The following is a 57,671-nucleotide window of genomic DNA, read 5'->3' as shown; positions in this document are numbered from 1 at the left end:
GCGACGCGGGGCGGAGAGTCGGGCATCGGGCTCACCCGACCCGGGCGGCCGGGCTGGTCGTCAGGCCGTACGCGTGGCGGATCTGCCGATAGGCGGCCAGCGCCGTGCGGGCGGCGCCCTCGCCGGAGTCGACGGGGTAGCCGTTGCGCAGGTAGGAGCCGGCCAGGTAGAGGCCGGGCACGGCGCGGGTCACGACCGCGTCCGGGCGCAGGTAGGTGGCGGCGTAGACCGCCTCGTGGGGCAGCTGGTTGTCGCGCACCCCGACGGAGCGCAGTGGGTGCCGCAGCCCGAGGAATTGGCGGACCTTGCCCAGGACGAAGTCGTCGGCGCTGCTCGCCGCCCGGGTTACCAGCACGATGGAGCGGCGGTGAGCGGGCTGCAGGACGATGTTGATGCCGTCGCGGCAGTACATCGCCGGCCCGGCCGCAGCGAGGATGGGCTCGGCGGGGTCCAGCTCGACGGTGATCGCCTTACAGTGCGTGTGGTTGAGGGCCCGCACCGCGGTGGGCAGGCCGGAGGCGGCCAGCAGCGGGATGACGTCGGGCACGAACGCGGCGACGATGACGGCGTCAAAGACCTCGGTGCCGCCCGCGGTCTCGATGGAGATCCCGCCCGGCACTGGGGTCAGCCGCGTCACCGGGCACCCGGTCCGCAGCTCGACGCCCCGCTCGCTCAGGTGCCGGACCCAGGGCTCGATCAGGTGGGTGCGGGTCGGCCCGTCGAAGGTGTAGGCGGTCCGGGACCGCAGCAGGCTCAACGCCATGCGCAACAGCGCGAGGCGGGAGAAGTTCTTCAGGGAGCCGTAGCGGTTGGCGTTGGCGCCGCGGTACTGCTCGGCGACGAGGGGCGAGCGCGGCCGCCGGATCATCTGCAATCGCCGGCTCAGCGGGATCTCCTTGGCGAAGACGCGGTACAGGTGCGACACCTCGACCCAGCCGTGCCCGCCGGCGTAGCTGTACCGCCGCAGCCGCTGCAGGTGGGCGTGGACGCTGCGCCCGTCGGTGCCGGCGATGCGGCGCAGGATGCCGAAGAGGGTGTGGTAGTCGTCGAGGAAGATCCGCGGGCAGTGCTCGCCCTGCTCGGTGGTATTGGCGCGGCCGCCGGGCACGGCGTCGCGCTCGATGACGACGGTCTCGACGCCGGAGTGGTCGGCGAGGTAAAAGGCACAGCTCAAGCCGGAGATCCCGGATCCGATGACGGCGACGCGCACGCCTGCCTCCCGCTGGGGTGGGCCCGGCCGGGGTTGGCCGGGCCGCGGACCCCTGCAGGAAAGCTGCCCGGACGCGGGCGGCGACAGCAGTGCGGCCCGGTCCGGACGGGGTCCGCTCGCGGGCCGTACGGGGCCGAACGGTCAAACGCCCTTGCGCAGGTTCGCGGTGAGGCGGCGGCCGGCGTCGGGGTCGAGGCCGGTGAGCCGGTCAGGCAGCGCAGCGGCGTGCAGGTCGAACGCCGCCTCGAGCAGGTCGGCCCGGTAGGCGACGGCGGACCGGCCGCGCGCCCACCCGGCCAGGGCCAGCACGACGGCGATGCCGAGCAGCGGCCACCACGCCAGGCCCAGAGCGGCGAACGGCACGGCCCACGCCGCCAGCCGGGTACTGCGCTCCCACCCCGCCTTCGCCGCCCGCACCTCGGCCCGCTCCGGCTCGGGCAGGACCAGCCACAGCCGCGGCCACACGGTGACCAGGTCCAGCCCGTAGGCCGCGCCGACCCGCTGCTCGACGGCCGCCCACCGGTCCCCCATCCAGGTCGGCCGGCGCGGCGGGGCGAGCGCGATCGCCGCCCGCCGGCGCCGCGCCCGTGCCTGATCCTCGACGGGTGCCCGTTCCTCGGCGAGCCGCTCCGCCAGCTCGTGGGCCCGCAGCCACCGCCGGCTCCGCCATCCGGTGAGCGGGCCGGCCCCCATCGGCCACCGGCCGAGCCAGACCGCCGAGACGCCCGTCGCGAGCAGCGGGACCAGCAGCCCGACCGCCACCCACGCCAGGGCGAGGGCGACGCCGGCGGTGACGTCCGGCGCGAGGCCGAGCCGCCGCGGGTCGTGCCCGGGCGCGCCAGCGACGGCGGCCGCGGCCACCCAAACCGCGCCGAGCGGCCCGAGCGCCTGCCGCCATCTGTCCGGCCGTCCCCCGTCCTCGTCGTCCGTCATAGGGCTACCGCAGCGCCTGGGTCATGGCCGTGCCCTGCAGCGGGCACGGCGGCCGGCCGCCGCCGGGCGGGCGCCGCGCCTCGCGGCCACAGGGCCGCTCCAGCGGGCAGGTGAAGTACTCGCCCACGACTGGAGTCCCGCCACCGAACCCGGTGAGCCCGTGCCGGACGTCCTCGTCGGCCCCGGACAGCCGGCGCACGAGGGCGGCGTGGTCGGCGGCGATGTCGTGGCCGAGGCGGGCCCGCGTGACCAGATCCTCGACCTCGCCGCCCAGGCCGCGCCGGTGGGCCGTCTCGCGCAGCGCAGGCAGGTTGGCACACAGCACCGAGACCGGGCCGGCGGCGCTGCGCCGCGTGGCGCCGGCCGCCAGTCGGTTCTCGGCGTCCGCGGTGCTCGCGACGCCGCCGGGCTCGGCGACCGGGCCGGCGGCATCGGCGTCCTGCAGGTAGGCGGCGGCCGCGCGGGCGGCCAGGCGCAGGTACCACTCCCGGTGCGCGGGCGCGGTGGTGGGGCGGCCCAGGAACATCAGCGCGCAGGCCGAGAGCGACAACAGCGACTGCTGCCGCCACTCGTCGACCAGACCCTTGGGGCGGATCCAGTCGAGCTGGGCGGCGCGGACCTGGTCGAGGAACTCGGGCAGCCACCGCGGCAGCATGTCGCGGCCGTCCGCGGCGGCATCGCCGACGAGCAGGCCGAGCAGCAGCTCGCGCTGCTGATCGCTGCGCTCGTCCATGGTGCGGTCCAGGATGGTGAGCACGAGCTGGACCGGGTCGCGGGTCAGGGGCGCGCTGCGCTCGTAGCGGGACAGGTCGATGAGGTGGTAGTCGCCGGGCTCGCGTTCCGTGGCGACCAGGATGTTCTCGGGGTGCAGGTCCCCGTGCGCCCGCCCGGTCAGCAGCGGCACCGACCGACCGGCGGTGAGGACCGGGTCACGGACGAGAGCGAACGGGTTGGGCAGCGAGCGGAGTTCGCCGGGCAGATCGAGCCGAGGCTCGGGCCAGCGCTGCACCTCGGCGTGCAGCGGCTGGCCGGGCTCGAGGCGGTGCAGCAGGTGGCGCCGCAGTACCTCACCGACGGCGACCGCCTCCATCACCGGCTCACCGGCCCAGTCGGCGAGCAGCCCGCGGACCACGGCGGTGCAGACTGCGGCGAAGCTGCCCCGGTCGCACGGCGTCACCAGGCGATGGTCGACGCCATCCACCTTCGCCTCGGGCACGCCGGCCAGCATTGCCGACAGGACCCGGTAGTCGGTGAAGCTGCCGCCGACGATGTTCTGGAAGGTGATCCAGGAGCCGTCGCCGACCCGGACCGGCTCGCCGACCGGCGCGACCAGGTGCGCCTTCGCGAAGTCCGGCGCGTCGTCCAGGGCCTCCTGGTGGCGGGCGAACTCGGCGCGGTGCAGTTGGGTGCTGTCGGCGACGTCATGCTTGAGCATCAGCTTGCGGGCCGAGCCGGCGCCGACCTCGAAAACGGCGCCGACGTTGGCAGTCGAGCGGCCGTTGACGAACCAGCCGGCGTAGCGGTACTGCACCCGGCGCAGCGCCGCCGACTCGCCGAGCGCCTGCGCGGCCGCCGGGCCCAGCTTGGCTGCCAGGTTCCGGTCGATCGGGGGTTCCATGTCGTCGTACTCCTCGTGGTCCGGGCGCCGGTTCAGCTGGCCGGGCGCCGGCGCAGTGCGTCGAGATCGGCGCGGCTGGCGGTGGTGTCGCGGTGACGCGAGCCGAGCACCCGGCGCCGGGCGTCGAGGACGGCGCTGAGCTCGGCGTCCGCGGTGCGGTAGTCGCCGCGGCGGGCCAGGATTTGGCCGAGCCGGTGGCGGGTGGCGAGGGTGGCCGGGTGTTCGTCGCCGAGGGTGCGCCGTCGCACGTCGAGCAGCGAGTCGGCCGCGGTCTCGGCCTCGTCGAGGGCGCCGAGGTCATACTGCACGTCGATGAGGGCCTGCAGCGCGGTCAGCGTGCGCGGGTGCTCGGCGCCCAGGACCCGGCGGCTGACCCCGACAAGCTCGGCCAGGCCGTCAGCGGCGGCCAGCCGGTCACCGCAGTCCCGCAGCACCAGCGCCCGGTGGTAGCGGGTGACGAGCGCCGCCGGGTGGTCGAGGCCGAGCACCCGGCCCTGCACCGCCAGGACCGCGTCGAGCTCCGGCCCGGCCAGGTCCGCCCGGCCTCGGGCGCGCAGCACGTCGGCCGCGACGTTGCGGGTGGTCAGCGTGTCCGGGTGCTCCTCGCCGAGGACCGCCCGGCGCTGCTGCAGTGTGTGGCTCAGCAGCCGCTCGGCCCGGCCCAGCTCGCCGCGGTCGCGCAGGACGCGGGCCAGGTAATGCTGGGTGGTCAGCGTGTCGGGGTCGTCCGGGCCGAGCACCCGCTGCCGGGCGGCGAGCACGTCGCGCAGCTCGCGGGCCGCGGTGTCGAGCCGCCCCAGGTCGTACTGCACCCGGCCGTGCTCGTGGGCGACGCCGAGCAGCTGCGGGTGGTCAGGGGCGAACACCCGGCGCCCGATGCGTAGCATCCGCTGCTGCGCGGCCGCGGCCCGGCGCAGCTGGCCGGTCGCCCGCAGGAAGCGGGTGGCCTGGATGGCCGGGGTCAGCAGGTCCGGCGGGACGTCCCGGGCGTCGATGCGGTGTTCCTCGACCAGGCTGAGCGGGCTCTGGCAGTGCTCGGCGAGGGCCTGCCACTGCTCCCAGGTGGTCAGGTCGCGCGGGTCGAGCGGCGCGGTCACCCGGTTGAGCAGGCGCGCCAGCAGCTCGAGGTAGCGGTGAACGTCGGTGTGCAGGTCGGGCTGCTGACGGGAGGTCTCGCGGACCAGCGGGTGGATGGCGATCGTGGTGCCCAGGGCGGGATCGGCGGACTCGGTCCGGGCGACCTCGACCAGGCCGAGCCCGGTCAGTGCCCGCAGCGCCTCCCACACCTGGTAGCGGTCGGCGCCCGGGAACAGCGGCGAGTCGGCCAGCAGCTTCGACACCAGCAGCAGCCCGTGCGGCACCGGGCCGGGCTCGAAGCAGGCCAGCAGGCGCAGCATCGCCCGGGCGTGCGCGACCCGCTGTCGGCCGAGCAGTTCCAGCGACGGCTCCCAGGCACGGCCGATCAGGTCGCGGGCGCGGCGGCCGGCCGGGCCGGCGGCCTCCGCTGGGCCGACGAACAGCTCGTCGTGGCGGCCGTCGGCGAGCGCCTCGGCGAACGCACGGAAGGTGTACACGGGGCGCGGGCCGGCGATCGCCGGTGGGAGACGGCCGGCCTGGGCGAGGTACCGACCGGCGAGCCGAAGGGCAAGCGGGAGTCCCCCGAGCCGCTCAGCCAGGCGCTCGGCGTCCTGCGCGCTGCCCGCGTCCGCGCCGGCCAGCCCGGCCAACACCGCGCCGCCGTCGCGCTCCGACAGCGGGCCGACCGGCACCAGCCGCAGCCACGGCGGCGGAGGGTCGCCCCAGGTGACGTCCCGGCCGTCGCGAGTGGTCAGCAGGACCATCCCGTGTCGGCCGGTGATCGGGCGCAGCCAGCCGGTGCCGTCGGTCAGTTCGCTGCCGGGCAGCGCCAGCCCGCCCCGGGGGTCGTCGACGTTGTCGATGATGAACAGCCACGGCTCGGTCTGCTCGTCGAGTAGCCGCCAGAGCAGGTCGGGCGAGCTGCCGTGGCTCAGCTGCTCGGCGCTCGCGCCGAGCTCCGCGGCGAGCGCCAGCATGCCGGCCCAGACGCTCTCCGCGCCGCCGGCGAAGACCCACCAGGTCCGCACACCCCGCGCCATCGCCCGCTGCGCGACGGCCAAGGCGATCGTGGTCTTGCCGCAGCCGCCGAGGCCGTGCAGGACGTAGGCGGGGCGCGGGCCGGCGCCGTCGCCGGGCTCGAGGCCGGCGACCAGGCCGGCCACGAACTCGTCGCGGCCGCGCAGGGCCGGCTCCACGGCCAGCCGGTCCACCGGCGGGCGGGTGGAGACGAGGGCGGTCCGCCGCAGCCGGGACGGGCCGACCTCCTCGGCCGGCGGCTCGGTGCGCTGCCTCGGGATGTGCAGCCGGGACGGGCCGTCGCCGGGCTCGGCGGGGGCCGCCGCGGCCGTGGGCGGCCGGGCGACCCGGACCCGGCGCAGGGCGTCCTCCCAGGCGGCCAGGGTGGCCTCGTCGGTGACGCCGCAGTCGCGCAGCAGCCGGCTCAGGATGCCCGGCGGCTTGCGGGCCGGGAGGTGCTTGCCGCCGAAGTACCCGCCGACGGTACTCGACGGCAGGCCGATCGCGGCCGCGATCTCGCGCACGGAGCGGCCGGACTCGTGCCGGACCCGGGCCAGCCCGGCCACGAAGTCGGCCCGGGTGCCGATCGCGGCGACGTCCGCGGGCGTCACGTCGCGCCCCGCCACGCCACGGGCTGGCCCGGTGCCGAGCCGGCTGGCGCCCCGCCGTCAGGCAGCGGCGCCTGCTGCAGTAGGACCAGGGTGAGGGCGAGCAGGCCGCCGGCGACCACGAGCCGCACCGGCCAGGGCGCCGTCGCCGTGACGGTCATGCGGGGCGGGCCGGTCAGCGACCGGAAGAGGATCGACACGCCGATGACGACGCCGATGACGATGATCGGCGCCGTCGTGGTGAGCCCGGCCGCGACCGGGTCGAGCGCCCCGACGGCGACGTGCAGCAGGTACGCGGCCATGACGGCGCGCCCGGCCAGCGCCGCGAGCACCCGGGTCGCCCGTGCGCCGCCGCGCCCGCCGTCGGTCTTGCGGGCCAACGCCAGGCAGACGACGACGGCCGCGGCGACGGCAGCCGGCCCGAGCCAGGGGGTCGACGCCGGCAGCAGCGCGGCCATCCAGGCGGCCAGCGGGTCGGTGGCGGTGGCGACGAACTGCGGGGTGTGGGCCCGCAGCCAGGTGACGCCCTGCCAGATCGGGTCGGCGACCTTCGGCTCGGCGGCCGGCCACGAGCGGACCAGCGGCGCCAGGCCGAATGCCTCGATGGCGGCGAAGAGCACCACGGTGAACCACGGCCAAGTGTGCTGCGCGGCCCGCCGGTCGAGGCGCCCCACCCCGTCACCGGCCCTGGCCCTCAGCCAGGCCACCGCGGCCCAGCGGCCGTCGCCGGGCCGGTCATCGACCCGGCGGGCCTTGGACAGTGCCCGCTGGTAGGCCTTGGCCAGCGGTCGCATCGTCTCGACGACGACGAGGGCGGCGAGGCTGTCGGTGCTGTCTGGCTCGGCGGTCAGGGCGGCCCGGCGCCGCAGCCGCCACCACGGCTCGTCCGGGCGCAGCGCGAGCCGCAGCGCGAGGCGGCGGGTCTTGACCGTCTCCGGCGCGGTCGCCAGCAGCACGGCGTCGGCGCACACGTCGGCCTCGACGGCCGGGGTGAGCACCCGGCCGCCGACCTCGTCGAGCGACGCGGCCCGCCGCGCGTCCTGGTCGCCGGACCGTTCGAACTCGGCCGGCAGTGTGGCCAGGTTGTTCATGGCGATGGTGACGGCGCGCGGCACGAGCCGACCGAGCGCGGCAAGCCACCGGCAGCCGTCGCCGGTGCAGTCGGCGTGCTGGCAGCGGTGCCGGGCGGCGTACGGCAGTACCCCGCGCCGGACGACCTCGACCAGCAGCGCGTGCCGGGACGGGTCGCCGGCCAGGGTGCGCAGCCGCTCGGCGGTCACCGCGACCCCCCGATAGCGCGGCGGCAGGTTCGGCAGGTATGTGGCGGCGAACGCGGCCACGGCGACGTGCGCGGACACCGGGTCGCCGGCCACATCGGCCAGCACCCGCCGGTCAAAGCGATTGTCCTTGAGGTTGTCGGCGAGCCACTCGCCGAGCCGGGTCGCGCCGGGGCCGGCGAGCCAGGCGGCCGCCTCGTCGCTCGCGTCGACCATGGCCGCGGCCAGCGCGACCGGGTCGGTGTACGGCGTGCTCTCGAACGTCACCGGCGTGCGGGCCGAACCGCTCCCCCGGCGGACCGGGACCTTGCGGCCAGCGAGCCAGTCGCGCACCTGCGTCGCGCCCCAGCGGTCCTCCGGGCGGCGGGTCAGCAGCCCGGCGACCAGGTCCCGCCACGCCTCGGGCAACTTGCTGACGTCGGGCTCGTCGAAGACCAGCGCGACCCGGACGGTGTCCTCGGTAAGGTCCTCGCCGAAGACAGGCCGGCCGGTGAGCAGCTCGTAGCAGATCGCGCCGAGGCTCCAGTACGGACCGAGGGGGTCGTTGAGCCCGGCCAGCGCCTCCGGCGACATGTAGGCGGCCTTGGCCATCAGGTCGGCGAAGCGCTTGCTGACGCCGGTGCTGAGCACGCCGCCGAAGTCGCCGAGCACGAACTGCGGGCGGGGGCCGTCGGCGCGGACCAGGACGTTGCCGGGCGACACGTCGGTCTGGCGGCGGCGGACCGTGTTCTCCCAGAAGTCGAACGCGTCGACGAGCTCGGCCACGACCGCCCGCAGCCGGTCCGCGGTGATCGTCCCACCGGCCGGCGCCTCGCGGCGGACCAGGTCGGCGAGCGTGCCGAGCCGGAAGTACTCCATGGCCTCCCAGCCGGACTCGATGCCGTCGGCCAGCCGGGCCACGCCGTAGGCGTGCAGCCGCGGCACGTAGCGGTACAGCGCCGGGTCGTCGAGCCATCGGCGGAGGTCCTCGTCGAACGCGATACCGGGCCGGTACACCTTCAGCGCCAGCGGTACCCCGGGCTCATCGACGGCGTGGGCCAGCCAGACGGTCGCCTCGCCGCCGGAGCCGAGCTGATCGCCGATGACGTACCGGGTCCGCAGCTCGGCCGGGATGAACCGGCTCGGGTCCGGTCCGGCGGCGCCAGACTTGCGTGGGCCGTTCTGGATCCGCGTCACGCCGGGCTGCCGCGGCACGCTCTGGATGCGGGTCGCGCCGGGCTGCGGGTCGGTGGCCGCGGCCCCGCCCGGGCGCTGCCGGCGGGTGGGCGGCTCGGTCGTCTGGGACGCGGGTGCTGTCTCCTCAGGGCTCACACCGGTTCTCCGAACTCGTTGAGCTGCACGATCTTGCAGGGCACGTCGAGCCCCAGGCGCAGTTGCTGGCCGGGGCGCAGCACCGCCGGCTCGCCCGGGATGAGCTTCACACCGTCGACGTAGGTGCCGTTGGCGGAGTCGAGGTCGACGACGGTGAGCCGGCCGTGCTGCCAGGACAGCCGGGCGTGGACGCGGGACACCTGGTCGTAGGGGTCGATGCCGCGGCCGCGGAAGGCCGGGCTGGACCGGCCGATCTCGAGGTCCTCGGCCGGGATGTCGATGAGCTGCCCCCACGGGCAGTCGAGGGCGAGGCCGGTCGGCGGGGCCGCGTCGCCCTCGCCGGCGGCACCCGGGGCCGGATCGGCGACGGGCTCCTCCGGCTCGGTGCGCTCGCGGACGAGCTGCACAAGATCGTCCGGGCAGCTGCCGGGCCGGCCCTGCCGGACCGGGCAGCCGCCGATCGGGCACACCCACGTCACGGCCGCCACGACGGCCGTCCCAGGTCGACGCCGGAGGTGCGCAGCAACCGCTCCATGTGGTTGAGGGTGCCGGGGCGCGGTACGCCGACGTAGTGCACGTCGTCGTCGCCGACGACTACCTGCATGGGCGGCCGCTCGGGCTGGTGCGCCACGAAGCCGGCGTAGCGCTCCCTGCCCAGGTCGCTGAGCAGGTGCAGCCGCTGGTTGGCGGAGCCGCGCCAGACCAGGGTGGTCGGCTCCGCGGTGCGGTACGGGCCGGTGATGAGCGCATCGACCAGGTCCGGCCCGCCAGGCACGAGCGCGGCGAACTCGTCGAGCTCCCGCCCCGTGTAGACCAGCACGTCGGCCGGGCCGTCCGCGGGGTGCGGGGCGCTGCGCACCACGCGGAGCAGGTGGAGCAGGGCCGAGGGCTGCTCGGTCGGCTCCCCGCCGCTCACGGTGAGGCCGGTGGCGCCGCCGGCGAGCGCTGCGGCCCAGGCCGCGGCGAACCACGACTCCGGTACCTCGGCCCCGCCGTCGGCCGCCCAGGTGTCCCGCGACATGCAGCCGGGGCAGGCGATCGGGCAGCCCTGGAACCACACGCCGAGCCGCCGGCCCGGTCCGAGCGCCGTGACCGGGAAGAAGACGCGCGCCAGCCGAGCCATCAGCTCACCTCCACGCGCCAGTCGCCGTCGGAACCGGCGATCGACGTGAGGGTGACGACGGAGCCGGGGGCGGGCGCCTTGTCGAAGATCCACCGGCCGAGTGGGTTGACCACGACGGTCTCGACCATGGTGCCGATCGCCCGTCCGCCGTCGGCGAGGCGCTCGAGCATGATGTCGCCGAGCTTGGCCTCGACGTCGGGCCGGATGTCCAGCCGCAGCTCGTGGGCCCGGGCGACGCGGGCCGCGACCGACTGCAGCGCCTTGGCCAGGATGAGCGGCGCGACGTGGGGGCGGATGTAGTCGAGCACGACGTAGCTGTCGCCGAACCGGTTGCGCAGCTCGGGGCGGCCGAGCGTCTGGTTGAAGAAGCGGGTGAAGGCGTCGCGCAGCAGCTGCTCCACCTGGGCCGGCTGGGTGTGGTAGCTGACGGCCGACGCTCCGGCGGCCATGGCGCCGCCGATTGCGGTGTCCTTGGCCTCGCTGACGCCGAGGTTGGAGGTGAAGACCAGGAAGCACTCGGTGAAGTACACGGTCGCGCCCCGGCCGTCGGTGAGCCGGCCGTCCTCGAGGATCTGCAGGAACAGGTCGAAGATACGCGGGTGGGCCTTGTCGATCTCGTCGAAGAGCAGGACGCTGACGGGGTTGGCCCGCACTGCGTTGGTGAGCTCGCCGCCTGCGGCGTAGCCGACGTAGCCGGGCGGCGCGCCGATCAGCCGCTGGTGCGCCTCGTCGGCCCGGAACTCGCTCATGTCGAAGCGGTGCGGGGTGGCGTCCGCGCCGAGCACCAGGCTGGCGATCGCCTTGGCCAGCTCGGTCTTGCCGACGCCGGTGGGGCCGGCCAGGAAGAGCACCCCACGGGGGCGGTTGGGGGAGCTGGAGACGTGGGCGCCGTTAAGGCCGACCGCCGAGCGGATCAGGATGTCGACGGCCTTGCGGACCGCGCGCTCCTGGCCGACGACGCGCGCGTTGAGGTACCCCTCGGCCTGGCTGATCTTCTCACGGAGCCGATCGGCCGACCAGGGATCGTCGGTGATGCCGACCTGCAGCAGCCGCGCGGCGTCGGCGTAACGGTCGGCGGGCAGGCCGCGATCCCGGGCCAGCCGGCCGCAGGCGATCACGTCGCGGACGGTCATGTCGTGGGTGACCTCGGCCATCGCCAGCGCCCGGGCCCGCCGGTCGGCCGGCTCGGCGGCCGCGAACAGGATGCGGGCGGCCGCCGCGCGGACGTCGAGGGTGGGCCGGGGCACGGGAACCACCCGCAGCATCGGGCTGCCGATGGGGAAGAGCGGGTGCAGCTCCTCCTGCCGCTCGCATACCCACACGACGGTGTTGTACGGCGCCATCGTGGAGGTCGGCGCATGCGCGCGCGTCGGGGCGGCCTGGTGGCCGAGCACCTCGGCGCGGGTCAGCAGGGCGCGGTCGGCCGGGTCGAGCAGCCCGTCGGCCGGGGCGAGTCTGGAGGTGTACGGCAAGATCAACGCGACCGGCGCCTCCCGGTTCTGCACCACCTGGACGAGCAGGTCGCCGATCGCGGCCGGGCTGTCGTACGCGGTGCGCTGCAGCGCCGTCATCCATGCGGGCGGTCCGTCGTCGGCCCGCACATCGACCCGGGCGGTGACCGGGTTCAGCACGAGCATCGCCGCGTAGCCCCGCCCGGACACCACTTTCCACACCATCTCCGGCAGCTCGACGAGGTCGACCTCGCCCTCGGCGTCCGGACCGGCGCCGGCAGGCGGCGGGGTGTGTACCGGGTACAGGTCGCGCACGTTGCCGCTGAGCAGCACCTGCGGGTGCAGCGGCAGCGACAGCTCGATCTCGCGGGCCCAGGCCGGCAGCGTCGGCGCAATCATGCCGTCCTTCCCTTCGTCTGGCGGGCGGCCTGCCGCTGCCGCTCGTGCTCGGCCGCCCGCCGCTGCGGCTCTGCTTCCTGGGCCTGAGCGCTCTCGGTCGCGGCGGTCTGGTCCGCGGCCAGCCAGTGCCGGGCGGGCATCGTCGCGACCTGGGACCGGACCGGCCGGCGCTGCACCGTCCGCAGCAGCAGGCCGCCGGTGGCGAGGTCCGCCTCGACACGGTCGAAGTCGGCGCAGTGCAGCCGCTGGGCGGCCTCGTCGCCCGCGTCGTCGGCGACGTCGTCGCGGCGCACCGTGGTGGCCTGCAGGCGGTCGCGGTCCGGGTCGATGGTCAGCCGCACGCCGTAGCCCGGGGTTTTCGCCGAGGTCAGCAGCGCCACCTGGCGGCCGTCGGCGAGCAGGTCCTCGAAGGATTCGCCGAGCTCGTACCCCTGCGCCCGCAGGGCGGCCAGCACCTGCGCGGTGACCTCGATGCGGGCGTGGCGGCGGCGGTGCTCGGCCACCGTCTCGCGCACCTCGGGGCCAAGGCCGGCCAGGTCGGGGTCCAGCGTCTGCCGAATCCGCCGGCGCAGCGCCGCCCGCGGCTGCGCGGGCAGCTCGCCGGCCAGAGTGAGCAGCTCGGTGCGGACCTGCTCGGCCGCCTCGCTGTCGCGGCGCCGCTGGATCGACGCCGACAACCGCGACTCGAGGTCGGTCAGGGCGCGGCGGGCCTGGGCCGCATCCAGGTCGCCGACGCGCTCCGCCAGCCGGGTCAGGCCGTCGCGCTCGTCATCGGCGCAGCGGGCGGCCTCTGCCTCGACCAGCTCCGCGGCCGCCCGGGCCAGTGCGGCGGCGGCCGCGGCGCGCTCCTCAGCCAGGGCCGCCCCGAGCGACGGCTCGACCGGCAGGGCGGTCCTGGCGGCCGGGGTCGCCGCCCAGCGGGCCGCCCGCTCCTGGGCGCGCTCGGCCACCGCGCTCTCGAGCCGGGTCTCAAGGGCGTCGAGGCCGGTGCGGGCCTCGGTCACCGCGATGCTCAGCTGCGCCGAGCTCGCGTCCTGGGCGACGTCGGCGACCGTGGCCCGGGCGGCGCGGATGCCCTGGGTCGCCAGCGCGTTCTGCAGCCGCTCCAGCTGCCGGTGGCGCACCCGAAGGCGCTCGAGCTCGGCGCGCAGCTCGGCCTGGCGCTGCCGCTCTCGCTCCTGCTCGTAGGCCCAGTCGTAGGACGTTCCGGAACTCACTGCGGCACCCCCGGGCGGGACTGGATTCGGTCGGAGAGCATCACCGGTCACCGGCCCAGATGGGCGAAGCCGGCCCAGCGGTACGGCTCGGCCAGCCGGTCGAGGTCGACCTGGCGCGCGAGCGGCGCCGCCCCGGCCGGCACCGTCCGCCGCGGATCGAGCATCCACAGCTGCGCCCGCCGCAGGGCCTCCCCCGGCTCGCCCGGCGTCTCGCGCAAGAAGTGGTGCAGCATGTACATCAGCAGCCCCGTGCTGGCACTGGGGACCGCCCACAGCGAGCCGACGACCGAGGTGGCCCCGGCGACCTGGAACGCGGTGGACAGGGTGAGCGCCTCGTCGTACTCGGCCCCGGCGACGTTCGTGGTGCACGCGGCCAGCACGACCGTGCCGATCCGCCGGTGCCGGACGGCGAGCCGGATGAGGTCGTCGGCCCGCAGGACGCCACCGGCCAGCCGCAGGTGCGACTCGCTGGGCCGATCGGGCTCGACGACGCCGTGACAGGCGGCGTGCAGCACCGCCGCCGGCGGCTCGTCGGCCGCCGCCAGCCACGCCAGCACCTCGCCGGGCGTGCCGGACCCGTCGCCGGCGGACCCGCCGAGGTACCCGGCGTGGGGGTAGAACGCCCGCCGGATGCCGTCGGCCTCGTCGACGGCGCTCGGCAGGTCGCCGGTCGGGTCGGCGATGATCAGCGCCGGCCCGGCCGTGACCGGCCCCCGCCCGACGGCGTCGCACCAGGTCCGCGCCGAGGCGGCGTAGGAGACGGCGACGTCCTGCACGGCGTAGCGGCGCTCGGCCCCGTCGACCAGCCGCCAGGCCGCATGCCAGGGCACGACGGCGAGCGAACCGGTCGGGACCAGGACCAGCCGCGGCGGGCGGCCCAGCGCGAGGCCCTGGCAATGCTCGACGACCGCCTCGAGGCCGGCCCGCCAGGCCCACGCCGACAGCTGGCTCAGCGACCACCGCCAGGCGTCGGTGTCACCGCCGGTGAGGACCTGGGCCCCGTGGTACGTGTGCAGGTACCAGCCGAGCGGCGAGTCCCCGGCCCGCAGTCCGGGCAGCGGCAACAGCTCGATGCCACCACCAACGGCGACGACGACCGCGTACCCGGGCTCGACGCCCTCGCCCGCCACGAGGTACACGAGCGCGTCCCGCCCGGCGGCCGCCAGCGCGGCTCGGATCTCCTCGGCGGTCACCGGCGCGAACAGCTCCCCCGCGCCCGCGGTGTCCTCGCCACGGGCCAGCGCGGCCACCACCCGGTGCCGCAGGTCGGACACCTCGAACTGCGGGTCCTGGTAGTCGAAGCGTTCGCCGGCCAGCCACTGCGCGGCCAGCGCCGGCTCGCCGCGGTCGGCGAGGGCGGCGTGAACGGTGCCGGCCGCCGCAGTCACGCCGAGGACCAAACCTCGGCCGGCGTCGAGCACCTGGACCAGCTCGGCGAGGATCGCCGGGCGGTCGGCGGGGTCGGCCGCCTCGGCGTCGGCGCGGCACCACTGCGCGCTGAGCCGGACGTCGCCGGCCCGCTGCCGGGCCGCCTGCAAGCCGTAGTCTGCGTCCGACTGCAGGACGACCTGCCAGGCCCGGCCGCGCAGCGCCGTCAGCGCGCGGGCCCGAGCCCGGGCGAGGTCGTCCCCGCCGCCGCGGCGACGGTCCAGCCGGGCGAGGTTGAACCAGGCCGCCGCCCACGCCGGGTCGCTGGGGTGCGCGCGGCCGGTGGTGGCCTCCTGGGCCCAGCGCTGTGCGGCCGTGTCGAGGAGCGGGTCCTGGTGTCGGTCGAGGAGCTCGATCGCCTGGCCGACCGCGATGGTCAGCATCGGGCCACGGATCGGCTGATTCGGGCTGGCCGCGTCGACGGCCTCGACGAATTCCCGGCCGGCTGCGGCCCGCTCGGCCGGCGTCCCGCGGTTGTACGCCACCGTCACGGACGCCGTCGCCGCCATCACCCGGACCCCCTGGGCGAGGTGGTAGCCGAACAGCCCGCCCGACAGGGCGGTTCCCGACGGCAGCGAGGCGACGAATGCGGCGATCTCCGCGGGGCCGGCGCCCTCCCGGAGCATCCGCGGCAGGCTCAGCGCCGCCCCCATCAGCCGCTCCAGCGGGCTGCCGCCGCCGACGGCCAGCAGCGCCGCGGCCGCCTGGTCGAGGGCCGCCTCCGCCTCCGCGGTCTCGCTGAGGCCGGCCCGGCTGAGCGAGGCAAGCGACTGGAACACCTCCAGCTGTCTCCCGAGCGCCGTGTTGTTGGCGACGTCGCGGCGCGCCTGGTACAGGCCGCTCACAGCGCTGTCCAGGTCGCGGATGTCGCCGGTGCGGGTGCCCCGCACGAGCTTCGCCACCGACATCATCTGGTGCAGGTCGTGCGTCGTCGAGGCGTCGAACTCCGGCATCGCGAGGGCCTCGGACAGCGACGTCAGGCCGAAGTCGCTGCCGCGTTCGTCCTCGAAGATGCCGATGCTGCCGTCGCAGATCGCCAGAACCTGGGCGCGGTGCGGGTCGGCGGGGTGGGTGCGGGCGAGGGCCAGCAGCTCGCGCAGCCGCGCGACGTCCGGGCGGACCAGGTCGTTGGCGGCCAGCATAAGCAGGTGCGTGAGCAGGACGGCAGCAAGGTCGGCCCGGGTCTCCGGGTCGCCGCCGGGCTCGTCGCGGAGCGCCTGGTCGGCCGCGGCGACCATCGGCACGCGGTCGGCCGTCGCCGCGGCCTCGGCGACCTCACCGGCCAGCACCCGCCGCTTGTCGAGTTCGAACTGCGCCTTGAGCCGGTCGCGGTAGGCCATGAGCCGCAGCTCGGCATCCGGCAGGCCCGCGGCGACCGCCCCGGACAGCGCCTCCACCACCCGGGCGAGGTCGTCCGGGTCCTCGGCTTGCGTCCAGCGGGTGAGGTAGGCATTGGCCTGCCACAGGCGCGGGTACCAGACGTCCTCCGGGTCGGTCTCGGCGTTGGCCGCCACCCCGGCCCAGACCGCCGAGGACGCCACGTCGTCGGCGTCCTGGTAGAGCACGCCGCGGTCGCCGAGCAGCTCCGCCAAGGGCATGGCGATGACGGGATCGGGGGCCGCCGCCAGCTCGGCCGCGTGGCGCAGGCACCGGATCGCCTCGTCACGATCGCGGTGGTCGTCGGCCCGCTCAAGGCGCTCGCACAGGTACATGTGCTGCATCCACAGCAGGTTGACCACCTTGGGCTCGCACGCGGGGTCCAGCCGGGCGACGGTCCGCTTGGCGAGCGCGATCGCCCGGTCAGTGTCGCCCGGGTCGTCGTCCTCGCGGCCGCGCGTGTGGTACGCCGAGCACAGCGACAGCACGCCCGAGGCCAAGTCGATGACGCCGGGCGGCAGCTCGTCGACGGACGGCTCGAGCAGCGCGATCGCCTCGTCGAGGTCAGCCCGCCGCTGCGAGTGCAGGTGCCGCTCGCCGTACCCGGCGCCGAGCATCATCCGCAGGGCGGCAGACACGAGCTCGTCGGCGTCGTCGCGCTGGATCGCCGTCAGCGCCCCGAGGAGCGCGTCGAGCTGCTCGGCGGCAGCCGGCCCACCGCGGTGAGCCGCGTAGCGGGACCAGTAGAGCTCGCCGAGGAAGACCGCGACCATGCCGGGGTCGGCGCCGGCCGGGTCGGCAAGGGCGCGCTCGCACCAGTCGATCGCCGGGTGCAGCTCGTCCGGCTCGTCGTCGCTGCGGTAGGCGTGCGCGAGCGCGCGGCAGTAGGACCAGAACGCGCGGTCCGGATGGTCACCGGCGTGCTCGGTGGCGTAGGTCAGATCCTCCAGCGCCGCTTTGAGATCGGCTGGGTCGAGGGCGAGCTCGTAGGACTCCAGGTGCGACAGGCCGCGGTGGGCGCGGTCCGCTGCCAGGTCCGGCGTAAGGGCCGGTGCCGGTAAGTCAACACTGTCGGGGGCCGCTCTCATCACCCGCCCAAGGTCACCGGGTCTGGGCGCAGTGCCCGGCCCGCCTGCGGGAAGCAGATGCGTCACCGTACCGACACGCAGAGATCGGAAACAATGACCCGATCCGGTTCGCCCGAAGCGACGATCTGGCAGCGTCGCGCGGCCGAACGCGGCCTCGTTCCAGCAGTCGGCATCGTCCGTCCCTCGTCCCCGGCCGGCCCCTCCGGCGTGGCCGGATCCAAGGAGAGCCGAGGTCCGGGCGTTTGAGTAGGGCCGCGGCCGAGTCCGTACAACCCCGTACAGCGGCGCGTACGGAGCGCGAACTGCGGTGTACGGAGCGCGTCCGAACCGGTCCGGCGGACTTCCCGGCGCCGCGGCGCGCTGCTGAGGTGGCGGCGCGGTAACCGCCGCGATCGCAGCGCGAAGGAGAAGCCACGATGACCATCCGCACAACTTCGCCGACCACCGCCCCACACGGATCGCTAGCGCGGCGGCTCGCCACCGCCGGGGCCGCCGTCGCCCTCGCCAGCACCGGCGCCATGGTCGGCGCCAACCCTGCGGCCGCCGCGCCCGCCCGGGCCGCGGCGTGCACCTACGCCAGCTACGCGCCGAACAAGGACGGCAGCCTCGTGCGCGGCTGGGGCGAGAAGTGGGGCTGCGGCAGCACCACGAAGTGGACGATCACCGTGCAGCGCCTGCGCGGCCCGGGGTGGTGGCAGAACGAGGGGGTCAACTACCACACCGGCGACAACTGGGTCTCGGCCGCCGGCGGCTGCGTGACCGGCACGTGGCGCACCATCCTGGAGTCCAACCAGGGCCACCAGATGGTCAGCGCACACGCGCAGATCACCTGCTGAAGGGTCGGGGTGGACCGGTCACCGGTTGCAGGACCGGTGACCGGTCACCGAATGACGGGCCGGCCCTAGGCCGATGAGTGCCCGGGCGCCGAGGACGACGGACAGCGCGAGCCGGTCGGCGTGCTCGGTGCCGGGCTCGGCCGTGTAGAGGGTGATACGCAGGTCGTCCGCGGCCACGACCAGCGTGTCGCAGTCCAGCGTGATCCGGCCCACCGCCGGGTGATCGACGGTCTTGTGCTTCGACGGGCCCATCGGGACGGCGGTGCGTCGGCGTCCACAGCTCGCATACCGGGGCTGACCGCGGCGAGGCCGGCGACCAGGCGGCGTAGGGCGCGGTCGGCCGCGCCTGGTATGCCGGCCTCGCCGCCGAGCGCGACGCCTGGTGCGCCGAGCTCAGCGCGGCCGGATTCTCCGACGACGGCGACACCCGGCACGGACCGGCGCACTGGACGCACCCGGACGGCCGGACGGTCACCGACGTGACACCACCTTGACGTGGGTCGACCGGAACTTCGGCTTCGCGATCGCCGGGAGTTCGCGGGCCACGCCGAGAAGGGCAACGAAGCCGGCTCCACAACCGCCTACGGTCACGTTGAACGCGGACGTACGGCGGTGTGCAGGACACCACCGGCCTGGAATCGTGCGGTCTGCCGCAACACGCGCCGCACCCGCACCTGAACGACCACTCCCCGGCCTGCGGGGCACCAACCGCTCCCAGCTCGCTTTCGGACGGCAATCGCGGCTTTGTGTTTGCGGCCGAGTTCGGGCTCGGCGAGATCGAGCAGTGCAACCTCGGCCGCGTCCGCGGTCGCCGCGGTGTAGACCTCGTGTCACACAGAGCGATCACGGCTGCAGTTCCGCGAGGCGTATGGATTGCCGTGCGAGGAGCGTCACGGGGCATTGCGTCCGTACTATACCGGCGTATAGTCGGCTGTTGTGACGGGCAGTCTGCCACACGTCTGTATAAGGGAGGTGGGCACGTGACGCGCCCGGTTGGCGAACCATCGTTCGAAGACCTGACGGCTCGGGCGCGGATCAGGGATGCCGCCGTTCGCCTCTTCGCCGAGCGCGGCATGGACGGCACGACGGTGCGCGACATCACGCAGAACGCCGGCGTATCGCCCGGCCTGCTACGCCACCACTTCGGGTCGAAGGAGGCGTTGCGGGAGGAGTGCGACGCCTACGTGCTCGATCGGATGATGGAGATCAAGCAGGAGCTGGTCTTCGAGGGCAAGCTGGCCAACCCGGCCGTCCTGCCGTCGATCCATCCGACGATCATGTTGTACTACAAGTACGTCACCCGGGCGCTGCTCGACGGCTCGCGCAGCGCCGCGGCGATGTTCGACGACATGGTGGCGCTGACCGAGCAGTGGATCGCCAAGAACGCGCCGGAGGTCAGCGAGGACCACCGGGCCTACGCGGCGGTGATGGTCGGGATGCAGTCCGGGATGCTCGCGATGCACGACCATGTGTCCCGCGCGCTGGGCGTCGACATCTTCACCGCCGAGGGCCACCTGCGCATGGCTGAAGCGCTGGCCGATTTCTATTCCCACCCCTTGCTCGATCCCGAGTTCGTCACCAAGGCCCGCCGGGCGATGGACGCACTGCGGGCATCCAGACCGCCCACCGCCGCAGGGGCCGACCCCACGGCCGAAGGAGCATGAAGACCATGACCGATGCGATCCGCACAGACGCGCTGGTCAAGACGTTCGGACGTACCCGCGCCCTCGATGGGCTCGATCTCGCCGTGCAGACCGGGGAGGTGCACGGCTTCCTCGGGCCCAACGGCGCGGGGAAGTCCACCACCATCCGAATCCTGCTCGGGCTCCTCCACGCCGACGCCGGGGCCGTCAGGCTGCTCGGCGGGGACCCCTGGCGTGACGCCGCGCAGCTGCACCGCCGCCTCGCCTACGTGCCCGGCGACGTCACGCTGTGGCCCAACCTGACGGGCGGCGAGGTCATCGACCTGCTCGGCCGGCTCCGCGGCGGCCTCGACACCAAGCGCCGCGCCGAGCTGCTGGAGCGCTTCGACCTCGACCCGCGCAAGAAGGCCCGCACCTACTCGAAGGGCAACCGGCAGAAGGTCGCCCTCATCGCCGCCCTGGCGTCCGACGTCGAGCTGCTGTTGTTCGACGAGCCCACCTCGGGCCTCGACCCGCTGATGGAGGAGGTCTTCCGCCAGGTGGTCCGCGACGAGCAGCGCCGCGCCGGGCGGACCGTCCTGCTGTCCAGCCACATCCTCGCCGAGGTCGAGGCGCTCTGCGACCGGGTCACCATCATCCGCGACGGCCGGGCGGTCGAGACCGGCACGCTCGCCGGCATGCGCCACCTGACCCGCACCTCCATCCAGGTCGACCTCGCCGGGCCGGCGACCGGCCTGGCGACCCTGCCCGGCGTGCACGACCTGCAGACCCACAACGGCACCGTGCGCTTCGACGTCGACACCACTGCCCTCGACGCGGTGCTGCGGCAGCTCACCGCGGTCGGCATCCGGAGCCTGACCAGCCAGCCGCCGACCCTCGAAGAGCTGTTCCTGCGCCACTACGACCGGCGCACCGCCGACGCGACGCCGCGAACGGAGGTGGCCCGGTGAGCTCGCTGACCGGCACCCGCGCCCTGACCCGGCTGGCGCTGCGACTCGACCGCGTCCGGCTGACCGTCTGGGTGCTCGGGCTCGCGGTCATGCCGATGGGGACCGCCGCCAACTACCTCAAGCTCTACCCGACCCAGCAGGACCTGGACGCGGTGAGCGGCGTGCTCAGCAACCCGTCGCTCGTCGCGCTGAGCGGCCCGCTCAACGGCGTGTCGATCGGCGGTCTCACCACGTGGAAGATCGGGGTCACCGAGTTCATCCTGGTCGCCCTGATGAGCCTGCTGACGGTCGTGCGGCACACCCGGACCGAGGAGGAGACCGGCCGGCTCGAGCTCCTGCGCGCCACGGTGATCGGCCGCCACGCGCCGCTCACCGCCGCGCTGCTGACCGCCGCACTGGCCAACCTGGCCATCGCCGTGCTGGCTGCGCTCGGGCTGATGGCGACCGGGCTGCCGGTCGCCGGCTCGGTGGCGCTGGGGCTCGCGACCGGCCTGGTCGGGATCCTGTTCGCGGCGATCGCGGCGGCCGCCGCGCAGCTGACCCAGAGCGCCCGGGCGGCGAGCGGCATCGCCGCCGCCGTCCTCGGCGGCACCTACCTGCTGCGCGCCGTCGGCGACAGCGGGCCGACCTGGCTGAGCTGGCTGTCGCCGACCGGCTGGGGGCTGCACATGCGCCCGTACGCCGGGGAACGGTGGTGGGTACCTCTGCTGTTCGTCGGGTTCGCGGCCGTCTTCATCGCGGTGGGGTACGTGCTCGCCGGCCGCCGCGACGTGGGCGCCGGCCTGCTGGCGGAGCGGCTCGGGCCCGCCGAGGCGTCCCCGGGCCTGCGCACCCCGCTCGCGCTGGCCTGGCGGCTGCAGCGCGGCCTGCTCCTCGGCTGGACCATCGGGCTGGCGCTGAGCGGAGCCGTCCTGGGCGGCGCTGCCGCCGGCATCGGCGACCTGGAGTCGCCGAACCAGCAGCTGACCGACATCCTCGACCGAATGGGCGGGCGCAACGGCCTCACCGACGCGTTCCTCGCCGCGATCTTCGGGATCATCGGCATGGTCGCCGCCGCCTACACGGTGCAGGTGACCCTGCGGCTGCGTCAGGAGGAGAGCAGCGGACGGGTCGAGGCGCTGCTCGCCACGCGGGTCAGCCGGCTGCGCTGGGCGGCCAGCCACCTCGTGTTCGCGCTGCTGGGCACGGCGCTGCTGCTGGCCGTGTCGGGCCTCGCCGGCGGTCTCGCCTACGGCGCGCAGATCCACGACGTCGGCGGGCAGGTCGGGCGGGTGTTCGGCGCCGCGATGGTGCAACTGCCGGCCACCTGGGTCCTGTCCGGGTTCGGCGTCGCACTGATCGGCCTGGCGCCGCGGCTCAGCACCCTGGCCTGGGCCGCGCTCATCCTGTCCGTCCTGCTCGTCGAGCTCGGCGCCCTGTTCGGGCTGAGCCAGCGGATCGTCGACATCGCCCCGTTTGCGCACGTGCCGAAGCTGCCCGGCTCCGCGTTCGCCGTGACGCCGATGCTGTGGCTCACCGTGGTCGCGGTCGCGCTGGGCGCGGCCGGGCTCGCGGGCCTGCGCCGCAGGGACATGCCGGTGGCGTGAACACAGCACGGCCCGGGCCGCGGCGCGGCTCGGGCCGTGCATAACGTCCGTCCGCGGCGAGAACCCACCGGAGTTCTCTCAGCACGCCGGCCACCCCGGGGGCCGGGCTGAACGGTGGAGTCACCCGAGCTGCGCGGGTTCAGGTTCCTGACGCGTCGGCCACGGCGTCCCAGGTGCCCGGCGCACGCCACCGCCGCGCCCCGTAGGCGGCGGCCGTGGCGAGCAGGGCCACCGCCACGACGAGCAGCACGACCGGCGAGCGGCCGGTGTCCGGCAGCGCGAACGCGGCGACGAACATGCCCAGGACGTACGCCAGGTTGAACGTCGTGTCGCTCACGCTGAAGACCCGGCCGCGGTAGCCGTCGTCGCACTCCCGCTGGATGAACGTGTCCGTGACGATCTTGATGCTCTGCGCGGTGATGTTGAGCACGAAGACCACGACGAGCAGCAGGTCCGCCCGGAACGGCAGACCGAAGCCGGCGAGGACGACGGCGGAGGCGGCCAGCGCCGCGGTGATCCACCGCCGCCCGCCGATCCGGCGGGTCAGCAGCGGCGTCAGCACCGCCCCGGCGATCACGCCCAGGGCGCCGGCGACGAACACGCCGGCGAGCGCGGCCACGGAACCCTCGATGTCGTCGTCGCCGGTGAAGTAGTTGCGGTGCAACAGCAGCAGGGCAAGCGTCAGCACGCCGAACAGCACCCGGAACGCCGTCTGGACAGCCAGGGCGAGCGCCGCGTCCTGGCGGCGGGCGAGGTGGCGCACGCCGCCACCCAGGTCCTGGACGACCCCGACGAGCCTGACCCACGGCGGTCGCCGCCGCCGGGGGACCTCGTCGGGGCCGAGGTCACCGGCGCCGAACCGGCGCACCGCCAGGGCTGCCGAGACCAGGTAGCCCACGGGCGCGAGGGCGGCGACGGCCGCGTACCCGTGGTAGCCGATCGACACGGCCGTCTGCAGCGCCAGCAGGGCGCAGCCGATGCCGGCCGACGAGGCCAGCGAACCGAGGGTGCCGGACACCGCGTTGGCGGTCACCAGCCGCGCACCGGCGACCACGTGCGGCGTGGCGGCCGAGACCGCCGACAGGAAGAGCCGGTTCAGCCCGATCGCGACCAGGACGACGATCATGAACAGGACGCCCTGCGACGCGGCGGCAATCAGCAGCGCGGCCACGCCCACCAGCACGATCCGGGCGAGGTTCGCCGCGACGAGCACCCGGCGGCGGGACCAGGCGTCGAGCAGCACCCCGGCGAACGGGCCGAGCAGGGAGTACGGCAGCAGCAGCACGGCGGTGCCGACCGCGACGGCGACGGCGGTGGTCTGCCGCTCCGGGTTGAACAACACGCTGCCGGCCAGCGCGGCCTGGAACATCCCGTCACCGAACTGGCTCGTGATCCGCACGCCGAGCAGCCGGCGGAACCCCCGCTCGGCCAGCGTCGAAGGGAGCGGGTGCCCGTCACTGCTTGTCATCGCGCTCCCAGCGTAGCGTCCCCCTGCGGCGTCTCCTTGCACCGCCGCGGGTGGCCGCACGGGTGGCTCCCGTCGACGGTCGGTGCCCTGACGCGTCGATGCTTCCTGCCCGCCCGGACCCTGCATCCGGTGCAGGTGCACGTCCGGCAGGACGACGTCGGCCTACAGCAGCGTCGCGACGCCGGCGGCGATGCCTCGCGGATCCTGCAGATGCCGCACGCTGGCAGTTGCACGATTGTCGCGTGCGTACATGAGCACATATCATCGGCACATGGCGCAGCATCACGACCACGGCGCGGGACACGACCACGGGCACGCCCATCCTTCGAGCCGGTGGCAGGCGATCCGGCACCGCGTCGGGCACCTGCTGACCCCGCACTCGCACGACGCCGCCGACAAGGTCGACTCGGCGATGGAGTCCTCGAAGCAGGGCATGCGGGCGCTGTGGATCTCGCTGGCCGTGCTCGGCGCGACGGCGGCCCTGCAGGTCGTCGTCGTGCTGCTGTCGGGGTCGGTGGCGCTGCTCGGTGACACGCTGCACAACGTCGCCGACGCACTGACCGCCGTCCCGCTGGGCGTGGCGTTCGTCCTCGGCCGCCGGGCAGCCAACCGGCGGTACACCTATGGCTACGGCCGCGCCGAGGACCTCGCCGGGATCGTCATCGTGCTCACCATCGCCGGGTCCGCCGCCTTCGCCGCCTACGAGGCGATCGACCGGCTGCTGCACCCGGCCACCGTCACCCACCTGCCCTGGGTCGCCGCGGCCGGCGTGATCGGCTTCGTCGGCAACGAACTCGTCGCGCGGTACCGCATCGTCGTCGGCCGCCGGATCGGCTCCGCGGCGCTCGTCGCCGACGGCCTCCACGCGCGCACCGACGGGTTCACGTCCCTGGCCGTGCTGCTCGGCGCGGGCGGTGTGGCGCTGGGCTGGCGGTGGGCCGACCCGGTCGTCGGCCTGGCCATCACCGCCGCGATCCTGTTCGTCCTCAAGGACGCCGCCCGCGAGGTGTACCGCCGGCTCATGGACTCCGTCGATCCCGCGCTCGTCGACACGGCGGAGCAGACCCTCGCCGGCACGCCCGGGGTGCGCGGCGTCGCCGCACTGCGGATGCGCTGGATCGGCCACCGCCTGCGCGCCGAGACCGACCTGGTGGTCGCCGGCACGCTCACGGTCGTGGAGGCGCACGCCGTGGCCGTCGAGGCCGAGCACCGCCTGCTGCACGCCGTGCCCAGGCTCGCCGCCGCGACCATCCACACCGATCCCGACCTCGCCGAGACCCACGCCGCGGTCGCCCACCATCGATGACGGGCCGCCGGGCGATCCTGCCCGCCGGCTGGGCCGCCGGTCGTGCGGCCGGGGACGACCGGCGGCGGGTGGGCGGGCTCGTCGAGCCGATGCGCACCGGCCGCGGTACCGTATGTGCTCATGTATGCACGTGACGCATCCGAGACGGCCGGCGCCCGGGACGCGCCGACCGAGACGCAGGTCGACGCCGCCGTGACCGCCCTGCGGATGCTCGCGGACCCGACCCGGCTGCGGCTGCTGTGGTTGCTCCGCGAGGGCGAGCACGATGTCACGACGCTGACGGCCGCCGTCGGGGCCGCCCGGCCGGCGGTCTCCCAGCACCTGGCCAAGCTCCTGCTGGCCGGGCTGGTCAGTGCCCGCCGGGAAGGTCGCCGGGTGCTCTACCGGGCGCGTGGCGGTCACGTCCGCCGGCTGGTGGCCGAGGTCCTGTACGCGGCCGACCATCACCTGACCGGCGCGCCCGAGCACGACTGACGCCGTCAGCGCCGGGTCCGCCGGTCGTTCGACGAGATGCCACGAGGCGTACGCGACGAGGACGGTGATCGCGGGGCTGAGGGCCGTGTCGGCGGCGTGGCCCCAGGCGTTCTGTGCGGACTGCTAGGCGCTCCGGCCCCGCGGTCGTGCGGCCTCCGTCTCGGCGGGAATCCGGCCGGGCGCATGCCGCACGACCGCTACGGCCTTCGCGATGCGCTCTTCCAGGCCGCGGTCGTCGACCGATGGATGGGTGAGGCCGCCGAGGATGTCGCGGGCGAACCGCGAGGCGATCTCCTCGACCGACTGCGGCCCCTCCGGCCGGTACCAGGTCCAGGCGTAGTTGCACATGCCGAAGATCTGCAGCGCGGACATCCGCGGATCCGTGGTGTGCAGAACCCCCTGCTCGGCACCCTCGCGCAGGATGCCGACCAGGATCTCGGTGTAGGCGGCCCGCTGCGTGCGGACGTAGTTGTTCAGCTCACCCTCGAAGTACCGGACCAGCTCACGCAGGCACGCGAGGCTCGCGGCGCGATCGTCGCGGTGCGCCGCGAGCAACGCGTAGATCATCGCGACCAACCGGCTGACCGGATCGCCGAGCTCGGCGCGGATGAACTCCGCCTCCGCGAACCGGCGCCCGAAATACGCCACGTGCAGCTCACCCAGCAGCGCTTCCTTGCTGCGAAAGTGGTGGACGATCGTGCCCTTGCTCAGGCCCAGCTCGGCCGCGACGTCTCCCAGGCTGGTGTCGGCGTACCCACGTGCGGCGACATGCTCGGCGAACACCTGCAAGATCGCGTCGCGCGAGCTCGCGCGGGGGCGTCGTCCGGTCACTTGGCCACTATAAAGGGCATCCCTCTTGCTGACCGTACGAGCGGTCAGTTACGTTCTTCCCATCTGCCTCCCGCCGACGCCGAGGAGAGAAACGACGTGTCGCCACACCCGGACTACGGCGTGACCCCGCTCGAGGGGTTGCCGTCCCGCGTCACGATCTGCGAGGTCGGGCCGCGCGACGGCCTGCAGAACGAGTCCGCGGTCCTGCCGGTCGAGGTCAAGGCCGAGTTCGTCGAGCGTCTCGTCGACGCGGGCCACACCGTGGTCGAGACGACCAGCTTCGTCCACCCGAAGTGGGTGCCCCAGCTGGCCGACGCCGCGCAGCTGCTCGAACGCCTCGCCACCGTCGACGGCGTCCGCTACCCGGTCCTCGTGCCGAACGAACGCGGGCTGGACCGGGCGCTGGCCCTCGGAGTGCGGGACATCGCGATCTTCGGCAGCGCCACCGAGTCCTTCGCCCGCCGCAACCTCAACCGCACCGTGGACGAGTCACTGGAGATGTTCGCGCCGGTCGTCGACCGGGCCCGCGGCGCCGGCCTCGGCGTGCGCGGCTATCTGTCGATGGCGTTCGGTGACCCGTGGGAGCGCGAAGTGCCGCTGGCCCGTGTGGTCGACGTCGCCGACCGCCTGATGGCCCTTGGCCTCACCGAGCTCAGCCTCGGCGACACCATCGGCGTCGCGACTCCGGGCCGCGTCGTGGCGCTGCTCGACGCCCTGGTCGACCGCGGTATCCCGATAAACCGGATCGCGGTGCACTTCCACGACACCTACGGGCAGGCGCTGGCCAACACGCTCGCCGCGCTGCGCCGGGGCGTCACCACGGTGGACGCCTCCGCCGGCGGGCTCGGTGGTTGCCCGTACGCCGAGAGCGCTACCGGCAACCTGGCGACCGAGGACCTGCTGTGGCAGCTCCATGGCCTCGGCATCGACACCGGCGTCGACCTCGGCAAGCTCGTCGAGACGAGCGTGTGGATGGCACAGCAACTCGGCCGCCCCAGCCCGTCGCGCACCGTGACCGCACTCACCCCCGGAGCCTCGGCATGACCGGCGCGCTCGTCCACCGCGAGACCGTCGACGGCGTCGCCACGATCACGCTCGACTCCCCCGCCAACCGCAACGCGCTCTCCGCTCAGCTGCGGCGCGAACTGACCGGCCACCTCGAGGCCGCGATCGACGACGACACCGTGCGCGTCCTCGTGCTGACCCACACCGGCCCCGTCTTCTGCGCCGGCATGGACCTCAAGGAGTCGCAGGGCGCCGGCGCGGACCAGCAGGGCGTCAACGAGCTGCCGCACATCCTGGAGACGATCTGGCATTCACCGAAGCCCGTCGTCGCGAGGCTCGCCGGCCCGGCGCGCGCGGGCGGCGTCGGCCTCGTCGCCGCCTGCGACTTGCGGCTCGCGGCCGATACGTGCACGTTCGCGTTCACCGAGGTCCGGCTCGGCGTCGTACCGGCGATCATCTCGGTCACCGTCCTGCGGGGAGTGCTCCCGCACGCCGCTGCCGAGCTCTTTCTCACCGGGGAGACATTCGACGCCGCCCACGCCGCGGCGATCGGTCTGCTCACCCGGGCCGTCCCGGGCGAAGCGCTGGACGCCGAGGTGGCGCGCTACCTCGGCATGCTGACGCTCGGCGGCCCCAGCGCGCTGGCCGGCACCAAAGCGCTCCTTCGACGTCCCCGGCCGACGTCGCTGGCCGACGACTTCGCCGCGATGAACGCCATGTCCGCGGCCTACTTCGCCGCCGACGAGGGGCAGGAAGGCATCCGGGCCTTCCGGGAGAAACGCCGGCCTTCCTGGGCCGTCTCGACGGGATGCGGATCGCGATGACGACGGGTACTCGGGCGCTTCGCACCAAGGTCGATCCGGGCAGCGAGCGCTTCGCCGCCAACGCGGACGCCCACCGTGCGCTGGTCGCGGATCTGCACGCGACGCTGGCCACCGCGCGGCTCGGCGGTCCGGAGAAGTCCCGGGCCCGCCACGTCGAACGAGGCAAGCTGCTGCCCCGCGACCGCGTCGACACGCTCGTCGACCCCTCGTCGCCGTTCCTCGAGCTCTCGCCGCTGGCGGCGAACGGTCTCTATGACGATCAGGCCCCCGCCGCCGGAATCATCACCGGCATCGGACGCGTCGCCGGCCGGGAATGCGTCATCGTCGCCAACGACGCCACGGTCAAGGGCGGCACCTACTTCCCGATGACGGTCAAGAAGCACCTGCGCGCCCAAGAGGTCGCGCTCCACAACCGGCTGCCGTGCATCTACCTCGTCGACTCCGGCGGGGCGTTCCTGCCGAAGCAGGACGAGGTCTTTCCCGACCGGGATCATTTCGGACGGATCTTCTACAATCAGGCGCAGCTGTCCGGTCGCGGCATTCCGCAGATTGCCGCGGTGCTGGGTTCCTGCACCGCCGGCGGCGCCTACGTACCCGCGATGTCGGACGAAGCCGTGATCGTCCGTAACCAGGGCACGATCTTCCTCGGCGGCCCGCCGCTGGTGAAAGCCGCGACCGGGGAGGTCGTCACCGCCGAGGAGCTCGGCGGCGGCGACCTGCACGCGCGAACGTCCGGGGTGGTCGACCACCTCGCCGAGAACGACGCCGACGCGCTGCGCATCGTCCGGTCGATCGTGTCGACGTTCGGCCCGCGTGCCCCGTCGCCGTGGGACCGGATCCCGACCGAGGAGCCCGCCGTCGACCCCGCCGGGCTCTACGGCGCGGTCCCGACCGACCCCCGCGTCCCCTACGACGTCCGGGAAGTCATCGCCCGGATCGCCGACGGATCCCGCTTCGCCGAGTTCAAACCGGACTACGGCTCCACGCTCGTCACCGGATTCGCGCACATCCACGGCCACCCAGTCGGGATCGTCGCGAACAACGGCGTGCTGTTCTCCGAGTCCGCGATGAAAGGGGCGCATTTCATCGAGCTGTGCGACCAGCGCGGCATCCCGCTGGTGTTCCTGCAGAACATCACCGGGTTCATGGTCGGCCGGGAGTACGAGGCCGGGGGCATCGCCAAGCACGGCGCGAAGATGGTCACGGCCGTGGCCACGACCCGGGTTCCGAAACTGACCGTCGTGATCGGCGGCTCGTTCGGCGCCGGGAACTACGCGATGTGCGGCCGGGCCTACTCGCCCCGGTTCCTGTTCATGTGGCCCAACGCCCGCATCTCGGTGATGGGTGGTGAACAGGCCGCTACGGTGCTCAGCACCGTGGGAACAGCGGAACCGGACACGATCCGCGCCCAGTACGAGACCCAGGGTCACCCCTACTACTCCACGGCCCGGCTCTGGGACGACGGCGTCATCGACCCCGCCGACACCCGCACCGTGCTGGGTCTCTCCCTGTCGATCGCCGCCAACGCCCCGTTGGCCGACCCCGCCTTCGGCGTCTTCCGGATGTGAGTCTGATGTTCTCGACAGTCCTGGTCGCCAACCGCGGAGAGATCGCCGCACGCGTGCTGCGCACGCTGCGACGGCTCGGTATCCGCTCGGTCGCGGTCTATTCCGACGCCGACGCCGACGCCCCGCACGTCGCCGCCGCCGACGTCGCCGTCCGCGTCGGGCCCGCCCCCGCCGCAGAGTCCTATCTATCGATCGAGAACATCGTCGCCGCGGCCCGGGCCACCGGCGCCGAGGCCGTGCATCCCGGCTACGGGTTCCTCTCCGAGAACACCGACTTCGCGGCCGCGTGCGAGAACGCGGGCCTGGTCTTCATCGGCCCGCCCGCCTCGGCCATCGAGGCCATGGGCGACAAGATCCGCGCCAAGCAGACCGTGTCCAAAGCCGGAGTGCCCGTCGTGCCCGGCTCCGACGGCGTCGGCCTGACCGACGACGAACTGGTCCGGGCGGTCTCGGACATCGGCTACCCGGTGCTGCTCAAACCCTCCGCCGGCGGCGGCGGCAAGGGCATGCGCGAAGTGCACCCAGCCGATGACTTGCGTGCGGCGATCGCCGGCGCCCGCCGCGAAGCGCGCAGCTCGTTCGGTGACGACACGCTGCTCGTCGAACGGCTGATCCCCACCCCGCGGCACATCGAGATCCAGATCCTCGCCGATCAGCACGGCAACGTCGTTCACCTGGGCGAACGGGAATGTTCCCTGCAGCGCCGCCACCAGAAGATCGTCGAGGAAGCCCCGTCCCCGCTGCTCACCGAGCAGCAGCGGGCGGCCATGGGCGCCGCCGCCTGCGACGCCGCCCGCGCCTGCGGTTACGTCGGCGCCGGCACCGTCGAGTTCATCGTCGCCGGAGACCGCCCCGACGACTGGTTCTTCATGGAGATGAACACCCGCCTGCAGGTCGAGCACCCGGTCACCGAGGAGGTCTACGGCGTCGACCTCGTCGAACTCCAGCTCCGCGTCGCCGCGGGCGACGAAGCTCCCTGGCCGGCCGAGCTCCGTCCACACGGCCATGCCGTCGAGGTCCGCGTCTACGCCGAAGACCCCGCGTCCGGTTTCCTGCCCACCGGCGGTCGCGTCCTCGCGTGGCGGCAACCCGCCGGCGTGCGCGTCGACTCCGGCATCGCCGAGGGCGGTCTCGTCGGCTCCGACTACGACCCGATGCTCGTCAAGGTCATCGCGCACGGCGCCGACCGCGCCGAGGCGCTCCGCCGACTCGACGCCGCCCTCGCCGACACCGTTCTCCTCGGGCTCGGGACGAACATCGGTTTCCTTCGCGCGCTGCTGGCCGACCCGGACGTTCGCGCGGGCAACCTCGACACCGGTCTCGTCGGCCGCCGCCTCGACGCACTCACGGCCTCGGACCTTCCCGACGACGTCGTCGGCCTCGCGACCGGGCTCGCCCTCCTCGACCTGGAGCCGGCATCGGAGCCGCTCGCGGATCCGTTCGACATCCCGGGCGGCTGGCGCCTCGGCGACCGCGCGTGGACCACCCGCCGCCTCACCACCGGCGGCAACACCTTCGTCGAGGTGCGCTACCGCGGCCGCGCGGCCGACGCGGAGATCAGCATCGACGGCGGCGATCCCGTGCGGATCAGCACTCGTCGCGACGGACGGCACCAGCACAACGGCGTGACCCGCAGCTATGCGGTCGCGCGGGACGCGGACGGCCTTGTGTGGATCGGACGCGACGGCCGCACCTGGGCCCTCCGCGATCACGAGGCCCTCGACACCGTCGGTGGCCACTCCTCAGGGGCCGGCGGTCCGGTGCTCTCTCCGATGCCCGGCACGGTGACCGTCGTCGCCGTCAGCGAGGGGGAAGCCGTCACCGCCGGGCAGACGCTCGCTGTCGTGGAAGCCATGAAGATGGAGCACGTCCTCACCGCTCCGATCGACGGCACAGTGAGCGAGCTGCGCGCACGGGTCGGCGTCAACGTCGCCAAGGACGCGGTCCTCATGATCATCGAGGGGAGCTGACGGGCGATCGCTGGTCGCGGGCCGGCTTATCGGAGTCCGCAGGCGCGGTGACGTGCCGCGGGAGGATGCTGCCTCCTGTGCGAGCGCGCCTGCTGTCGCCGTTGTTGCGTCCGCCGCGGGAGCCGCCGCCGGACGCTGCAGCCCGACAACGCGATCCGGCCCGGCGACAACACCCCCAGATCATGCGCACAGGGGGCAGCGTCATACCGGGCCGGACGACCGAGGAGTCCCCCGGCTGGGACGATCAAAGGGCGTAACCCACCGGGATTTCGTCAGCTGCCCGCGACCCGCTGCGATTTGTCCGCCCAGTAGGGCTCCCGAAGCACCCGGCGCAAGATCTTGCCCGCGGCGTTCTTGGGCAGCGGGTCGGTGGAGATGACGACCAGCGCGGGCTTCTTGTACGAGCCGACCTTCGTCCGGCACAGCTCGACGATGTCTTCCTCGGTGACGTTGACCGGATTCTTGACGGTGCAGACGGCAGCCGGTGCCTCGCCCCACTTCTCGTGCGGCACGGCGAACACCGCGACCTCGACAACCTCGGGATGGCTCGCGATCGCGTTCTCGAGCTCGGCGGGGTAGATGTTGAAGCCACCCGAGATGATCATGTCGCTGGCCCGGTCGAGCAGGTACAGGTAGCCGTTCGCGTCGATGCGGCCGATGTCGCCGGTGTGCACCCAGCCGTCCTTGATCTTCTCGGCTGTGGCCTCGGGGTCGTTCCAGTAGCCCGAGAGCTGACCGTCGACCTTGGCGACGATCTCGCCCTCCGCTCCCGGCTCGACGACCTCGCCTGTCTCGCGGTCCACGATCCGCACCATCGCGAACGGGTACGGGCGGCCGGCCGAGCGCAGCGGTTGGGAGCCGGGCACCTGCGAGAACCACTCCTGAGGCGTGATCGAGGTGATCGGGTAGCACTCGGTCTGGCCGTATCCGCTGTAGAGTACGTCGCCGAAGACCTCGCGCCCGGCCAGTGCCGTCGCCTCGCTGACCGGTGCGCCGGCCACCAGAAATCCTTTGATCGATGACCAGTCACGCCCCCTGGCGGATTCCTCGCGCGACAACATCCCGAGCAGGGTCGGCACGCACCACATGTAGGCGACCCGTTCACGCTCCATGACGTCGAGCGTATGCTTCGGGTCGATCTTGTTGATCATGTAGTTGCGCCCGCCACCGATCCACGTTGGGGTGAAGAAGTACCCCGAGCCGTGTGAGATCGGCGAAGCACACACGTTGGTGTCACCCACTTGGACGGGCGGGAACTGGTACATCCAGTCGCGGCAGTAGGCCAGCCATTTCCAGTGGGTGTACGCGACGCCCTTGGACCGGCCGGTCGTACCCGCGGTGTAGCGGATGATGTAGTTGTCGTCGGACGACACCCGAGGTGCCGGGTCGTCGGTACCGGCCCGGGCGAGCAGGCCCTCGTAACTGTCGTCGCGCACCAGCACCGACCGGACGCCGGGCAACCTGGCGACGTCCTCGGGAAGCTCATTGGCGTAGTTCTCGGCGACCACCACGGCTTTGCATCCGGCGTTGGTGATCATGTGCACGTGGGCCGCTGTCGAGTTGCGGGCATACAGCGGGACGCGTACGAAGTTCCCGGCGGTGCAGGCCAGGTAGAAGTCCGCGGCGCCGAGCGAGTTGTCCTCCAGGACGGCCACCCGGTCACCCGGTTCGACGCCCGACTCACGCAGGACGTTGGCCAGGCGGAGCCCGCGCTCCCATGCCTCGGCGAAGGTGAAGCGGGCCTGATCGGTGACGATGGCCTCGCGGTCGGGCCATGTCCGTACCGCGCGCAGGAACAGGTTTCGAACGTCCACCGGCGGCTCCTATTCTTGTCTGGATACGATCTCTCGGTACCTGGCGCCGTGTTCGTCGACCGCGGGCACCGCACCGGGACGTGCCGGCAGCCGGCCGGCCAGCCGCTCGGCCGTTCCGGGCTCCCGGGCGAAACTCCAACAGGTGTCCACTCCGGACAGTCGGTCGGCGATTTCCGCCGCGGTCAGCTCACGGACCGCCTCGGTCAGGTGTGCGGTGAGTTCGTCGTGCCGCTCGCGACGCTCCTCGTAGGTGAGGGCGGCCCATTCGGGACGGCCCATCACCGTGATCACGTTCTCCCAGAAGGCCTGCTCCATCGGTGCGACCCCGAGAACCAGGCGCTCGCCATCCTTGGTTGGGTACTCCGCGTAGTGAGGTGTGTGGAGAATCTGAGCGAACTGCCGCCAGTCCCGGCCGCCGAGCGCGCCCACCCAGTCCGCCAGCGTGCCGGTGATCGACACCTCGACGTGCCGGCCCCGGCGGGTCCGGGCGGCACGGGTGAGTTCGGCCAGGATCCGGGCCACCGCAGCACTCGCACCGGCCAGGTCACCGACCGGCATGCCGTCCGGCCGGAGCATGTCGAGCGCACCGCTCGCCGCCGTGTAGTTGATGTCGTGCCCGGCCCGCCCCGCCATCGGCCCGGTCGACCCGTAACCGGTGATCGAGCAGTAGACCACCGCGGGGTTGCGTGCGCTGACGTCCTCGTACCCGACGCCCAGCCGCTGCGCGACGCCCGGGCGCCATCCCTCGACCACGATGTCGGCGCCGGCGAGCAGGCGCAGCGCGAACCGGCGGTCGCTCGGGTCCTTCAGGTTCACCTCGACGCTCTCCTTGCCCTGGGCCAGGAACGCGTGGCTGGCTGGTGCGCCGTAGCGCAGGGAGTCGCCGCCGGGCGGCTCCAGGTGCACGACGGTGGCGCCGAGGCGCCGCAGCACCTGGGTCGCGTACGGGCCGGGAAGGGTCACGCTGAGGTCGACCACGTGGACTCCCGCCAGCGGCGAGTCCGCGTCATCCTGGCTCTGGGGTGGCTTCACATCGATCTCCGGTAGATGTTGGTCGTCGGGTCGGCCGTCACTCCGCCGTCATGCCGCCGTCCACCGTCAACATCGTTCCGTTGACATAGCCGGCGTCATCCGACAGCAGGAAGCAGACCGCGCTCGCGATCTCGGACGGGTCTGCCACCCGGTCGAGCAGCACCTGCGAGCCGACGCTGCGCAGGGCTTCCGCCTCGGTGGCGGCCGCGGCCAGGTAGTGCGGCCGCGTCATGCCGGTCAGGGTCGGCCCGGGCGAGACGCAGTTGACCCGGACCGCGGGTGCAAGCTCGAGGGCGAAATGCCGGGACATCGGGAGGATCGCACCCTTGGTCGCCGCGTACAGGCTCCGGTTGGCTCGCGCCACGTCGGCCACGACCGACGACGTGTTGACGATCGCGCCCGAGCCCTGGCTCTTCATCACCCGGCCGACCGCCTTGCACATGAGATACGTGCCGACCACATTGACTGACAGCTGCCGCTGGAGGTCGGCGAGCGGTGCCGTCATCGCCTCACCGGCGATCAGAATCGCCGCGCCGTTGTACAGTGCGTCGATCCGGCCGAACCGCTTCACGGCCGCAGCGACGACGCCGGCGACGTCGTCCTCGCTGGACACGTCGGCCGGCTCCGCCGCGGCATCACCGATCTCAGCCGCCACCTTGCCGACGCCTTCGGCGTTGCGGTCCACCAGGACGACGTGCCCGCCTTCGGACGCGAACCGGCGCGCCACGGCGGCGCCGATCCCTGACGCAGCCCCGGTGCAGAGCAGAACCTTGTCCTGAAATCGCATCGTCGGCCTCCGTTCTCTCAGTGCTCTTCGGTAAGGTCCACGTACACAGACTTGTGTTCGGTGAAGTGGTTGAGCCAGGCTTCCCCGTGTTCGCGCCCCAGGCCGGACACCCCGTAGCCACCGGACGGGGCCGAACGGTCGAGGATTCCGTAGGTATTGATCCATACCGTCCCGGCCCGAATCGCCCGGGCGACGCGGTGTGCCCGGGCGACGTCGCGCGTCCACACGCCGGCGGCCAGGCCGTACGGCGTGGCGTTCGCGACCGAGACCGCCTCCGCCTCGTCGTCGAACTCGAGCACGCCGATGACGGGGCCGAAGACCTCCTCGCGCATCACCGTCATCTCGTTGGTCACCGACGTCAACAGCGTCGGGCCGACGAAGTAGCCCGGGCCGTCGGGCGCCCGCCCGCCGTAGGCCAACTCGGCGCCCTCCCGCAGCGCCCCTTCGACGTACCCCCGCACACGCTCCTGCTGGCGCCTGGAGACGACGGGGCCGAGGTCGGTCGACGGCGACAATCCGGCGCCGATCCGCGTCCGGGCGAGGAGCCGGCTCGTCTCCGCGACAAACTCCGCCGCGACGGACGAGTGCACCAGGACCCGCGAGCCGGTGTAGCAGACCTGCGCCGCGTTCGAGCGCATCTGCTTGACCGTCGATGCGGCGGCCTTCGCGATGTCCGCGTCCCGGAAAATGATGTTGGGGCTCTTGCCGCCGAGTTCGAGCACCACGTCCTTGAGGCCCGCATTCGCCCGGCGGTGGATGTCCTGGCCCACGGGCACCGAACCGGTGAAGGTCACCAGCGCCACCGACGGGTGTTCAACGAGCGCAGGGCCGACCACGGACCCGACGCCGAGCACGACGTTGATGACGCCGGGCGGGATGCCGGCCTCCAGCGCCAGCCGGCCGAACCAGAGCGTCGACAGGGGCGCCTGCTCGGCCGGCTTGAGGACGACGGTGTTGCCCGCCGCCAGCGCCGGCCCCGACTTACTCGCCGCGATGACCAGCGGCGAGTTCCAGGCGCCGATCCCGGCGACGACACCGACGGAGTCACGCTCGGTGTAGCCCAGCAGGCCCTCCCCGACCGGGTTGACCGTGCCGAAGATCTTGGTGCACCAGCCGGCGTAGTACCGCAGCGTCCGCGCGGCGGCCGCGGGGTTGACCGGTGTCTGGCCGATCGGCGTGCCGACGTCCACCGTGTCGAGCTCCGCGAGCAGCGTTGCGTCGCGCTCGATCAGATCGGCCAGGCGCCACATCAGCTCGGCCCGCCGGGCCGGTGCGAGGCTCGTCCACCGGCGGGTCTCCCACGCGTTGCGCGCCGCCGCGACCGCCTGGTCGACGTCGCCGGCGTCGCCGTCCGGGACCGTAGCGATGATCTCTTCGGTGGCGGGGTCGACGATCTCCATGACGCGGCCGCTGCGGGCCGGCACGTCGAGGTCGCCGTCGATCATCATGCCGTGGCTCGTGGCGAGGAACTCGCTGACGGCCTTGCTCGGCCGCGTCGGTGTCGTCGTCATCGCGGCTCTCGCAACGTACGGGAGGGCAGCCGGACGAGAGCGCGGCCCGTGACGTTGCGTTCCCCCCGCTGGGTCTCGCCCCAGCACTCGATCTCGACGTAGCCCTCGCCGTCCACCTCCGACTTGGCCTTGACCTCGCCCGCACACCAGGTTGTGTCGCCGACCAGGTTGGGCTGGTGCAGGCGGACGTCGAGCTCGGCGACCCACCCTGAGTCCCCGCACCAGTTGGTGACGAGATGGCCGATCCAGTTCGCCCGCATCCACCCCTGGTCGTAGGCGCCGGGCATGCCGATCTCGTGCGCGATCTCGTCGTCGAAGTGCCCAGCCGCGGGATGGACCGGGATGCCGGTGGACGGGCTGACGTAGACGTTGGCCGGATGCCGCTCCCGCTCCTGGAAGGCCAGCTTCAGGGGCGGGTAGGTGTTGCGCCGCCCGACGTAGAACGCCATGATGTCGACCAGCGTGAGCGGGCCCTTGACCACCGTGGGCAGCACCTGGCCTACGGTGACGTCATCCCAGTACCGCGGCTCGGCACCGCGCCGCTCCTCCGCGAGGTAGGCCTTGCGGATCTCCTCGATCTGCTCGGGTGTCCACTTCCAGCGCCCGTCCGCCTGCCGCTGCTCGAACCCGACCATGCCCTTGCCACTGGTCTTGCGCGGGATGCGAAGGACGTCCGCCTCGGCCCGCGAGACAAGCTCCCCGCGCTGGTTGTGGTAGAGAACCTCGCCGGTCTGCACGACCAGGCGGCGGGCCCGCGAGCCGGACCGCTCCACCACGTCGGTCAGCCGTGCCCGCGCGGTGATCCGATCACCGACGCGCACGGGAAGGAAGTTGCGCCAGCGGGTGCCGCCGTAGATCCACTGGATCCCGCGCAGCCCGGGAGCGACGATGGTGCTGTCGACGGTGTAGAGGAAGGTCGGCGGTGCGATGACGCTCCCCCAGTACGAGCGCCGCCCGTACTCCTCATCGCTCCACAGTGGATTGTCGTCGCCGATGGAGTACATGGCCCAGCGTCGGATGTCGATCGGAGCGATGTCCTCGGCGTACGAGGGCCAGTGGACGTCCCGACGGAGCCAGACGCCGATGAGTGAGCGCGCGTGTTCGAGCATCTCGTCGGTGATGTCCGCGGCCCGGCGCTGCGTGGGTGGCGTTGTCATGGCCGGGCCTCACCCCTGTTCGCGGCTGCGCATCAGCCGCACCGGTGTGTAGCTGAGCACCTCGGTGCCGTGCTGGTTGCGCACGCTGACGGTAGACGCCACGACTCCGCGGCCGGGCCGGCTCGACGGCCGTGACTCGGTGACCGTGACGACGGAGTACAGGGTGTCGCCGACGAACACCGGTGCGCGGTGCTCGAGCGAGCCCGTACTCACGATCGCGATGCCGGTACCCTGCATGAAGCCCGTCTGGGCGAGCAGGCCCTCCGAGAAGCAGTAGGTGACCATCCCCGGCACGAGCCGCCCGGCGTAGCCTTCCACCTCCTGGGCGAACCGGGCGTCGGTGAACAGTGGCGTGATGATGCCGGCCCAGGTGATGAACGTGACGAGGTCCGTCTCGGTCACGGTGCGGGTCGAGGTGCGGAACTGCATGCCCTCGGGCATCTCCTGCCAGGTGAGCCCTCGACCCAGCAGCTGCGGTTCGGTGACGTTCGTCATGATGCCTCTCATGTCGCGGTGGAGCCGGCTCCGTCGGGGGCCGGCCAGAAGCGCGGTGGCCGCTTCTCGAAGAAGGCCTGTTGCGCCTCACGCGCCTCGGCGCTCTGGCCGAAGCCGGGGTGGATGAGATGGGCGGTGCGGCGGACGTCGCCGGCCATCTCGTCGATCTCCTGGTCGAACACGGCCTTGAGGATGCGAACACAGGTGGGGCTTCCGTCGAGCACCCGGTCGCACCACACGAGGACCTCGGTGTCGAGGTCGGCCAGCGGTACGACCGCGTTGACGAGCCCCCACTCGAGTGCTTCCGCCGCGTTGATGCGCCGGCGGGTGAGCCACATCTCGCGGGCACGCTTGGCGCCGATGACGCGGATCAGGTACCGCACCATGTAGCCGTCCGCCGGGCTGCCGACCCGCGAGCCGATCTGGCCGAAGACGGCGTTGTCCGCGGCGATCGTCATGTCGCAGGTGTACGCGAGATGGTTGCCGCCCCCGATGGCGTAACCGCGCACGGCCGCGATCACCGGCTGGTTGGAGAACCGCACGACATGGTTGGGCGGCACGTCGAAGAACCAGTCGGCGGCGCTGCGGTCGGCTTCCCAGGCGACGTCCCCGCCGCTGCTGAACGCCCGGTCCCCGGCACCCTGGAGCACCACCACGCCGACCGAGGGGTCCTGGTTGGCGTGGTCGATCGCCACCATCAGCTCCTTCATGGTGTGCCTGGTGAAGGAGTTCATCCGGTCCGGCCGGTTGATCGTCAGCCGGGCGACCGACCCGCCGGTCGATCGGGTGCACCGCTCGTAGATGATGTCGCCGAAGTCCGGTGCCTTCGGGTCGGCCGCCCAGGCGGTCCAGCTGATCTCGCTCATGCGGTTCCTTCCGCGTCCTAGGTGGTCACGAATCCGCCGTTGACCGGCAGCGTCTGCCCGGTGATGAATCCCGCCTCGTCCGAGCACAGGAACGCGACGGCGGCGGCGATGTCCGGCGGGTGGCCGACGCGCCCCACGGGGTAGAACTTGAGGATCTTGGCCATCACCTCGGGCGGCCGGTCGCGGACCCGTTGCATGCTTCCGGCGCCGACGTCGTCGCCGGACTCGGGGACCGTCATTGCCGGTGAGACAGCGTTCACGGTGACTCCGTACCGGCCGAGCTCATGCGACAGCGACCGGGTCATCCCGAGGATCCCGCCCTTGGCCGCGCCGTAGGCCACCTGCCCGCGCTGGCCCGCCCGCCCCGCCTCGGAGGCGACGCTGACCACCCGTCCCCAGCCGCGCGCCACCATGCCGGGCAGCAGCAGCTGGGTGAGCCGCAGCGGGCCGAGCAGGTTGAGGCGGACCTCGAGCTCGATCTCGGCCGGGTCTTTGTCGAGGAACCCGACGGTGTTCACCCATCCGGCGTTGTTCACCAGGATGTCGGCGGCCAGCCCGTCGGTCGCCGCCCGGAGCGAATCAACGTCCAGGAGGTCGGCACGGACCGCCGTCACCTGGCCGTCCGCGTACGCGGCGGTCTTCTCGGCCTGCTCGATGTCGCGGTCAAGGATGACCACGTGGGCGCCCTGCTGCGCCAGTCGCAGGGTGATGCCGCGTCCGATATTGGAGGCGCCACCGGTGACGACCGCGGTCCGGCCGCTGAGGTCGATCATGACCGGTGCGCCGCGAAGTCGGAGACACCCTGGTCCATGGCGCCGGACTTGGCGCGATAGCGCTGCTGCTGGTACAGCTCCAGCCAGAGCCCGTCCGCCAGCGGCAGCTCGATGCCGCGCCGCACGATGGTCTTCATCGTGGCCAGCGCGTGGCCGTCGGCGCCCGCCATGCCCCGGGCCAGGTTCATCGTCACCTGGTCGAGCTCGGGGGCCGGTGCCGACTGGCAGGCGAGCCCCCACGACACCGCTTCCGGCCCGCTCAGGCGCCGGCCGGTGAGCAGCATGTTGAGGCCGCGCGCGAGGCCGACCTTGCGCGGCAGCCGCTGGGAACCACCGCCGCCCGGAATGAGGTTGCGGCGGATGTGCTCGTCGCCGAGCTGGGCATCGTCCGAGACCGTCAGCATGTCGCAGCAGAGTGCGACCTCGAGCCCACCGGCCAGCGCGTAGCCGTGGATCTGCCCGACCACGACCTGCGGCAGACCCTCCAGCCGGTTGCACAGGGCGTTGAGGTTGTCGTGGAAGACGCCGTGCGCGGCGTGGTCCGCCAGCGTGCCCTCGGCCAGCCACTTGAGGTCGGCACCGGCGCAGAACGCCCGGCCCGAGCCCTTGAGCACCACGACGCGCAGCCGTGGGCCGGCCGCCTCGCAGTCGTCGAGCACCTCGAGCAGCCGTACGACCAGTTCGCCGTTGAGCGCGTTGAGCCGTTCCGGGCGGTTGAGGGTGAGCACCCGAATGCCCGGTTCGCTGTCGTCAACGAGCAGGATGTCGCTCATGCGCGCCTCGGCAGGGCGGCGCTGCCCAGGATCTCCCGGGCGAGCACGAAGCGGTGGATGTCCGACGGGCCTTCGACCACACGAGCCACCCGCAGGTCACGGAACCAGTGCTCGAGCGGCATCTCCTTGGCCAGCCCCATCCCGCCCATGAGCTGCATCATGGAGTCCACGACGCCGAAGCACGCCTCGGTCGCGTACAGCTTGGCGATCGACGACTCGATGCGGGCGCCCTCCCCGCTGTCGTGCTTGCGGGCCGCCTCCCAGGTAAGCCACCGCGCCGCCTTGAGCTTGACGTGCGCATCAGCGAGCGCGAACTGGACGCCCTGGCGCTGGGCGAACGGGAGGCCGAAGGACTCGCGGCCCTTGACGAACTCGGCGGCGAGCCGCATCGACTCCTCCCCGACGGCGATGGCGGTCGTCGCGAAATGCACCCGGAACTTGCCCAGGAACCGCTGGGCGATCGCGAAGCCTTCTCCCTCCTCGCCGACGAGCCGGTCGGCCGGGACCTCCACGTTGTCGAAGGTGACCTCGTTGGTCCACAGGTCGCGGATCACCGGGATCGGCCGGATGGTGAGCCCTGGCGTGTCCTTGTCGACGATGAACGCGCTGATGCCGTCGCGGCCCTTGTTGAGGTTCGTGCGTGCGTAGACCACGCCGTAGCGGGCCTTGTCGGCGTGGGTGATCCACATCTTCCGTCCGTTGAGGACGTACTTGCCGCCCTTCTTCTCGGCGGTCGTACGGATCGAGCGCGCCGGGTCGGACCCGCTGCCCTCCTCGGTGATCGCGTTGAAGGAACGCCACCCCTCCTCGATGGTCGGGATGACGAACTCGTCAATCTGCTGCTTGCTGGCGCCGTACAGGATCGACGGCGGCGGGTAGCCGAATGCGCCGTTGCCGACGATCGGGAAGCAGAACGTGTGCTTGGCGGCCTGCTCGTCGACGATGGCCATGTCGAACGCGCTGAGCCCGCCACCGCCGAGGTCGGCCGGGGCCGACAGGTTCCAGAAGCCGGCGGCACGGGCGAGCTTCTGGAGGGCCGCGACGTCCTCATCCGGCAGGCATCGCGCGTCCGGCGGGAGCGCCTGCTCGCGCGGCCGGATCTCCCTCTGGACGAACTCACCGATCACGGTGGCCAGTTCCCGAATCTCACCGCGCACCGTGAAGTCGTGCAACGACATGCGATCCACCTCGTTCATCGTTAGCAGTGCGAACAATTTAACGCCTGCGTTGACGGCAAGTCAACGTGACTGTTGACCCCGCGGGCGCCAACCGTCCAGCAGCCGGTCCCGGTCCTCGTCGAGGTGCGGTGGCAGGTCGACCTGCTGCCGGGTACCGCTGATCGAGACCGGGCTCATCACCACCGGAACCGCCACACCCGAATCGAGCGTGAGCCGACGGACGATGCCCCGCTGCTCCACCTGCGCGGTGCCCATCAGCCGGTCGACCTCGAGCGGCAGCCCGGCCGGCACGTCGTGCGCGATGAGGAACTCCACCACGTCTGCCGCCGCCCGCTCCCGGGTGAACGCCTCGACGACGACCGTCACCTCGTCGAGCCGCCGGACGCGCTCCGTCCCGATCCGCAACGCATCGTCGTCGGCGAGGCCGGGCCGGCCGATGTGCTCGCCCACGGCCGCACCGAACCGGCGCCACACCGCGTCACTGCCCACCGCGATGCACACCCAGCCATCGGCGGCCCGGTACAAGCCGAACGGCGCCGTGGTCGCCGAGAGCCGGGGCGGTGGGACCTCGCCGAGCATCCCGTACATGCTGATGGCCTTCTCGTTCAGCGAGACCATCGAGTCGAACATGGGCACGTCGACGACGCAGCCGGCACCCGTACGATCGCGCTGCCGAAGGCCGAGCAGCGCGCCGAAGGCACCGTAGAGGCTGGCCACCTGGTCCGCGATCGGCAGGCCGTTGTACGTCGGCCGGCCCTGTTCGTCGGCGTTGCGGTCGAGCAGCCCGGCGAGCCCCTGGACGAGGATGTCGAACGCGGGCATGCCCGAGTACTCGCCCTCGCCGTTCTCCGGCAGGCCGAACCCGGTGACCGTGACATAGACCAGCCGGGGATTGAGGTCCATCAGGCTTGCGGCGTCGACCTTTCGACGGACCGCCGACGGCGGCCGCAGGTTGGTCCAGAACACGTCGGCGCGACGCACCAGACCCTCGAAGGCCGCCCGGTCTTCCGCGGTCCCGTCGATGTCGAGCGCGATGGATCCCTTGCCGCGCATCATGCGCAGCGCGAAGTGGCTCCACTCCTCGTCCACGCCGGAGCGGATCAGCGGCCGGCTGCCGCGCATGGCCTCACCGGACCGCGTCTCCACCTTGACGACGTCAGCACCGTGCAGCGCCAGCAGCATCGCGCCGTAGTTGCCGGCGAGGTAGTTGTCCACGCACAGGACCCGGACGCCGTGCAGGGGCCCCTCGCTCATCGCGGCCCTCCCTCCACGAGCGAGTCGATGGCGACGAGCTCGCCGGAGTCGAGGACCAGGACCGGGTTGAGCTCGACGAGCCGCGGGGGTGTGGCCATCGTGGCGAACCGGTTTCCCAGGGCCGCCAGGCGCGCGACCAACGGGTCGAGGTCGACCGGTGGACGGCCGCGGTAGCCGCGCAACAGCTGGCCGAGCTTCGTCCGCTGGATGGCGCGGCGCAACTGGGCCTCCGACGCGGGGAGCGACACGTAGGTCATCTCGCCGATCAACTCGATGAAGAACCCGCCCAGCCCCAGGCCGAGCACCGGCCCGAAGTCTGGGTCCTGGCGGAGGACGACCAGCACCTCGGTGTCGGAGGCCACCATTTCCTGGACCACGGCGCGGGTGCCTGGGCCCAGCACGGCAGCGATCTCGGCGACCGCGGCGGCCACCGGCTCGGCGCCGTCCAGCCGCAGGAACACCAGGCCGAGGTCCGACTTGTGCTGGACGTCGTCCGGTGAGGGCTTCACCACCAGCGGCGCTTCGAGACCTGCGGCCGCGAGCGCGGCGCCGATCCGGCCCGGGTCCGCGCCGGCCTCGACGACCACCTCGCGGGGCGCACGGATCCCGGCACCGGCGAGCATCGCGACGACGTCGTCCCACGACCCCACGACGCCCGGCGTGCGCTCGTCGCCGACCGGCTCGAGCACGTCGAGAACGCCCGTCGCGGCGCTGCGGAACAACGGGGCCACCATGCTCACCGCGGCGACCGGGTCGTGTACGTAGCCCACGCCGGCCGCGGCGAGCTCCCGCCGCAGCGGATCGTCCGCGGCGAGCTGGTCGAGCAGGCAGCTCACGACCACCTGCACACGCTGCTCGCGAACCGCCTCGCCGAGTGCCGGCAGATGCCTGCGCAACAGGTGGGTGCCGCCGTTGCCGTACTGCACCAGCAGCGCCAGCGTGCTCGGGTCGGCGGCGAGGGTCCGGATCGTCCGCGGGAACAGCGCCGGGTCGCTGATCACCTGGCCGGTGGGGTCGACAGGGTTGGTGGCGACACCGAAATGCGGGATGAACTCGCTCAGCGAGGCGGTGGTCTCCTCGGCGAGCTCGGCGAGCGGAATGCCCCGGTCGCCGGCCGCGTCGGCGATGATGCTCCGGCTGCCGCCGGACAGGCCGATGACGGTGAGCCCGGCGCCCTTGCCGCCGTCGCGCAGCCGGCCCCGGCTCAACGTCGCCGCCGCCTGGGCGAGCTGCTCCACCGACTCCACCTGGATCACGCCCGCCTGGTCGAACAGCGCGTCGTAGATGGCGGCGGACGTGGAGATCTTCCCGGTGTGCGACGCGCTCGCCGCCTTGCCCTGCTCCGACGCGCCCGCCTTGAGCACGACGACGGCGATGCCCGCGGCCCGGGCCGCGGAGGCCGCCTCCAGGAAGGTGCGGCCGTCCCTCAGTCCTTCGAGGAAGCACGCCACCACCCGCACCGATCCACGCGCGGCGATCCAGGAGAGGTAGTCGGCGACGCCGAGGACCGTCTCGTTGCCCACGCTGACGAAGATGTCGGCGCCCACCCCGACGTCGTTCAGGTTGCGCATGATGGACGCGCCTATGCTGCCGCTCTGGCTGAGCACCGCAACCGGGCCGGAGACGAGGTCGTCGCGCATCGCGGCGCTGCCGAAGGTGAGGATGGCCTTGCCGGGCAGGTGCCAGAACCCTTCGCTGTTCGGCCCGACCACCCCCATGCCGTAGCTGGCGGCGATGTCGCGGAGCTGCGCCGAGAGGCCGGCACCCTCGTCCGTCTCCTCGAAGCCGGAGCTGAGAATGACGAGGTGCTTCACCCCCTTCTCCCCCGCCGCCCGCGCAACGCCGGGCACGAGGTCAGCCCGCACCATCACGAGCAGCACGTCCGGCGCCGCCGGCAGGTCAGCCACCGACGGGTAGGCCCGGACACCGTCGATCTCCGCCGCACGTGGGTGCACGACGTTGATGTCCCCGGCGAAGCCGTGCCGGCGCAGGATGTGCAGCGGCCGCCCGGTGAGCCGATCAGGTTTCGACGACGCGCCGACGATCGCCACGGACCGGGGTGAGAAGAGCAGGTCGAGATCAGCTCGCATCAGATGACCCCGTCCCGGTGCAGCTGCTCGAGCTCGTCCGGGCCCAGGCCCAGCAACTCGCTGAGCACCGCGTCGGTATGCTCACCCAGCCGCGGTGGGTGGCGCCGGAGCTCCGGCTGCCGACCGCCCATCCGGTACGGCGAGCCGAGCTGCGTGACAGTGCCGAGCGTGGGATGTTCCAGCGACTGGATCATCCCGTTGGCGAGCAGTTGCTCGTCCGCGAACGCCTGCTTGAGCGTGTTCACCGGAGCGCAGGGGACACCCGCCTTCTCGAGGGCGTCGAGCCATTCGGCGGTGGTGCGGCCCTTGAAGATGGGTTCCAGCTCGGCGATCAGGGCCGGTCGGTGCCTGACCCGCAGCGGGTTGCTGGAGAACCGCTCGTCCCGCAGGAGATCCTCGCGTCCGAGCAGGCGGCACAAGTCGGCGAACAGCCTGTTCGTGCCCGGTGCGACCACCACGTGGCCGTCGATGGTGGCGATGGCCTCGAACGGCGCGAGCTGCGGATGGCCGGATCCCATCGGCGCGATGTCGGCCCGCCCGTCGGTGACCGCCACCGAGTAGTTGATGAGCATCGACATGGTGGCGTCGAGCAGGGAGACGCGTACGTCTTCCCCCTTGCCGGTCGACTGCCGCTGCAAGAGTGCCGCGATGATGGCCAGCGACAGGTGCACGCCGCCGGAGAAGTCCGCCAGCGAGACACCGGGCTTGACCGGGCCTTCCGTTCCACCGTGGCCGGTGATGGACATGACACCCGACCGTGCCTGCACGGCGACGTCCATCCCGGGGTGGCTGGCGATCGGCCCTTCGTCGCCGTAGGCGTTGAGGGAGGCGTAGATGAGGCGCGGATTGCGCGCCATCAGGTCGGCCGGCCCGATGCCGAGCCGGTCGACGACGCCGGGCCGGAAGTTCTGGACCACGATGTCGACGTTGTCCGCGAGCCGGCGCACGACGTCGATCCCGCGCCGGTCCTTGAAGTCGATCGTCACGGACCGCTTGTTGCGGTTGATCGCCATGAAGTAGTCGCCACCGACGAGCGGGATGTCGGTCAGGAAACGGTCGCTGACATTCATGTAGCGGCTCGCGTCCCCCCGCCCTGGTCGCTCGACCTTGAGCACGTCACAGCCGAGATCCCCGAGGATCATCGTGCTGTAGGGCCCGGCGACCCCGTGGGTAAGGTCGAGGATCCGGATGGATTCGAATGCGTTCATGCTCGCTCCTGCTCGTGGGCCGTTCACTGGTCGACCTCGACCGCGGAGGCGATGACGTGCTCTCGCGGGATGTCGTAGTGGTGCGCGTCCAGGGTGTGTTCCCGGGCCGCGATGTACAGCTCGTCGTCCGTCTCGCCTTCGACGAGCGCCCCGCAGGCCGGGCAGATGACTTCCTTCATGCGGTCACCCGATCGTCGTCCAAGCGCGCGAGCAGCTCCCGGCGGTACGGCACGAGCTGCTTGGGCGCGTTCCAGGCCAGCACGGCGCGCAGGTCGCCGTCGGCGTGGAAGAGCTTGAGGAACGCGTCGTCGCGGCCCGGCACGTCGACGTGGGTCTCGACGGCCGCCGGCGTGTACCGGCCAGCCATCTGCAGGCGCACGTCGTAGTGGTCGGTCCAGAAGAACGGCAACGGCCGGTACGGCCGCAACTCGCCGTGGATGCCGGCGGCCACGTGCTGTCCCTGCTCGGTCGCGTTCGTCCGGTGCTCGATCCGGATCAGTTCGTCGTAGCCCCGGTGATGCCAGCGGGCGATGTCACCGACGGCCCAGACCCGCTCGCGGACCCGCGAGTACGCATCGCAGAGCACGCCGTCCGAGACGTCGATGCCGGTGTTGTGCAGCCAGTCGACACAGGGCGCCGCGCCGACCGCGACGAGCACGACGTCGGCGTCGACGGTGCTCGTGTCGGACAGCGTCAAGCGAGTCCTGCCGCCGGCCAGCCGCGCACCGGCGCCGACCGTCACCCCGGTCCGTAGCCGCACGCCCTGGCCGGCGTGCAGGCTACGCAGCCGGGCGGCGGTGTCGGCCCCCAGGCGGTTGGCGAGCGGGTCGGCGACCGGCTCGACGACCGTCACCTCGGCACCGAGCGACCGCGCGGTCGCCGCGCACTCGAGGCCGATGAAGCCGGCCCCGATCACCGCGACGTGGGCACCCGGCCGTAGCGCGGCCCGCAGCCGGCCGGCGTCTTCGAGCGTACGCAGTTGGAGCACCGGTAGGCCGTCCAACGTCGGCAGCCCGCGCGGCGCGAGGCCGGTGGCGATCACCAGATGGTCGTACGGGTGGTGCGCGCCGGCGTCGTCGCGCACCACCCCGGCCGCGAGGTCCGCCGACTCGGCCGCGACGCCCGGCCGGATGTCGAGCTCGAGGCCGGCCAGTCGGTCCGCCGGCAGGAGCAGCAGCCGGTCCAGCTCCCAGCCGTGCGTCTGGTACTGCTTGGACAGGGGCGGGCGGTCATACGGCAGATGCCGCTCGGCGCTCAGTACGGTGATCGGCCCATCATGTCCGCGACGGCGAAGTGCGGTAGCGGTGGACATCCCGGCCGCCGACCCGCCGGCGATCACCACCCTGGCCTGCTTGACGTCCGTCACGCCGGCGGCTCATTCCACGGTGATGACTGCCGCGGGGCAGGCATCAATGGCGTCCATGACGTGCTGGCGCAACTCCTCGCCCGGGGTCGGGTCGAGCAGCACGACAATCCCGTCGTCGTCCTGGTCGAACACCTCAGGGCAGGCGAACACACAGCCACCGCTGGCGATGCATCTGTCCGACTCGATCGAGACCTTCATGGGTGTGGCTCTCCTGGCACGTCGTGGGAACGGGTTGAGGTCAGGCCGCCAGGCGCATCGGGATCGCCGACGCTCCCCGCACCATCGGATTGGATCCCCAGGTCAGGTCGCCCACCGTCCAGTCGGGGACCTCGTCCAGGAGCTTGTTGACCAGCACCTCGGTCTCCAGGCGGGCCAGGTTCAGGCCGAGACAGCTGTGCAGGCCGGCGCCGAATCCGAGATGGGCCTGCGGTGGCCGGTGGATGTCGAAGACGTGCGGGTTCTCCCAGCGCGACGGATCGCGGTTGGCGGCCGCCTGGAGCACCATGACGGTCGCGCCCTGCGGAAGGGCCACGCCGGCGACCGGCGTGCCCTCCTCCTTGACGAAGCGCAGGTTGTAGACCAGGACACTGGTCCAGCGGTGCGCCTCCTCGATCGCCTGCGGGATCAATGACCGGTCTTCGCGCAACTGGCGGCGCTGCTCCGGGTGCTGCGCGAGCGCGGTCAGCGTGTAACCCATCAGCTTCGACGTGGTCTCGTTGCCGGCGAAGACCAGCTGGGTGTTGCTGGCGACGATCTCGTCCTGGGCCATCGGCACATCCGAGCGGGCCATCTTGCCGACCAGGTCGTCCCCGGTCTCACCGCGGCGCCGGATCACCTCCTCGGCCAGGTACGCGTTCAGCTCGGCGGTGGCCTTGTTGGCCCGATCCTTCAGGGCCTTGCCCTCAGGGCTGCCGTCGTCACGCGCCTCCAGGACGCCGCCCATGGCGTCACTCCAGTCGACGAACTGCTGAAAGTCCGCCTCCCGTACCCCCATCAGACTCGCGATGATGATGGTCGGGATCGCCCGCGTCATGCCGGTCACCGCATCGACGGTCTCGCCGGCCCGCAGCCGCTCGACCACCCCGCGCGTCTGCTCGTCGACGACCTTCTCGACGAACCCCCGCTTGTGCGCGAGTGCGCCCCGCTGGAAGTCCTTGGCCCAGATGCTCTTTACCTGGTCATGCCGCGGATTGTCCATGCACTCCATGGTTGCCCCGCCGAACAGGGCGACGAAGTGCTCCACGTCCGAGGCGAAGAGCTTGGCCAGCCCGAGCACGCGGGCGCAGTCGCGGTATCCGGTCACCATGTAGTAGCCCGACTCGGACTCGCGAACGACCGGGCCGAGCGCGCGGACCCCTTCCAGGTGGCGGTAGGGGTCGACCACGAACTGCGGATCCTTGATGTCCAAGCGCATCGTGGGGACATCTCGGGCCGGGACGGTCTCCGTCATTGCTACCTCCCGAACGCCGCTTGTCAGCGGATGTGTTGACAAAACTCATCATGGTGCGGCCGGAGAAAGTTGTCAACGGGGGTGCTGACAAATGAAGGACGGTCAGGCCTCCGGGCGCAGCCGTAGCGTGCCCTGCTGCGCCACCGTCAGCACGAGCCGTCCGGCCGGGTCGAAGAGGTGCCCGAGGGCCAGAGCGCGGCCACCGTGGGCGACCGGCGAGATGCTGTCGCACAGCACCCAGGAGTCGGCGCGCGATGTCCGGTGGAACCAGATCGCGTGGTCCAGCGACGCCAGCCGGATGGGCCGGTCGGCCAGCTGGACCACGTCCGGCTCGAGCGCCGCGCGCAGCAGCGAGAGATCACTCATGTACGCCAGTGCGCAGGCATGCAGCACCGGATCGGAGCCCAGCGGCTGCGCGGCCCGCATCCAGAACCGCCGGTGCGCCGTGTGTGCACCGGCGCCGGCCTCGGCGAACTTCATCTGCACGCCGCTCCATGGCTGAGCCGCCTCACCGGAGGCCGTCGGCAGCTCGTCCGGACCGGCTCCCGGCGACGGGCGGTCCTCGTAGGCGAAGCCGGCAGACGCGGCGTCGAACGACGCCTCGAGCGAGAACACCTCCCGCGCCCCTTGGACGGCCCTGACCCGGCGGTGTGAGACGCCGCGCCCATCGCGGACCCGCTCGACGTGGTAGTCCAACGGTCCGCCGGCATCGGCCGCGGCGATGAAATAGGCGTGCAACGAACGCGGCAGGCGCCCCTCGCCGACGGTCGCGCACGCTGCCCGCAACCCCTGGCCGAGCAACTGCCCGCCGAAGACGCGCCTGCGGTCATCGGCGCGGCTCGACTCCGAGCCGCGGGCGTCGGCGGTCGCGAGTCTCGACGGTGCAGTGGGCCGGAAGACGTCGGTTCCGATCGGTTCGACCGCGAGCGTGACGGCCAGTGACTCGATATGTGTCATGCGAGCTCCTCCCGGGTCCGATGGACGACGGTGCCCGGCGACGGCAGCGACCAGAACGCCAGTCCACCGAGGACGGACGCGGAGGCGGAGAGGACCCAGGCCGCGGGCAGGCCCCAGAAGTGCACCGCCGCGGCGCCGAGGATCGGCCCGAGCGCCGACCCCGCCATGCCGCCCGACTGCATCACCGACGCGACGCCACCGGGGCTCTCGGTGAATGTCTTGAGGGCCAGGGCGAACGCCTGCCCGGTCCATCCCCAGCCCATGGTGAACGCGAAGAACGCCCCGGCCAGGACCGTGCCGAGCGCCGGGACGGCGACCAGCGCCGCACCCAGCCCGCCGAGGGTCATCATGGCCATGATGGCCGCGTTCCCACGAAAGAGCGGACTGTCCGCGAGCACGGCGACGGCGGCGCGGCTGAGCACACTCGCCACGTTGAGTACCGCGAAGAGCAGGCCCGCCTCGCCCGGCGTCAAGCCCACGTCGACCATCGAGGGGACCATGAAGGCGAGCACAACGCCCGGCAGCATCGAACCGAGCAGCATGCCGGTGCCGGCCAGCCACAACGCCCGATGACGCGGCCGCCGCAGCTCGCCGACGTCCCGGCGGCCTTCCAGCACCGAATCGGTCCGCACCGGCCGGAACCTCAGCAGCAGGACCACACCGGACAGCGGGAAGAGCGCGGCGATCGCGAACGAGGCACGCCACCCGACCGTCTCGCCCAGCGCCGGCACGGCGATTCCGGCCAGCAGCAGGGCGGCCGGCACGGCCGCCAGCTTCGCGCTCATCGCGAACCCGCGCCGCCGCGGCTGCACGTGCTCGGTGAGCAGCACGCTGGTCGCGGGCTGCGAGATGGATGAGCCCATCCCGGCCAGGCTCAGCCCGATCAGCAGCAGCCCCCATGGGTGCGGTGTCACCGCGCAGGCCAGCAGCGCCACCGCCGTCGTGGCCTGGCCTGCGAGTGCGGCGGCATTCCAGCCGTACCGGTCGATCGCCGAGGCGGCGAGCAGAATGAAGAACGCTCCGGCGACGAAGAAGGCGCCGACCAGCATCCCGCCCGCCGACTCGGGCGCGTTGAGATCCTGCACGATGAGAACGCCGAGCGCGCCGGTCAGGCCCACCGGCAGGAGGGAGTTGAGGTCGAGCGCGATCGCCCTGCCGACCAGCGGCCAGAGCCCACGCTGATTCAACTGCCCGCGACGCGTCGGTCGTGACCCGCCCAGTACGGCTCACGCAGCTGGCGTTTCAGGAGCTTGCCGGCCGCGCTCTTGGGGAGCGGCTCCGTGCGCACGATCACCTCGGCCGGCTTCTTGTAGGACCCGAGCCTGTCCTTCACCAGCTCGACGATCTCGTCGCCGGTGAGCGTCGAGTGCTCGTCGACCACGCAGACAGCGGCCGGCGCCTCACCCCATCTCTCGTGCGGGATGGAGAACACGGCCACCTCGCTGACGTCCGGATGGCTGAGGATGACGTTCTCCAGCTCGGCCGGGTAGATGTTGAACCCGCCGGAGACGATCATGTCGTTCTTCCGGTCCATGATGTACAGGTATCCGTTTGCGTCGATCTTTCCCACATCGCCGGTGAACACCCAGCCGTCGACGATCCGCTCCTCGGTGGCCTGCGGATCGCCCCAGAAGGCCTCCATCTGGCCGTCCGCCTTGGCGGCGATCTCGCCCTCCTGCCCGATCGGGAGTTCCTCGTGCGTCGCCGGATCGATGATCTTCATCTGCCCGAAGTGCTGCGCCCGGCCGCAGGAGCGCAGCGGATTCGACCCGGGAACCTCGCTCAGCCACTCCTTCACGTGCATGAAGGTGATCGGGTTGATCTCGGTCTGGCCGAACGAGGTGTACAGCGCGTCCCCGAACGTCTGGTACGCCAGTCGGATGGTGTCGTCGGCGATCGGCGCGCCGCTGACGGTGATGGCCTTCAGCGACGACAGGTCGCGTTCCCCCGCGTCCGGGTGCTTGAGCAGGATGCCCAGGATGGTGGGGATGCCGAGCATGTGGGTGATGCGCTCGCGCTCGACAAGAGCGAGGACCTCGTCCGGTACGAGCTTGCGAACCAGGTAGTTGCGCCCGCCGGCCATCCAGGTCGGCGTGAAGAAGTAGCCGGAGCCGTGCGAGATCGGGCTCTGGTGCAGGAAGGTGTCCCCGGGCTCGATCGGCGGCCAGCCGTAGAGCCAGTCCCGGGCCACCGACATCCACCGGCGGTTGGTGAAGGCCACCCCTTTGGACAGCCCGGTCGTGCCCGCAGTGTGCCGGATGATGTGATAGTCGTTCTCGGAGATCTTCGGCCGCGGGTCGGCCGGATCCGAGCCGGCGAGAACGTCCTCGTAGTCGTCGCCGCGGGTCATGACGAACTTCAGGTCGGGGCAGGCGGCGACGATCTCATCGCGGTCGGCGGCGTGGTCGGCATCGACGATGTACGCCGTGGCGCCGGTGTGGCCGACCATGTGGATGTGCGATGCGGTCGCGTTCCGGACGTACAACGGCACCCGGACGAAGTTCCCGATGGTGCAGGCAAGCAGCAGATCGGCTGCCGGAATGGTGTTGTCCTCCAGCGAAGCGACGCGATCGCCCGGGCGCACCCCGCTCGCGCTGAGCAGGTTGGCCATGCGGCAGCCCCGCTCCCACGCCTCGCCGAAGGTCAGGGACCTGCCGTGCTGGGTAAGCGCCACGTGGTCGCCGAACCGGTCGACCGCCCGTTTCATGATGTCCCGTACGATCATGTGATCCCCTTCTGATGAGCGCTAGCCGGCGGCCCAGCCGCCGTCGGCAAGGAGTAGTGCCCCTGTGACGTTGTCCGCCTCGTCGCTCAGCAGCCATGAGATGGTGCCGGCAATCCGGTCGGGATGAACGCTCGGACCGCGCAGGCGGAGGATCGGCCGGACCCGCTCGAGTCCGAAGTCGCTGCGCGGCTGCGCCGAGCTGCCGAGGTCGGTGTCGACGGCGCCGGGGCACACCGCGTTGCACCGGATGCCGTCGCCCCGGTAGGCCCAGGCGATCGACCGCGTCTGCCCGAGGACGGCGTGCTTCGCAGCGGTATACGCGAATCCGCCCGCGGCACCCCGGGTCGCCGCCTCGGAAGCGACGTTCACGATCGACCCGGCACCGCGCTGGAGGAAGTGCCGCAGCGCCAGGCGGCTGGCGCGCATCGTCCCCAGGACGTTGACGTCCATGACGCGCGTCCAGGTCTCGTCATCGACCTCGTGCGCGGGCAGGAACCAGTCCATGACCCCGGCGACGTTGGCCAGCCCGTCGTAACCGCCGAACGACGAGAGCGCCGCCGCGTGGCCGCGTTCCACATCGTCCTGGGAGGCGACGTCTCCGGCGACGGTGACCAGCCGGGCTCGCTCGCCCGCCTCCTCCTCCAGCGACCTGAGGCGCTCGGGCACGATGTCCAGGGCGAGCACCCGGGCACCCTCGGCGAGCAGGCGTAGCACGGTGGCTCGCCCGATACCGCTTCCGGCGCCGGTGACCAGCAGGGCCCGGCCCTCGTGTCGCGGCTCAGGCATCGTGCACCAGCCCCAGGTAGATCCGGCGCACGACCGGGTCGGCCATCACCTCACGGCTGGTGCCCTGGGCGATCAGCCGGCCCTGGTCGAGAGCGGCGACCCGGTCGGCGTGGCGGGTCACGAAGTCGACGTCGTGGTCGACCACGACGACGGTCCGCTCGCCGCCCAAGAGGAAGTCCAGAGCCTTGGAGATGCCCGGCCGCTCGCTCGACGTGGTGCCCGAGGTGGGCTCGTCGAGCAGCACGAACGTGGCGTCCGAGCACAGCACCCGCGCGATGTCGATCAGCTTCTGGGTGCCGTACGGCACCTCCGACAGGCGGTCCTGCGCATGCGTCTCGAGCCCCAGTGCCTCCAGCGTCTCCATCGCGCGATGCTTCTCCGCGCGTTCCCGGCGGATGACCGGCGGCCACCGCAGCGCGGCGAGCGTCGAGGACCGGGACAGCTCCCGGGTCCGGGAGATGAGCAGGTAGTCGACGACGAGGAACTGCTCGAACTGCTCCATCGACTGGAAGGTGCGGCCGATGCCGAGCGCGGAGATCACGTCCGGTGCCAGCCCGTTCAGCGGCCGTCCCCGGAACCGGATCTCGCCCCCTGCGGGCCGGTAGACGCCGGAGATGCAGTTCAGCAGCGCCGTTTTGCCTGCGCCGTTCGGCCCGATCAGGCCGAAGCACATCCCTTCCGGTACCTGCACGGTGACGTCGTTGACGGCCTTGATGCCGCCGAACGCGAGAGACACGCCATCAAGGTCGAGCATCACGGTCCCCTTCCGGGTCAGCTGCGCCCGCGAGCACCTCGACCGCACCGCTCGGCTGTCTGCCCGCCTCGGACTGCTCTTCGACGGGGTGCAACGTCCCCGATTCCATCAGCAGGACCCGGTCGGCGAGCCGCTTGGCCACGTCGACGTTCTGCTCGACGAGCACGATCGACACACCAGACCGGGCGTGCAGTTCCCGGATCGCCGACGCGACCCGATCAATGGCCACCGGGGAGAGCCCGAGCGACAGCTCGTCGATGAGCAGGAGTCGCGGCCGCAGGCTGGCGGCGAGGGTGAGCGCCAGGATCTGCCGCTCACCGCCGCTGAGGAGTCCGGCGTACGAATTCCACCTGCTCTGCAGGAACTCCCATTCGCGTGGCATCGCCTCCCGGGCCGCGTCGAGATTCCCGACATGGCGCAGCTGCTCGCCGACCGTGAGGCCGGCGAAGACCTTGTCGCGCTCCGGGACGAGCGTGATGCCGAGCGCCGATGTCCTCGACGGTGACCTGCCGAGGATGTCCCGGCCATCGATGGCGATCCGGCCGCGAACGGTCACTCCTTCGGACCGGTAGAAGCCGGTCATCGCCCGCAGCAGGCTGGACTTGCCGGCGCCGTTGCGTCCGACGATCGCCAGCAGTTCGCCCTTGCCGACGGTCAGCTCCAACCCGTTGACGGCGCGGGCTCCGTTGCGGTAGGCGAGATGTAGGCCATCGATGCGCAGCAACGGATCCGCGTGCATACCGGCAGCGATACCGCCCAACTCCTCGCCCGCGGCCGGATCCGAGACGGCCCGGGATCTGCGCACGAGCCCAGAGCGCGCCCTCTCCCGCAGGCTCGGCACGACCCCGCGCGGGAGGTAGAGCAGCACGACGAGGACGAAGACACCGAACAGGCCGCTGTTGATGAAGAACACGTTGTCGCTGAGCCAGCCCACGGCTCCCGCGGAGCCGGGGGCGAGGTCCCGCGCGAACTGACCGAACAGCAGCGGCGCGACGGTGACCACCGTAACCCCGAACAACGCGCCGGGAATCGAACGGAGGCCACCGACGATCACCATGACGACGAAGCTGATGGCGAACGTCAGGGTGAACGTGTCGGCCGAGACCCGGCCGGTGTAGTAACCCATCAGCCCCCCGGACAGCGTGATCAGCCCGGAGCTGCCGACGAATGCGGTCAGCTTCCACCGCGGCGAGGCCACGCCGATGGTGCGGGCGGCCAGTTCGTTCTCGTGGATGGCGAGCCACATGCGGCCCGGGTTGGTGGCATACATGTTCCGCAGCAGCAACCAGACCAGGCCGAGCAGCACCCCGAGGAAGAGCAGCCACGGCCTCCCGGCCTCCAGGCGATAGCCGAAGAGCTCCGGCCGGGCGACCGGGACGCCGCCCAGGTAGCGCGTGGAGGTCGTCTGATACTGGTGGCCGATGAACACCACGATGAAGTGCATCGCGAGTGTGACGAGCGCGAAGTAGATCCCGCGTAGCCGGGCCGCCGGGATGCTCATCAACAGGCCGAGGACGCAGCCCATGAGTGTCACGATCAGCAGGGTCAGCGGGAACGAAGCCCATTCCTCGCGGGAGATGTACGCGGCGCTGAAGGCGCCCGCCGCCATCAGCGCGCCGTTTCCGAGGGAGACGACACCGGCCCGCCCCATCAGCCAGTCCAGGCCGAGAGCACTGAGCGCGTAGATGATGACCTGGCCGGCCACGAACTGCCAGTAGCGGTCTTCGGAGATGACGACCGCGAGGAACGCGATAGGGAAGACCACCCAGCCGAAGCGGTTGGCGTAGCCGAGCAGCCTTGTCACAGGTGACGCTCCTTGGCGGACGGCGGTCATAGTCGCACCACGCTGGGGCTGCCGAAGATGCCCTGCGGGCGGGTGAAGAGGATCGCCAGCAGCGCGACGTACGCGGTCACCTCGGACCAGGAACCGCCGAGGATCAGCACGGCGGCCGTCTGCACGAACGCGAGGATGAACCCGCCGGTGATCGCCCCGCGAAGGGAGTCCAGGCCGCCGATCAGCACGGCGGCGAACGCGACGAGGCCGAAGCCCTGTGCCGTCACCGGGTCGATCGTCGTCCGCAGCGCGTACGCCACGCCGGCCGCCGCAGTCAGCCCGGCCGACAGCCCCCAGGCGAGCGCGGAGACCCTGTGCACGTCGATCCGCATGAGACCGGACAACAGCGAACTGTTGGCCACGGCGCGCATGCGTGTGCCGACCCTCGTGCCCTGCACCATCCACGTGACGGCTCCGATGGCGACCACCCCGAGGACGACGACGAAGACGTCGAGCCCGGTGACCGGCATCCCACCGACGAAGAACAGCGGCCGCATCTGGAACGGCGATGGCAGGCTGCGGATCTCTGGTCCCCAGATCAGCATCATCGCCACTGTCAGCACGGTGGACAGCCCGAGGGTGGCGATGACGAGCGGGAAGAGTTCGGCACCCACGAGCCTGCGGAACAACAGTACGTAGGCAAGGGCGCCGATCAGGCCCGACATCACGATGGCCGCGGCGAGCGCCGGCGCCCATGGCAGCCCAGCGTTCACCGCCACCAGGTAGAGGTAACCGCTGAGCGCCATGAACGCCCCCTGCGCGAAGTTGATGACGCCGGTGGATCGGAAGAGGATCACGAAGCCGACGCCGATGATCGCGTAGAGCGATCCGTCGATCACGGTGCCGATCAACAGGGTGCTGAGATCTCGAGTCATCGTCGATCCGTTCGTTGCTGGTTCGTGTCCTCTAGCTGAGGCCGGTGCCGATGTCGAAGTTGCCGACGTGTTCGACGCCGTTGTTCCTGCGATAGATCGGCAGCGCCTTCACGCCCTGGTGGTTGTCGTCGGTGAAGCTGATGTCGCCGGGGGTGATGCCGTCGGTCGGCGCCCTCGACGAGAGGATCGCCTCGCGAAGCTTGTCGCCGGTGCAGCCGTTGCACGACTCGAGCGCGGCCGCGATGACGGCGCCGTAGAGATAGCCGCGGGCGGCATAGGACGTGGTGAGCGGCAGCTTGGCGGCCTCGAACGCGTGCACCATCTTGGCCCAGTTCTCGTCGCCGGTGATCTTGTCGTTCGGCGTGTTGTCGATGTACGAGTGGGTCATCAG

General features: G+C 72.3%; 49 protein-coding genes (1 of these 49 running past the window's edge). 10 read left to right on the top strand and 39 right to left on the bottom strand.

What is annotated here, in order from left to right; genetic code table 11:
• From IEZ31_RS45835 to IEZ31_RS58410, 11 genes are all read right to left on the bottom strand, one after another.
• The coding region annotated (locus IEZ31_RS45835) for an NAD(P)/FAD-dependent oxidoreductase (RefSeq protein ID WP_190256453.1) crosses the window boundary (this coding region is incomplete at its 3' end): on the bottom strand, positions 1–26 show 26 of its 1,135 nt. The annotated region extends 1,109 nt beyond the left edge of the window.
• A gap of 5 nt (positions 27–31) precedes the next feature.
• A complete protein-coding gene (locus tag IEZ31_RS45830) occupies positions 32–1,210 on the bottom strand; it encodes an FAD-dependent oxidoreductase (protein ID WP_268241751.1) in 1,179 nt (392 codons plus the stop codon).
• 141 nt (positions 1,211–1,351) lie between these two features.
• Positions 1,352–2,143 carry a hypothetical protein gene (locus IEZ31_RS45825; RefSeq protein WP_190256451.1) on the bottom strand — a complete coding sequence of 264 codons (792 nt, stop codon included), beginning with the start codon at positions 2,141–2,143 and terminating at the stop codon, positions 1,352–1,354.
• A gap of 4 nt (positions 2,144–2,147) precedes the next feature.
• Complete coding sequence (locus IEZ31_RS45820) at positions 2,148–3,761, bottom strand: hypothetical protein (protein ID WP_190256450.1); 1,614 nt, start codon at positions 3,759–3,761, stop codon at positions 2,148–2,150.
• Positions 3,762–3,793: 32 nt separating this feature from the next.
• Positions 3,794–6,466 (bottom strand): tetratricopeptide repeat protein, encoded by a 2,673-nt coding sequence (locus tag IEZ31_RS45815; protein WP_190256449.1) that lies wholly within the window; start codon positions 6,464–6,466, stop codon positions 3,794–3,796.
• On the bottom strand, positions 6,463–9,051 hold the full coding sequence (locus tag IEZ31_RS45810) for a protein kinase domain-containing protein (protein ID WP_190256448.1): 2,589 nt from the start codon (positions 9,049–9,051) through the stop codon (positions 6,463–6,465). Before IEZ31_RS45810 ends, IEZ31_RS45815 begins: the two co-directional genes overlap by 4 nt.
• On the bottom strand, positions 9,048–9,539 hold the full coding sequence (locus IEZ31_RS45805; RefSeq protein ID WP_190256447.1) for an FHA domain-containing protein: 492 nt from the start codon (positions 9,537–9,539) through the stop codon (positions 9,048–9,050). The genes IEZ31_RS45810 and IEZ31_RS45805 overlap by 4 nt, the downstream gene beginning before the upstream one ends.
• Positions 9,527–10,174, bottom strand: a complete 648-nt coding sequence (locus IEZ31_RS45800; RefSeq protein ID WP_190256446.1) for a 4Fe-4S cluster-binding domain-containing protein — start codon at positions 10,172–10,174, stop codon at positions 9,527–9,529. The genes IEZ31_RS45805 and IEZ31_RS45800 overlap by 13 nt, the downstream gene beginning before the upstream one ends.
• Entirely contained in the window at positions 10,174–12,024 is a 1,851-nt protein-coding gene (locus IEZ31_RS45795) for an AAA family ATPase (RefSeq protein WP_190256445.1), read from the bottom strand. Before IEZ31_RS45795 ends, IEZ31_RS45800 begins: the two co-directional genes overlap by 1 nt.
• Positions 12,021–13,241 carry a hypothetical protein gene (locus IEZ31_RS45790; protein WP_190256444.1) on the bottom strand — a complete coding sequence of 407 codons (1,221 nt, stop codon included), beginning with the start codon at positions 13,239–13,241 and terminating at the stop codon, positions 12,021–12,023. The genes IEZ31_RS45795 and IEZ31_RS45790 overlap by 4 nt, the downstream gene beginning before the upstream one ends.
• Positions 13,242–13,288: 47 nt before the next feature.
• A complete protein-coding gene (locus IEZ31_RS58410; protein WP_268241752.1) occupies positions 13,289–17,134 on the bottom strand; it encodes a CHAT domain-containing protein in 3,846 nt (1,281 codons plus the stop codon).
• A gap of 416 nt (positions 17,135–17,550) precedes the next feature.
• Between IEZ31_RS58410 and IEZ31_RS45780 the strand changes: the two genes are divergently transcribed.
• Complete coding sequence (locus tag IEZ31_RS45780; RefSeq protein ID WP_190256442.1) at positions 17,551–17,970, top strand: hypothetical protein; 420 nt, start codon at positions 17,551–17,553, stop codon at positions 17,968–17,970.
• Positions 17,971–17,988: 18 nt separating this feature from the next.
• Here the strand turns inward: IEZ31_RS45780 and IEZ31_RS45775 are convergent, their stop codons facing one another.
• Positions 17,989–18,222 carry an MmyB family transcriptional regulator gene (locus IEZ31_RS45775; protein WP_190256441.1) on the bottom strand — a complete coding sequence of 78 codons (234 nt, stop codon included), beginning with the start codon at positions 18,220–18,222 and terminating at the stop codon, positions 17,989–17,991.
• A gap of 362 nt (positions 18,223–18,584) precedes the next feature.
• Between IEZ31_RS45775 and IEZ31_RS57405 the strand changes: the two genes are divergently transcribed.
• The 3 genes from IEZ31_RS57405 to IEZ31_RS45760 are packed head-to-tail and all read left to right on the top strand — an operon-like array spanning position 18,585 to position 22,149.
• Positions 18,585–19,634 (top strand): TetR/AcrR family transcriptional regulator, encoded by a 1,050-nt coding sequence (locus IEZ31_RS57405; protein WP_229836867.1) that lies wholly within the window; start codon positions 18,585–18,587, stop codon positions 19,632–19,634.
• Positions 19,635–19,639: 5 nt separating this feature from the next.
• A complete protein-coding gene (locus IEZ31_RS45765) occupies positions 19,640–20,563 on the top strand; it encodes an ABC transporter ATP-binding protein (protein ID WP_190256440.1) in 924 nt (307 codons plus the stop codon).
• The gene (locus IEZ31_RS45760; protein ID WP_190256439.1) at positions 20,560–22,149 is read left to right on the top strand and encodes an ABC transporter permease; all 1,590 of its coding nucleotides are present in this window, start codon (positions 20,560–20,562) and stop codon (positions 22,147–22,149) included. Before IEZ31_RS45765 ends, IEZ31_RS45760 begins: the two co-directional genes overlap by 4 nt.
• 139 nt (positions 22,150–22,288) lie before the next feature.
• Here IEZ31_RS45760 and IEZ31_RS45755 read toward each other — a convergent pair whose 3' ends face one another.
• The gene (locus tag IEZ31_RS45755) at positions 22,289–23,617 is read right to left on the bottom strand and encodes an MFS transporter (protein ID WP_190256438.1); all 1,329 of its coding nucleotides are present in this window, start codon (positions 23,615–23,617) and stop codon (positions 22,289–22,291) included.
• 271 nt (positions 23,618–23,888) lie between these two features.
• Here IEZ31_RS45755 and IEZ31_RS45750 point away from each other — a divergent pair, with 271 nt between their 5' ends.
• Both IEZ31_RS45750 and IEZ31_RS45745 read left to right on the top strand, forming a co-directional pair.
• Positions 23,889–24,923: a cation diffusion facilitator family transporter gene (locus IEZ31_RS45750; protein WP_190256437.1), complete on the top strand. Its 1,035-nt coding sequence runs from the start codon at positions 23,889–23,891 to the stop codon at positions 24,921–24,923.
• 120 nt (positions 24,924–25,043) lie between these two features.
• Entirely contained in the window at positions 25,044–25,397 is a 354-nt protein-coding gene (locus IEZ31_RS45745) for an ArsR/SmtB family transcription factor (RefSeq protein WP_190256436.1), read from the top strand.
• 123 nt (positions 25,398–25,520) lie between these two features.
• Here IEZ31_RS45745 and IEZ31_RS45740 read toward each other — a convergent pair whose 3' ends face one another.
• Positions 25,521–26,228, bottom strand: a complete 708-nt coding sequence (locus IEZ31_RS45740) for a TetR/AcrR family transcriptional regulator (RefSeq protein ID WP_229836865.1) — start codon at positions 26,226–26,228, stop codon at positions 25,521–25,523.
• 96 nt (positions 26,229–26,324) lie between these two features.
• On the opposite strand from IEZ31_RS45740, the gene IEZ31_RS45735 reads away from it, so the two are divergent.
• The 4 genes from IEZ31_RS45735 to IEZ31_RS45720 are packed head-to-tail and all read left to right on the top strand — an operon-like array spanning position 26,325 to position 31,595.
• On the top strand, positions 26,325–27,272 hold the full coding sequence (locus IEZ31_RS45735; RefSeq protein ID WP_229836863.1) for a hydroxymethylglutaryl-CoA lyase: 948 nt from the start codon (positions 26,325–26,327) through the stop codon (positions 27,270–27,272).
• A complete protein-coding gene (locus tag IEZ31_RS45730) occupies positions 27,269–28,057 on the top strand; it encodes an enoyl-CoA hydratase-related protein (RefSeq protein ID WP_190256433.1) in 789 nt (262 codons plus the stop codon). The genes IEZ31_RS45735 and IEZ31_RS45730 overlap by 4 nt, the downstream gene beginning before the upstream one ends.
• Positions 28,054–29,625: a carboxyl transferase domain-containing protein gene (locus tag IEZ31_RS45725; RefSeq protein WP_190256432.1), complete on the top strand. Its 1,572-nt coding sequence runs from the start codon at positions 28,054–28,056 to the stop codon at positions 29,623–29,625. The genes IEZ31_RS45730 and IEZ31_RS45725 overlap by 4 nt, the downstream gene beginning before the upstream one ends.
• Positions 29,626–29,630: 5 nt before the next feature.
• Complete coding sequence (locus tag IEZ31_RS45720; protein WP_190256431.1) at positions 29,631–31,595, top strand: acetyl/propionyl/methylcrotonyl-CoA carboxylase subunit alpha; 1,965 nt, start codon at positions 29,631–29,633, stop codon at positions 31,593–31,595.
• A gap of 272 nt (positions 31,596–31,867) precedes the next feature.
• On the opposite strand, the gene IEZ31_RS45715 is transcribed toward IEZ31_RS45720, so the two are convergent.
• The 25 genes from IEZ31_RS45715 to IEZ31_RS45595 form a co-directional block, all read right to left on the bottom strand.
• Positions 31,868–33,409, bottom strand: a complete 1,542-nt coding sequence (locus tag IEZ31_RS45715; RefSeq protein ID WP_190256430.1) for a class I adenylate-forming enzyme family protein — start codon at positions 33,407–33,409, stop codon at positions 31,868–31,870.
• Positions 33,410–33,418: 9 nt separating this feature from the next.
• Positions 33,419–34,441: a CaiB/BaiF CoA transferase family protein gene (locus IEZ31_RS45710; protein WP_190256429.1), complete on the bottom strand. Its 1,023-nt coding sequence runs from the start codon at positions 34,439–34,441 to the stop codon at positions 33,419–33,421.
• Between the two features lie 37 nt (positions 34,442–34,478).
• Positions 34,479–35,228 (bottom strand): SDR family NAD(P)-dependent oxidoreductase, encoded by a 750-nt coding sequence (locus tag IEZ31_RS45705; protein ID WP_190256428.1) that lies wholly within the window; start codon positions 35,226–35,228, stop codon positions 34,479–34,481.
• 17 nt (positions 35,229–35,245) lie between these two features.
• Positions 35,246–36,739, bottom strand: a complete 1,494-nt coding sequence (locus IEZ31_RS45700) for an aldehyde dehydrogenase family protein (protein ID WP_190256427.1) — start codon at positions 36,737–36,739, stop codon at positions 35,246–35,248.
• The gene (locus IEZ31_RS45695; protein ID WP_190256426.1) at positions 36,736–37,896 is read right to left on the bottom strand and encodes a MaoC family dehydratase; all 1,161 of its coding nucleotides are present in this window, start codon (positions 37,894–37,896) and stop codon (positions 36,736–36,738) included. The genes IEZ31_RS45700 and IEZ31_RS45695 overlap by 4 nt, the downstream gene beginning before the upstream one ends.
• 9 nt (positions 37,897–37,905) lie before the next feature.
• Entirely contained in the window at positions 37,906–38,391 is a 486-nt protein-coding gene (locus IEZ31_RS45690) for a MaoC family dehydratase (RefSeq protein ID WP_190256425.1), read from the bottom strand.
• 8 nt (positions 38,392–38,399) lie between these two features.
• The gene (locus tag IEZ31_RS45685; RefSeq protein ID WP_190256424.1) at positions 38,400–39,257 is read right to left on the bottom strand and encodes an enoyl-CoA hydratase-related protein; all 858 of its coding nucleotides are present in this window, start codon (positions 39,255–39,257) and stop codon (positions 38,400–38,402) included.
• Between the two features lie 17 nt (positions 39,258–39,274).
• Positions 39,275–40,030 carry an SDR family NAD(P)-dependent oxidoreductase gene (locus tag IEZ31_RS45680; RefSeq protein WP_190256423.1) on the bottom strand — a complete coding sequence of 252 codons (756 nt, stop codon included), beginning with the start codon at positions 40,028–40,030 and terminating at the stop codon, positions 39,275–39,277.
• Positions 40,027–40,803 carry an enoyl-CoA hydratase/isomerase family protein gene (locus tag IEZ31_RS45675; RefSeq protein ID WP_190256422.1) on the bottom strand — a complete coding sequence of 259 codons (777 nt, stop codon included), beginning with the start codon at positions 40,801–40,803 and terminating at the stop codon, positions 40,027–40,029. The genes IEZ31_RS45680 and IEZ31_RS45675 overlap by 4 nt, the downstream gene beginning before the upstream one ends.
• On the bottom strand, positions 40,800–41,981 hold the full coding sequence (locus IEZ31_RS45670) for an acyl-CoA dehydrogenase family protein (RefSeq protein ID WP_190256421.1): 1,182 nt from the start codon (positions 41,979–41,981) through the stop codon (positions 40,800–40,802). Before IEZ31_RS45670 ends, IEZ31_RS45675 begins: the two co-directional genes overlap by 4 nt.
• Positions 41,982–42,041: 60 nt before the next feature.
• Positions 42,042–43,235, bottom strand: coding sequence for a CaiB/BaiF CoA transferase family protein (locus IEZ31_RS45665; RefSeq protein ID WP_190256420.1), 1,194 nt, complete (start codon positions 43,233–43,235; stop codon positions 42,042–42,044).
• Positions 43,232–45,325 (bottom strand): acetate--CoA ligase family protein, encoded by a 2,094-nt coding sequence (locus IEZ31_RS45660; protein WP_190256419.1) that lies wholly within the window; start codon positions 45,323–45,325, stop codon positions 43,232–43,234. Before IEZ31_RS45660 ends, IEZ31_RS45665 begins: the two co-directional genes overlap by 4 nt.
• Complete coding sequence (locus IEZ31_RS45655; RefSeq protein WP_190256418.1) at positions 45,325–46,533, bottom strand: CaiB/BaiF CoA transferase family protein; 1,209 nt, start codon at positions 46,531–46,533, stop codon at positions 45,325–45,327. The genes IEZ31_RS45660 and IEZ31_RS45655 overlap by 1 nt, the downstream gene beginning before the upstream one ends.
• A gap of 23 nt (positions 46,534–46,556) precedes the next feature.
• Positions 46,557–46,712 (bottom strand): DUF1059 domain-containing protein, encoded by a 156-nt coding sequence (locus IEZ31_RS45650; protein ID WP_190256417.1) that lies wholly within the window; start codon positions 46,710–46,712, stop codon positions 46,557–46,559.
• Complete coding sequence (locus IEZ31_RS45645; protein ID WP_190256416.1) at positions 46,709–47,899, bottom strand: NAD(P)/FAD-dependent oxidoreductase; 1,191 nt, start codon at positions 47,897–47,899, stop codon at positions 46,709–46,711. The genes IEZ31_RS45650 and IEZ31_RS45645 overlap by 4 nt, the downstream gene beginning before the upstream one ends.
• Before the next feature lie 9 nt (positions 47,900–47,908).
• Positions 47,909–48,097, bottom strand: a complete 189-nt coding sequence (locus IEZ31_RS45640; RefSeq protein ID WP_190256415.1) for a ferredoxin — start codon at positions 48,095–48,097, stop codon at positions 47,909–47,911.
• A gap of 40 nt (positions 48,098–48,137) precedes the next feature.
• The gene (locus IEZ31_RS45635) at positions 48,138–49,349 is read right to left on the bottom strand and encodes a cytochrome P450 (protein ID WP_190256414.1); all 1,212 of its coding nucleotides are present in this window, start codon (positions 49,347–49,349) and stop codon (positions 48,138–48,140) included.
• A 102-nt stretch (positions 49,350–49,451) separates the two neighbouring features.
• Positions 49,452–50,306: an acyl-CoA thioesterase gene (locus tag IEZ31_RS45630; RefSeq protein ID WP_190256413.1), complete on the bottom strand. Its 855-nt coding sequence runs from the start codon at positions 50,304–50,306 to the stop codon at positions 49,452–49,454.
• A complete protein-coding gene (locus tag IEZ31_RS45625; protein WP_190256412.1) occupies positions 50,303–51,493 on the bottom strand; it encodes an MFS transporter in 1,191 nt (396 codons plus the stop codon). Before IEZ31_RS45625 ends, IEZ31_RS45630 begins: the two co-directional genes overlap by 4 nt.
• On the bottom strand, positions 51,490–53,031 hold the full coding sequence (locus IEZ31_RS45620) for a class I adenylate-forming enzyme family protein (RefSeq protein ID WP_190256411.1): 1,542 nt from the start codon (positions 53,029–53,031) through the stop codon (positions 51,490–51,492). The genes IEZ31_RS45625 and IEZ31_RS45620 overlap by 4 nt, the downstream gene beginning before the upstream one ends.
• 21 nt (positions 53,032–53,052) lie before the next feature.
• Positions 53,053–53,817, bottom strand: coding sequence for an SDR family NAD(P)-dependent oxidoreductase (locus IEZ31_RS45615; RefSeq protein ID WP_190256410.1), 765 nt, complete (start codon positions 53,815–53,817; stop codon positions 53,053–53,055).
• Entirely contained in the window at positions 53,810–54,553 is a 744-nt protein-coding gene (locus IEZ31_RS45610; RefSeq protein WP_190256409.1) for an ABC transporter ATP-binding protein, read from the bottom strand. Before IEZ31_RS45610 ends, IEZ31_RS45615 begins: the two co-directional genes overlap by 8 nt.
• Before the next feature lie 4 nt (positions 54,554–54,557).
• The gene (locus tag IEZ31_RS45605) at positions 54,558–56,375 is read right to left on the bottom strand and encodes an ABC transporter permease subunit (protein ID WP_190256408.1); all 1,818 of its coding nucleotides are present in this window, start codon (positions 56,373–56,375) and stop codon (positions 54,558–54,560) included.
• Positions 56,376–56,401: 26 nt separating this feature from the next.
• Positions 56,402–57,280, bottom strand: a complete 879-nt coding sequence (locus IEZ31_RS45600) for a branched-chain amino acid ABC transporter permease (RefSeq protein ID WP_190256407.1) — start codon at positions 57,278–57,280, stop codon at positions 56,402–56,404.
• A gap of 31 nt (positions 57,281–57,311) precedes the next feature.
• Positions 57,312–57,671 (bottom strand): ABC transporter substrate-binding protein (locus IEZ31_RS45595; protein WP_190256406.1); only part of this gene is annotated, 360 nt, incomplete at its 5' end.

Source organism: Dactylosporangium sucinum, assembly GCF_014647515.1.
GTDB lineage: Bacteria > Actinomycetota > Actinomycetes > Mycobacteriales > Micromonosporaceae > Dactylosporangium > Dactylosporangium sucinum.
This window is presented reverse-complemented; position numbering and strand designations above follow the sequence as displayed.

Excerpts from the sequence above, each read along its gene's own strand:
- IEZ31_RS45630 (WP_190256413.1), bottom strand. The coding sequence starts at position 50,306 with ATGACACATATCGAGTCACTGGCCGTCACGCTCGCGGTCGAACCGATC.
- IEZ31_RS45600 (WP_190256407.1), bottom strand. The coding sequence starts at position 57,280 with ATGACTCGAGATCTCAGCACCCTGTTGATCGGCACCGTGATCGACGGA.
- IEZ31_RS45680 (WP_190256423.1), bottom strand. The coding sequence starts at position 40,030 with ATGATCGACCTCAGCGGCCGGACCGCGGTCGTCACCGGTGGCGCCTCC.
- IEZ31_RS45650 (WP_190256417.1), bottom strand. The coding sequence starts at position 46,712 with ATGAAGGAAGTCATCTGCCCGGCCTGCGGGGCGCTCGTCGAAGGCGAG.
- IEZ31_RS45725 (WP_190256432.1), top strand. The coding sequence starts at position 28,054 with ATGACGACGGGTACTCGGGCGCTTCGCACCAAGGTCGATCCGGGCAGC.
- IEZ31_RS45700 (WP_190256427.1), bottom strand. The coding sequence starts at position 36,739 with ATGACGACGACACCGACGCGGCCGAGCAAGGCCGTCAGCGAGTTCCTC.
- IEZ31_RS45750 (WP_190256437.1), top strand. The coding sequence starts at position 23,889 with ATGGCGCAGCATCACGACCACGGCGCGGGACACGACCACGGGCACGCC.
- IEZ31_RS45655 (WP_190256418.1), bottom strand. The coding sequence starts at position 46,533 with ATGAACGCATTCGAATCCATCCGGATCCTCGACCTTACCCACGGGGTC.
- IEZ31_RS45820 (WP_190256450.1), bottom strand. The coding sequence starts at position 3,761 with ATGGAACCCCCGATCGACCGGAACCTGGCAGCCAAGCTGGGCCCGGCG.
- IEZ31_RS45695 (WP_190256426.1), bottom strand. The coding sequence starts at position 37,896 with ATGACAACGCCACCCACGCAGCGCCGGGCCGCGGACATCACCGACGAG.
- IEZ31_RS45660 (WP_190256419.1), bottom strand. The coding sequence starts at position 45,325 with ATGCGAGCTGATCTCGACCTGCTCTTCTCACCCCGGTCCGTGGCGATC.
- IEZ31_RS45745 (WP_190256436.1), top strand. The coding sequence starts at position 25,044 with ATGTATGCACGTGACGCATCCGAGACGGCCGGCGCCCGGGACGCGCCG.
- IEZ31_RS45755 (WP_190256438.1), bottom strand. The coding sequence starts at position 23,617 with ATGACAAGCAGTGACGGGCACCCGCTCCCTTCGACGCTGGCCGAGCGG.
- IEZ31_RS45685 (WP_190256424.1), bottom strand. The coding sequence starts at position 39,257 with ATGAGCGAGATCAGCTGGACCGCCTGGGCGGCCGACCCGAAGGCACCG.
- IEZ31_RS45670 (WP_190256421.1), bottom strand. The coding sequence starts at position 41,981 with ATGTCGTTGCACGACTTCACGGTGCGCGGTGAGATTCGGGAACTGGCC.
- IEZ31_RS45675 (WP_190256422.1), bottom strand. The coding sequence starts at position 40,803 with ATGAGCGACATCCTGCTCGTTGACGACAGCGAACCGGGCATTCGGGTG.
- IEZ31_RS45665 (WP_190256420.1), bottom strand. The coding sequence starts at position 43,235 with ATGAGCGAGGGGCCCCTGCACGGCGTCCGGGTCCTGTGCGTGGACAAC.
- IEZ31_RS45775 (WP_190256441.1), bottom strand. The coding sequence starts at position 18,222 with ATGGGCCCGTCGAAGCACAAGACCGTCGATCACCCGGCGGTGGGCCGG.
- IEZ31_RS45765 (WP_190256440.1), top strand. The coding sequence starts at position 19,640 with ATGACCGATGCGATCCGCACAGACGCGCTGGTCAAGACGTTCGGACGT.
- IEZ31_RS58410 (WP_268241752.1), bottom strand. The coding sequence starts at position 17,134 with ATGAGAGCGGCCCCCGACAGTGTTGACTTACCGGCACCGGCCCTTACG.
- IEZ31_RS45825 (WP_190256451.1), bottom strand. The coding sequence starts at position 2,143 with ATGACGGACGACGAGGACGGGGGACGGCCGGACAGATGGCGGCAGGCG.
- IEZ31_RS45780 (WP_190256442.1), top strand. The coding sequence starts at position 17,551 with ATGACCATCCGCACAACTTCGCCGACCACCGCCCCACACGGATCGCTA.
- IEZ31_RS45795 (WP_190256445.1), bottom strand. The coding sequence starts at position 12,024 with ATGATTGCGCCGACGCTGCCGGCCTGGGCCCGCGAGATCGAGCTGTCG.
- IEZ31_RS45640 (WP_190256415.1), bottom strand. The coding sequence starts at position 48,097 with ATGAAGGTCTCGATCGAGTCGGACAGATGCATCGCCAGCGGTGGCTGT.
- IEZ31_RS45615 (WP_190256410.1), bottom strand. The coding sequence starts at position 53,817 with ATGCCTGAGCCGCGACACGAGGGCCGGGCCCTGCTGGTCACCGGCGCC.
- IEZ31_RS45705 (WP_190256428.1), bottom strand. The coding sequence starts at position 35,228 with ATGCGATTTCAGGACAAGGTTCTGCTCTGCACCGGGGCTGCGTCAGGG.
- IEZ31_RS45620 (WP_190256411.1), bottom strand. The coding sequence starts at position 53,031 with ATGATCGTACGGGACATCATGAAACGGGCGGTCGACCGGTTCGGCGAC.
- IEZ31_RS45800 (WP_190256446.1), bottom strand. The coding sequence starts at position 10,174 with ATGGCTCGGCTGGCGCGCGTCTTCTTCCCGGTCACGGCGCTCGGACCG.
- IEZ31_RS45690 (WP_190256425.1), bottom strand. The coding sequence starts at position 38,391 with ATGACGAACGTCACCGAACCGCAGCTGCTGGGTCGAGGGCTCACCTGG.
- IEZ31_RS45720 (WP_190256431.1), top strand. The coding sequence starts at position 29,631 with ATGTTCTCGACAGTCCTGGTCGCCAACCGCGGAGAGATCGCCGCACGC.
- IEZ31_RS45635 (WP_190256414.1), bottom strand. The coding sequence starts at position 49,349 with ATGACGGAGACCGTCCCGGCCCGAGATGTCCCCACGATGCGCTTGGAC.
- IEZ31_RS45730 (WP_190256433.1), top strand. The coding sequence starts at position 27,269 with ATGACCGGCGCGCTCGTCCACCGCGAGACCGTCGACGGCGTCGCCACG.